Annotated in this window: 48 protein-coding genes and 1 riboswitch (2 of these 49 cut by a window edge); of the genes, 24 read left to right on the plus strand and 24 right to left on the minus strand. The window is 73.7% G+C overall.

Annotated elements, in window-relative coordinates; all coding sequences use genetic code 11:
* Positions 1-99 carry the final stretch of a DUF5691 domain-containing protein gene (locus IH54_RS0113590; RefSeq protein ID WP_031516376.1) on the plus strand. It extends 1494 nt beyond the left edge of the window, so 99 of the gene's 1593 nt are visible here — the last part of the coding sequence; its start codon lies off the left edge, out of view; it ends in the stop codon at positions 97-99.
* Between the two features lie 439 nt (positions 100-538).
* Here IH54_RS0113590 and IH54_RS0113595 read toward each other — a convergent pair whose 3' ends face one another.
* A complete protein-coding gene (locus IH54_RS0113595; RefSeq protein ID WP_031516378.1) occupies positions 539-1993 on the minus strand; it encodes an FAD-dependent monooxygenase in 1455 nt (484 codons plus the stop codon).
* A 309-nt stretch (positions 1994-2302) separates the two neighbouring features.
* Positions 2303-2710 carry a cobalamin B12-binding domain-containing protein gene (locus IH54_RS0113600; protein WP_031516380.1) on the minus strand — a complete coding sequence of 136 codons (408 nt, stop codon included), beginning with the start codon at positions 2708-2710 and terminating at the stop codon, positions 2303-2305.
* Between the two features lie 402 nt (positions 2711-3112).
* Between IH54_RS0113600 and IH54_RS0113605 the strand changes: the two genes are divergently transcribed.
* Both IH54_RS0113605 and IH54_RS0113610 read left to right on the plus strand, forming a co-directional pair.
* Positions 3113-4084, plus strand: coding sequence for an esterase/lipase family protein (locus tag IH54_RS0113605; RefSeq protein WP_078862176.1), 972 nt, complete (start codon positions 3113-3115; stop codon positions 4082-4084).
* Positions 4085-4223: 139 nt separating this feature from the next.
* Positions 4224-5717, plus strand: a complete 1494-nt coding sequence (locus tag IH54_RS0113610) for a peptidoglycan DD-metalloendopeptidase family protein (RefSeq protein WP_031516384.1) — start codon at positions 4224-4226, stop codon at positions 5715-5717.
* 92 nt (positions 5718-5809) lie between these two features.
* On the opposite strand, the gene pcrA is transcribed toward IH54_RS0113610, so the two are convergent.
* Positions 5810-8290, minus strand: coding sequence for a DNA helicase PcrA (gene pcrA / locus IH54_RS0113615; protein WP_031516386.1), 2481 nt, complete (start codon positions 8288-8290; stop codon positions 5810-5812).
* A gap of 199 nt (positions 8291-8489) precedes the next feature.
* Between pcrA and IH54_RS0113620 the strand changes: the two genes are divergently transcribed.
* From IH54_RS0113620 to IH54_RS0113630, 3 genes are all read left to right on the plus strand, one after another.
* Positions 8490-9620 carry a C40 family peptidase gene (locus IH54_RS0113620; RefSeq protein WP_031516388.1) on the plus strand — a complete coding sequence of 377 codons (1131 nt, stop codon included), beginning with the start codon at positions 8490-8492 and terminating at the stop codon, positions 9618-9620.
* Positions 9621-9815: 195 nt separating this feature from the next.
* Positions 9816-9973, plus strand: a riboswitch (cyclic di-AMP (ydaO/yuaA leader).
* A gap of 6 nt (positions 9974-9979) precedes the next feature.
* Positions 9980-11020 carry a C40 family peptidase gene (locus IH54_RS0113625; RefSeq protein WP_031516390.1) on the plus strand — a complete coding sequence of 347 codons (1041 nt, stop codon included), beginning with the start codon at positions 9980-9982 and terminating at the stop codon, positions 11018-11020.
* A gap of 338 nt (positions 11021-11358) precedes the next feature.
* Entirely contained in the window at positions 11359-12462 is a 1104-nt protein-coding gene (locus IH54_RS0113630; protein ID WP_052397399.1) for a C40 family peptidase, read from the plus strand.
* Between the two features lie 27 nt (positions 12463-12489).
* Here IH54_RS0113630 and IH54_RS0113635 read toward each other — a convergent pair whose 3' ends face one another.
* The 3 genes from IH54_RS0113635 to IH54_RS0113645 form a co-directional block, all read right to left on the minus strand.
* The gene (locus tag IH54_RS0113635; protein ID WP_159011820.1) at positions 12490-13128 is read right to left on the minus strand and encodes a hypothetical protein; all 639 of its coding nucleotides are present in this window, start codon (positions 13126-13128) and stop codon (positions 12490-12492) included.
* 103 nt (positions 13129-13231) lie between these two features.
* Entirely contained in the window at positions 13232-14161 is a 930-nt protein-coding gene (locus tag IH54_RS0113640; RefSeq protein ID WP_031516396.1) for a transglutaminase-like domain-containing protein, read from the minus strand.
* A 124-nt stretch (positions 14162-14285) separates the two neighbouring features.
* Positions 14286-14936, minus strand: coding sequence for a TetR/AcrR family transcriptional regulator (locus IH54_RS0113645; RefSeq protein ID WP_234343499.1), 651 nt, complete (start codon positions 14934-14936; stop codon positions 14286-14288).
* A 107-nt stretch (positions 14937-15043) separates the two neighbouring features.
* Here IH54_RS0113645 and IH54_RS0113650 point away from each other — a divergent pair, with 107 nt between their 5' ends.
* On the plus strand, positions 15044-15829 hold the full coding sequence (locus IH54_RS0113650) for an SDR family oxidoreductase (protein ID WP_031516400.1): 786 nt from the start codon (positions 15044-15046) through the stop codon (positions 15827-15829).
* Here the strand turns inward: IH54_RS0113650 and IH54_RS0113655 are convergent.
* From IH54_RS0113655 to IH54_RS0113665, 3 genes are read right to left on the minus strand one after another with little or no spacing between them, the layout of a single operon-like run.
* On the minus strand, positions 15798-16775 hold the full coding sequence (locus IH54_RS0113655; protein ID WP_031516402.1) for a phosphotransferase family protein: 978 nt from the start codon (positions 16773-16775) through the stop codon (positions 15798-15800). The genes IH54_RS0113650 and IH54_RS0113655 overlap by 32 nt on opposite strands.
* A 53-nt stretch (positions 16776-16828) precedes the next feature.
* A complete protein-coding gene (locus IH54_RS0113660) occupies positions 16829-17515 on the minus strand; it encodes a LuxR C-terminal-related transcriptional regulator (RefSeq protein WP_031516404.1) in 687 nt (228 codons plus the stop codon).
* A complete protein-coding gene (locus IH54_RS0113665) occupies positions 17512-18912 on the minus strand; it encodes an ATP-binding protein (protein WP_078862177.1) in 1401 nt (466 codons plus the stop codon). The genes IH54_RS0113660 and IH54_RS0113665 overlap by 4 nt, the downstream gene beginning before the upstream one ends.
* Positions 18913-19079: 167 nt before the next feature.
* Here IH54_RS0113665 and IH54_RS0113670 point away from each other — a divergent pair, with 167 nt between their 5' ends.
* Positions 19080-20441, plus strand: coding sequence for a PspC domain-containing protein (locus tag IH54_RS0113670; protein ID WP_052397400.1), 1362 nt, complete (start codon positions 19080-19082; stop codon positions 20439-20441).
* The gene (locus tag IH54_RS0113675) at positions 20438-20656 is read left to right on the plus strand and encodes a hypothetical protein (protein WP_031516410.1); all 219 of its coding nucleotides are present in this window, start codon (positions 20438-20440) and stop codon (positions 20654-20656) included. The genes IH54_RS0113670 and IH54_RS0113675 overlap by 4 nt, the downstream gene beginning before the upstream one ends.
* Here IH54_RS0113675 and IH54_RS0113680 read toward each other — a convergent pair.
* Together IH54_RS0113680 and guaA are read right to left on the minus strand one after the other, a co-directional pair.
* Positions 20604-21158 (minus strand): DoxX family protein, encoded by a 555-nt coding sequence (locus IH54_RS0113680; protein ID WP_078862179.1) that lies wholly within the window; start codon positions 21156-21158, stop codon positions 20604-20606. The genes IH54_RS0113675 and IH54_RS0113680 overlap by 53 nt on opposite strands.
* A gap of 198 nt (positions 21159-21356) precedes the next feature.
* Complete coding sequence (gene guaA, locus IH54_RS0113685; protein WP_420711745.1) at positions 21357-22973, minus strand: glutamine-hydrolyzing GMP synthase; 1617 nt, start codon at positions 22971-22973, stop codon at positions 21357-21359.
* A 264-nt stretch (positions 22974-23237) separates the two neighbouring features.
* Here guaA and IH54_RS0113690 point away from each other — a divergent pair, with 264 nt between their 5' ends.
* Positions 23238-23579 carry a chorismate mutase gene (locus tag IH54_RS0113690; protein ID WP_078862180.1) on the plus strand — a complete coding sequence of 114 codons (342 nt, stop codon included), beginning with the start codon at positions 23238-23240 and terminating at the stop codon, positions 23577-23579.
* Between the two features lie 455 nt (positions 23580-24034).
* On the opposite strand, the gene IH54_RS0113695 is transcribed toward IH54_RS0113690, so the two are convergent.
* The gene (locus IH54_RS0113695; protein ID WP_052397401.1) at positions 24035-25930 is read right to left on the minus strand and encodes a GMC oxidoreductase; all 1896 of its coding nucleotides are present in this window, start codon (positions 25928-25930) and stop codon (positions 24035-24037) included.
* A gap of 10 nt (positions 25931-25940) precedes the next feature.
* Complete coding sequence (locus IH54_RS0113700) at positions 25941-27623, minus strand: succinic semialdehyde dehydrogenase (protein ID WP_031516421.1); 1683 nt, start codon at positions 27621-27623, stop codon at positions 25941-25943.
* Positions 27624-27833: 210 nt separating this feature from the next.
* On the opposite strand from IH54_RS0113700, the gene IH54_RS0113705 reads away from it, so the two are divergent.
* Together IH54_RS0113705 and IH54_RS0113710 are read left to right on the plus strand one after the other, a co-directional pair.
* A complete protein-coding gene (locus tag IH54_RS0113705; protein WP_031516423.1) occupies positions 27834-28814 on the plus strand; it encodes a quinone oxidoreductase family protein in 981 nt (326 codons plus the stop codon).
* Between the two features lie 9 nt (positions 28815-28823).
* Entirely contained in the window at positions 28824-29426 is a 603-nt protein-coding gene (locus IH54_RS0113710) for a TetR/AcrR family transcriptional regulator (protein ID WP_031516425.1), read from the plus strand.
* Here the strand turns inward: IH54_RS0113710 and IH54_RS0113715 are convergent.
* The 5 genes from IH54_RS0113715 to IH54_RS0113735 all read right to left on the minus strand — a co-directional run bounded on the left by IH54_RS0113715 (position 29416) and on the right by IH54_RS0113735 (position 39386).
* Positions 29416-30978, minus strand: a complete 1563-nt coding sequence (locus IH54_RS0113715) for a serine/threonine-protein kinase (RefSeq protein WP_031516428.1) — start codon at positions 30976-30978, stop codon at positions 29416-29418. The two genes, IH54_RS0113710 and IH54_RS0113715, sit on opposite strands and share 11 nt — an antisense overlap.
* A 636-nt stretch (positions 30979-31614) precedes the next feature.
* Positions 31615-33696 (minus strand): protein kinase, encoded by a 2082-nt coding sequence (locus IH54_RS0113720; RefSeq protein WP_031516430.1) that lies wholly within the window; start codon positions 33694-33696, stop codon positions 31615-31617.
* 117 nt (positions 33697-33813) lie between these two features.
* Complete coding sequence (locus IH54_RS0113725; RefSeq protein WP_031516432.1) at positions 33814-35682, minus strand: serine/threonine-protein kinase; 1869 nt, start codon at positions 35680-35682, stop codon at positions 33814-33816.
* A 111-nt stretch (positions 35683-35793) separates the two neighbouring features.
* Positions 35794-37620: a serine/threonine-protein kinase gene (locus IH54_RS39675; protein WP_043180747.1), complete on the minus strand. Its 1827-nt coding sequence runs from the start codon at positions 37618-37620 to the stop codon at positions 35794-35796.
* Positions 37621-37679: 59 nt separating this feature from the next.
* Entirely contained in the window at positions 37680-39386 is a 1707-nt protein-coding gene (locus tag IH54_RS0113735) for a glycerol-3-phosphate dehydrogenase/oxidase (protein ID WP_031516435.1), read from the minus strand.
* Between the two features lie 265 nt (positions 39387-39651).
* On the opposite strand from IH54_RS0113735, the gene IH54_RS0113740 reads away from it, so the two are divergent.
* Together IH54_RS0113740 and IH54_RS0113745 are read left to right on the plus strand one after the other, a co-directional pair.
* A complete protein-coding gene (locus tag IH54_RS0113740; RefSeq protein ID WP_031516437.1) occupies positions 39652-40923 on the plus strand; it encodes a nucleotide sugar dehydrogenase in 1272 nt (423 codons plus the stop codon).
* A 321-nt stretch (positions 40924-41244) separates the two neighbouring features.
* Positions 41245-41871: a DUF1427 family protein gene (locus IH54_RS0113745; RefSeq protein ID WP_031516439.1), complete on the plus strand. Its 627-nt coding sequence runs from the start codon at positions 41245-41247 to the stop codon at positions 41869-41871.
* A gap of 70 nt (positions 41872-41941) precedes the next feature.
* Here the strand turns inward: IH54_RS0113745 and IH54_RS0113750 are convergent, their stop codons facing one another.
* From IH54_RS0113750 to IH54_RS0113765, 4 genes are all read right to left on the minus strand, one after another.
* Positions 41942-43063, minus strand: a complete 1122-nt coding sequence (locus tag IH54_RS0113750) for a GuaB3 family IMP dehydrogenase-related protein (protein WP_031516446.1) — start codon at positions 43061-43063, stop codon at positions 41942-41944.
* 542 nt (positions 43064-43605) lie between these two features.
* Positions 43606-45105, minus strand: a complete 1500-nt coding sequence (guaB, locus tag IH54_RS0113755) for an IMP dehydrogenase (protein ID WP_031516448.1) — start codon at positions 45103-45105, stop codon at positions 43606-43608.
* A gap of 148 nt (positions 45106-45253) precedes the next feature.
* Positions 45254-45880, minus strand: coding sequence for an RNA polymerase sigma factor ShbA (gene shbA, locus IH54_RS0113760; protein ID WP_031516450.1), 627 nt, complete (start codon positions 45878-45880; stop codon positions 45254-45256).
* Between the two features lie 376 nt (positions 45881-46256).
* The gene (locus IH54_RS0113765; RefSeq protein ID WP_003948568.1) at positions 46257-46868 is read right to left on the minus strand and encodes a response regulator transcription factor; all 612 of its coding nucleotides are present in this window, start codon (positions 46866-46868) and stop codon (positions 46257-46259) included.
* Positions 46869-47288: 420 nt separating this feature from the next.
* Between IH54_RS0113765 and IH54_RS0113770 the strand changes: the two genes are divergently transcribed.
* On the plus strand, positions 47289-47591 hold the full coding sequence (locus IH54_RS0113770) for a WhiB family transcriptional regulator (protein WP_031516452.1): 303 nt from the start codon (positions 47289-47291) through the stop codon (positions 47589-47591).
* A gap of 47 nt (positions 47592-47638) precedes the next feature.
* Here IH54_RS0113770 and IH54_RS0113775 read toward each other — a convergent pair whose 3' ends face one another.
* Entirely contained in the window at positions 47639-48604 is a 966-nt protein-coding gene (locus IH54_RS0113775; protein ID WP_031516454.1) for a LysR family transcriptional regulator, read from the minus strand.
* Between the two features lie 84 nt (positions 48605-48688).
* Between IH54_RS0113775 and IH54_RS0113780 the strand changes: the two genes are divergently transcribed.
* From IH54_RS0113780 to groL, 6 genes are all read left to right on the plus strand, one after another.
* A complete protein-coding gene (locus IH54_RS0113780; protein ID WP_031516456.1) occupies positions 48689-49774 on the plus strand; it encodes an aminotransferase class V-fold PLP-dependent enzyme in 1086 nt (361 codons plus the stop codon).
* 68 nt (positions 49775-49842) lie between these two features.
* Entirely contained in the window at positions 49843-50646 is an 804-nt protein-coding gene (locus tag IH54_RS0113785) for a GNAT family N-acetyltransferase (RefSeq protein ID WP_031516458.1), read from the plus strand.
* Between the two features lie 77 nt (positions 50647-50723).
* A complete protein-coding gene (locus IH54_RS0113790) occupies positions 50724-51392 on the plus strand; it encodes an MOSC domain-containing protein (protein WP_031516461.1) in 669 nt (222 codons plus the stop codon).
* Positions 51393-51470: 78 nt separating this feature from the next.
* Positions 51471-52253, plus strand: a complete 783-nt coding sequence (locus tag IH54_RS0113795) for an SDR family NAD(P)-dependent oxidoreductase (protein WP_031516463.1) — start codon at positions 51471-51473, stop codon at positions 52251-52253.
* Between the two features lie 211 nt (positions 52254-52464).
* On the plus strand, positions 52465-52773 hold the full coding sequence (gene groES / locus IH54_RS0113800; protein ID WP_031516465.1) for a co-chaperone GroES: 309 nt from the start codon (positions 52465-52467) through the stop codon (positions 52771-52773).
* 135 nt (positions 52774-52908) lie between these two features.
* Positions 52909-54528 carry a chaperonin GroEL gene (gene groL / locus IH54_RS0113805; protein WP_031516467.1) on the plus strand — a complete coding sequence of 540 codons (1620 nt, stop codon included), beginning with the start codon at positions 52909-52911 and terminating at the stop codon, positions 54526-54528.
* Positions 54529-54597: 69 nt separating this feature from the next.
* Here groL and IH54_RS0113810 read toward each other — a convergent pair whose 3' ends face one another.
* Positions 54598-55389, minus strand: coding sequence for an MBL fold metallo-hydrolase (locus tag IH54_RS0113810; RefSeq protein ID WP_031516468.1), 792 nt, complete (start codon positions 55387-55389; stop codon positions 54598-54600).
* A gap of 96 nt (positions 55390-55485) precedes the next feature.
* Between IH54_RS0113810 and IH54_RS0113815 the strand changes: the two genes are divergently transcribed.
* The 3 genes from IH54_RS0113815 to IH54_RS0113825 form a co-directional block, all read left to right on the plus strand.
* Complete coding sequence (locus tag IH54_RS0113815) at positions 55486-56094, plus strand: CGNR zinc finger domain-containing protein (RefSeq protein WP_031516470.1); 609 nt, start codon at positions 55486-55488, stop codon at positions 56092-56094.
* Between the two features lie 38 nt (positions 56095-56132).
* Positions 56133-57302: a THUMP-like domain-containing protein gene (locus IH54_RS0113820; RefSeq protein WP_052397404.1), complete on the plus strand. Its 1170-nt coding sequence runs from the start codon at positions 56133-56135 to the stop codon at positions 57300-57302.
* Positions 57303-57502: 200 nt separating this feature from the next.
* Positions 57503-57671: the 5' portion of an NYN domain-containing protein gene (locus IH54_RS0113825; RefSeq protein WP_031516474.1), read on the plus strand. It continues 449 nt past the right edge of the window; only the first 169 of its 618 coding nucleotides appear in the window; the start codon lies at positions 57503-57505; its stop codon lies off the right edge, out of view.

Below are 57671 nucleotides of genomic sequence, written 5' to 3' on the forward strand. Positions count from 1 at the left end.
GGCGCCTCCGCGTACTGGGCCGAGGCCTTCCAACGCCTCGCCGGCACCCTCCGCCTGCGAGCCGCCATGCTCGCCGAGCTCCACCCCCGCGGGGCGTGACCCCGCCTCCCCGGGGCCGCCCCTTGCCGTACGTCGGCGGCTCTCCCACCGCGGGGGTGCCCGCGCCTGCGGCGCGGGGTGTTTCCCACCCGCACCACCCGTGCGGGTAAGACGTCAGCTCTCCGTCCACTGGTGGGGCTGCACCACCATCGGCGGCGAACCCGCCATACAACAGGAGGGGGACGATCCGGGGGTGCCCCCGCAGGAATGCGCTTCCCAGCCCCTCACCGAATACGGAAGAGGGCGAACGCGCATTCCGAGGAGGTACCCCCGGAGTGGCGCCCGGCCCCACCCCCGCACGGACAGCGCGATGCCCCGCCGGGCAACACCCAGCGGCGCGAGGCTGCACCTGAGGTGCGGCCGGCGCCGCGCGCAACCCCCACCCACCGCAAGGCCGCGGGCACCACCGCAAGAGGCACGGCCGGGGCGCCCGAACCCCTCACACCGCAGCCCCGAACCACCTCACCAAATGCACCGCCACCCCCGCCTGCCCGGCCCCGACCCACGCGACATGGCCGTCAGGCCGCAAAAGCACCGCCGGCGCCGGGAGCGCCCCGGACGGCGCGGGGACGAGGTCGACGCGGTCGGACCAACCCGTCACCGACAGGGCGCCCGTGGAGTCGAGCAGGACCCCGCGCCCCGACCGCATCCGCTCGTAGAGCCGGCCCCCGGGCAGCGGGAGGTCCCGCATCCTCCGGCCGAGCAGGCCGGACTCCTCCTGCGCCCCGAGGTCGTACCGCACCCCCACCGCCGTGGCGAGGCCAGTCATATACGCGTTGACCTCCTCGAAATCCATGAGCCGCGACAGCAGCCCCCGCAGCGCGACCGCGCCCGGCTCGGTGCCGAGGAGCATGATCTGGGCGCGGGTGTTGTCGAGGAGGGCCGCGCCCACCGGGTGCCGCTCGGCGTGGTACGTGTCGAGCAGGCCCTCGGGTGCCCGGCCCGAGACCTGCGCGGCCAGCTTCCAGCCGAGGTTGAACGCGTCCTGGACGCCGACGTTGAGGCCCTGACCACCGGTCGGCGGGTGGATGTGCGCGGCGTCGCCGGCAAGGAGGACGCGGCCGACCCGGTAGCGCTCCGCCTGCCGGGTGGCGTCGGTGAAGCGGGAGAGGAAGGTCGGGGAGTGCGCCCCGAAGTCCGTGCCCGCGTAAGCACGCAGCCGGGCGCGGAATTCGTCGAGGGTGGGGGCCGCCCGGTCCTCCGAGACGGCCTCGGCGGGCACGATGATGCGGTACTCCCCGCCCCCGAGGGGATGCGCGCCGAAGCGCAGCTGCGTCTTGCGGACCTCCGCGCCGACGGCGGCGATCGTCTCCGGGTCCGCCGTGAGCGTCATGTGCCCGAGCAGCGTCTCGACGGTCGCGGGCTCGCCCGGGAAGCCGACGCCGATGGCCTTGCGGACGGCGCTGCGCCCGCCGTCGCAGCCGACGGCGTACCGCGACCGCAGCCGCGTGCCGTCCGCGAGCCCGACCGAGACACCGTCCGCGTCCTGGTCCACCTCGGCGACCTCGCTGCCGAAGCGGATCTCCGCGCCGAGGCTCTCCGCGCGCTCGCGCAGCAACCGCTCGGTGGCGGGCTGCGAGACGGCGAGGCCGTAGGGGTGGGCGGTGTCGAGGGTCGCGGGCCAGTCCTTGTGGATGCCGCCGAAGAAGCCGCCGACCTGGAATTTCTCGCTGATGGCGAGGAAGCGGTCCAGCAGGCCGCGCTGGTCCATGATCTCGACGCTGCGGGTGTGCAGCCCCTGCCCGCGGGGCTGGTCGACCGGCCCGGGCGTCCGCTCCAGCACGAGCACGCGTACGCCGTACAGCCGCAGCTCGCCGGCCAGCATGAGTCCGGTGGGCCCGGCGCCGATCACGATCACGTCGGTGGTGCGAGGGGAGTGCGTCACGTCAGTCATTCACCGCTGCCCGTTCGATGAGGGTGCATTCCGTTCCTCGGCGCCGGCCGGGAAATCCGCGTTTCCGCAGCCCACAGCACCTCGGGCCGGTCATTGTGCGGTATCGAACGGGCCTTGCCGCAAGCCCCCCTGTGCGCTATAAGTTAAGAGTGGCAAGGAAAGCATGACGTCCTTGCCGCTATTTTTTTGCCCGCCCCGCGGTATCCCGGGGACGGGCGGCAGAAGCAGCGCACCAGGAATACGGCGCGCCCAGCGGCAACGGCAACGGCAGGGCAGCGACAGCCACAGCCAAGCCGACAGCGACAGCGACTACGCCGCGGTTGCGACGTTCGCGGTGACCCATTCGACCACGTCGCCGGTCGGAGTCCCCGGGGTGAAGATGGCGGCGACGCCGAGCGCCTTGAGCGGAGCGATGTCGGCCTCGGGGATGATGCCGCCGCCGAAGACGGTGATGTCCGCGGCGTCGCGCTCCTTGAGGAGTTCGACGACCTTGGCGAAGAGCGTCATGTGGGCGCCGGAGAGGATGGACAGGCCGATCGCGTCGGCGTCCTCCTGGATGGCGGTGTCGACGACCTGCTCGGGCGTCTGGTGGAGGCCCGTGTAGATGACCTCCATGCCGGCGTCCCGGAGGGCGCGGGCGATGACCTTGGCCCCGCGGTCATGGCCGTCGAGCCCCGGCTTGGCGACCACCACGCGGATCGGACCGGACACACCCATCTCTGCCTCCATGCGTACGCGGCCCCCGTGCCGACCCGTCCGGCCGCCCGTGGACCGCACTGTGCGCGAACCGTGTGAACGAACGTTATCTCCACCCTCCGCCGGGCGTCAGTTTTACGGACGGCACCGAGGGGGAAATCACACAGTGGGACAACATTCCCCGCAAGGTCGGGCCGGCGGGGCCGCGAGCGGGCACGGGACGCGCCCGGGCGGTACGCCGACTCGTCTGGTTCTGAGGAGCCGCTGTCAGGACGCCGCATTGCCGCGCCCCAGCCGCAGAGCGCGGCGGTGCGGCATCCGCGGAACCGCCCGCGGGCACACCGCGGACGCCCCGCCCGAGCGGCGGTTTCTCCGGTGCGCGCCCGGGTCGGTGCGGATTCGGGCCGCGACGGGAGGTGGGCCATGGCCGGCCCCGACCGCACGGACAGCTCCGAGCGCCCGAACAGCCCGGACGGCACGAACAGCCCGAACACCCCCGACCGCCCTGACGGCCCCGACACCCCGAAAGACCCGGACCACCCCGACGCCCCGGTGAGCCGCCTGTGGCACAGCGTGGGCCTGGCCAGGGCCACGGCGGCCGACCTCGCGGTGCTGGCCCGCCACCTGGTGCTCTACCCCACCGGCATGCTCCCCGAGCACGAGCACCTGCACGTCCAGGAGCACGTCCAGCAGCATGTCCAGGAGCACGCCCGGAAGAGCGACCCCGCGGGCACGCACGGCCACCCGCGCCGGACGGCGGCGGCCAGGGGGCGCCCACCCGTCCTCCTCCTGCACGGCTTCGTGGACAACCGCTCCGCCTTCTCCGTCCTGCGCCGCTCGCTGCACGAGCACGGCTGGCCGCAGGTCCAGGCGCTGAACTACTCGCCGCTGATCGGCGACATCCGCACCGCCGCGGAGATGCTGGGCCGCCACGTGGAGGAGGTGTGCGCGCAGAGCCACCGACGCCGGGTGGACGTCGTGGGGCACAGCCTGGGCGGTCTGATCGCCCGCTACTACGTCCAGCGGCTCGGCGGCGACCACCGCGTCCGCACGCTGGTCACGCTGGGGACGCCGCACGCGGGCACGCGCGCGGTGCCCGTGCTCGCCCCGCACCCGATCATCCGGCAGATGCGGCCGGGTTCCGAGGTGCTCCGGGAGCTCGCCGCGCCGTCGCCCGGGTGCCGGACGCGGTTCGTGGCCTTCTGGAGCGATCTGGACCAGCTGATGATCCCGGCGGAGGCGGCCCGGCTGGTGCATCCGGATCTGCCTGCGGAAAACGTCGAGGTCAGCGGCGTGGGCCATCTGGCCCTGCCGGTGCACGGCACGGTGGTGGCGGAAATCCGCAGGGCGCTGCTGGGCGCCGGTCCGCTGCGTCCGGCGATCGAGGCCGCATAACGGACACATAACGGTCGAATATCGACCGAACACCGGGCAAGGCGGACGTCACGCTCCGGGCAGAGATTGTCCCCGTCCCCTACCGGCAGCTACAGTCACCGCTAATTCTCCTGCTGCCGAGGCGAAAGAGAAGCTGGCGGTGAACGAACGTCACCCGTCGGGACACGCTCCCGACTACGACGCCTACGCGTACGACGCCTATTCCACGGGCGCCTACCAGGCTGTTGGCACCGCCTTCGCGGACGACACCGCGACCGGGACGTACGGCTACATCCCGCAGCAGGCCGCCGGCTACGGCTACGACCAGCCGCAGGCCCAGGACGTGGGCTACGGCACGGGTTACGGGTACGGCCACGACCAGAGCGCCCAGCAGCAGAGCTACGACCCGTACGCGTACCCCTCGGGGGCGACGTACTACGACACGGGCACCTTCGACGCCGCCCAGTTCACGTCGTACGAGCAGCCCCAGCCGCAGGCCCAGCCCGGCTACCCGTCGCAGGACTGGGATTCGGGCGGCTACCCCGCGTACGGCTACGGCTACGACGCGAGCGGCGACACCGGGATCTACGAGCAGTTCCCGCCGCAGAGCCAGCAGCTCCAGCAGCCTCAGCAGCAGGCCCAGCCCCACGACCCGTACACGGCGCCGAGCGGCTACGACTCCTACGCCCCGCAGCCCGGCCCGCAGCAGTACGCCTACGACGAGCCGGCACCCGACCCGTACGGATACGCCGGGCCCGCCGCGCACGAGCCGGAGCCGCAGTCCGCGCCCGGGGCCGCGGAGCCCGTGGCCGACTTCGGTGCGGCCTTCGACCTCGTCCCCGACGCCGACGCCGCCACCGTGACGTCCTCCCTCGCCGACGAGCGGCACGACTTCGCAGCCGACGGCCCCGACCCCGACGCGCCCGCCGCCCGCAGCCGCCGCCGCAAACCCGCGCGGCGCTCCGCGCTGCTCACCGTGGCGGTGCCGTCGGTCGCCGTGATGGGCGTCGCGGCGGTCGGCGCCGCGGCCGTGACCGGCGTGGGTGTGGCGCAGGACAGCGGCAAGGCGAAGGCCGACGCGAGCAGCGGCAAGGCCCCCACCACGCAGCTCGACCGGCAGCTCGCCGGGGTGAGCGCGGACGCCAGCGACTTCGCCGACCGCGCGAGCCGCACCCAGGAGCGCATCGACCTCAAGGACCGGCAGGCGGCGGCCAAGAAGGCGGCGGAGGCGGAGGCGGCCCGCAAGGAGGCGCTGCGGCCGAAGTTCATGCTGCCGGTCAAGCAGCACGGGCTCAGCGCGTACTTCGGGCAGGCGGGCGTGAACTGGATGTCGGTGCACACCGGCATCGACTTCCCCGTCATGGTCGGCACCCCGGTGATGGCGGTGACCGACGGCACGGTCCGTACGCAGTGGAACAGCTCGTACGGCAACATGGCCATCGTCACCGCGCCGGACGGCACCGAGACCTGGTACTGCCACCTGAGCAGCACGAAGATCCGCAGCGGCAAGGTGAAGGCGGGCACGGTGATCGCCTACTCCGGCAACACCGGCAACACCACGGGCCCGCACCTGCACCTGGAGGTCCGCCCGCACGGCGGCTCCCCGATCGACCCGCTGGCCTGGCTCCTGAAGCACGGCCTCGACCCGCGCTGAGCCCCGCCCCCGCGCGTCCCCGCCCTCGCACGTCCGGAAACAGAACCGCCCGGCCCCGCGACGCGGACCGGGCGGCTCGGAAGAGACAGCCCCTAGAGCTTCTCCACCGGCGCGTACCGCAGCAGCAGCTGCTTGGGCCGCTCGTCGCCGAAGTCGATCGTCGCCTTCTCGTCGCCCGGCCGGCCGGTCACCGCGATCACCGTGCCGAGCCCGAACTGGTCGTGCGTGACGCGGTCGCCGACCGCGAGCGAGATGACCGGGCGGTCGGCCGCACCGCGCCGGGTCGCGAAGCCGCCCGCGCCGCGCCGCCCCGCGCCCGTACCGGAGCCGAGGGTCGAGGAGAGGGACGCGGCCGCCTTGGACGCCGGGCTGCCGCCCCCGCCGGGGCCCTTCGCGTCGGAGCCGGTGCGCCGCCACTGGATGAGGGCGTCCGGGATCTCCTCCAGGAAACGGGAGGGCGGGTTGTAGGCGGGCTGGCCCCAGGCGCTGCGCATCGTGGACCGGGTCAGGTAGAGCCGCTCGCGGGCCCGGGTGATGCCGACGTACGCGAGCCGCCGCTCCTCCTCCAGCTCCTTGACCTGGCCCAGGGCCCGCATGTGCGGGAAGACGCCGTCCTCCATGCCGGTGAGGAAGACGACCGGGAATTCCAGGCCCTTGGCCGTGTGCAGCGTCATGAGGGTGATGACGCCGCCGGACTCGTCGTCGTCCGGGATCTGGTCGGAGTCGGCGACGAGCGCGACGCGCTCCAGGAATTCCGACAGCGAGCCGGGCTCCTCCTCGCCGCGCTCCTGCTCGAACTCCAGCGCCACCGCGGCGAGCTCCTGGAGGTTCTCCACCCGGGTCTCGTCCTGCGGGTCGGTGGAGGCCTGCAGCTCGGCCAGGTAGCCCGTGCGCTCCATCACCGCCTCCAGGACGACGGCGGGGCCCGCGCCCGACTCGACGACGGTGCGCAGCTCGTCCATCAGCGCCGTGAAGCGCTTGACGGCGTTGGACGAGCGCGCCGCCATGCCGTACGCCTCGTCGACCCGGCGCAGCGCGGCGGCGAAGGAGATCTTCTCGCGCAGCGCGAGCGCCTCGATCATCGCCTCGGCGCGCTCGCCGATGCCGCGCTTGGGCACGTTGAGGATCCGCCGCAGCGGGACGCCGTCCTCGGGGTTGGCGAGGACGCGTAGGTACGCAAGGACGTCACGGACCTCGCGCCGCTCGTAGAAGCGCACGCCGCCGACGACCTTGTAGGGCAGGCCGACGCGGATGAAGACCTCTTCGAAGACACGGGACTGCGCGTTGGTGCGGTAGAAGACGGCGACGTCGCCGGGGCGGGCGTCGCCGGCGTCGGTGAGGCGGTCTATCTCGTCGGCGACGAACTGCGCCTCGTCGTGCTCCTGGTCGGCGGTGTAGCCGGTGATGACGGGGCCGTCGCCGGCCTCCGTCCACAGGTTCTTGGCGCGGCGGCCGGCGTTGCGCTCGATGACGGCGTTGGCGGCGGACAGGATCGTCTGGGTGGAGCGGTAGTTCTGCTCCAGCAGGATCGTGCGGGCCTGCGGGTAGTCCTCCTCGAACTGGAGGATGTTGCGGATGGTGGCGCCGCGGAAGGCGTAGATCGACTGGTCCGCGTCACCGACGACACACAGCTCCCCCGCCTCCTCTCCCGTCCCGACCAGCTCGCGCACCAGCGTGTACTGCGCGTGGTTGGTGTCCTGGTACTCGTCGACGAGGACGTGCCGGAAGCGCCGCCGGTAGTGGTCGGCCACGTCGGGGAAGGCCTGGAGCAGGTTGACGGTCGTCATGATGATGTCGTCGAAGTCGAGGGCGTTGGCCTCGCGCAGCCGCGCCTGGTAGAGCGCGTACGCCTCGGCGAGCTTCTTCTCGAAGCCTCCCCCAGAGCCTCCGGCCTGGGAGGTACCCCCATCGGCCTGCGCCGCGAACGTCTCCTCGTCGACCAGCTCGTTCTTGAGGTTGGAGATCTTCGCGCTGAAGGACTTCGGCGGGAACTGCTTCGGGTCCAGGTCCAGGTCGCGGCAGACGAGGGCCATCAGGCGCTTGGAGTCGGCGGCGTCGTAGATGGAGAAGGACGACGTGAAGCCGAGCACCTTGGACTCGCGGCGCAGGATGCGCACGCACGCGCTGTGGAAGGTGGACACCCACATCGCCTTGGCGCGCGGGCCGACCAGCTCCTCGACGCGCTCCTTCATCTCGCCCGCGGCCTTGTTGGTGAAGGTGATCGCGAGGATCTCGCCGGGGTGGACGTGCCGCGCGGCGAGCAGGTGGGCGATGCGGTGGGTGAGCACCCGGGTCTTGCCGGAGCCGGCGCCGGCGACGATGAGCAGCGGCCCGCCCGCGTGCTCGACGGCGGCGCGCTGCTGCTCGTTGAGCCCTTCGAGGAGCTGCGCGGGGTCGGTGGCGGGGCGCGGGGCGCCGTTGCGGTAGTACGCGTCGCGCTCACCGGCCGGGGCGCCGCCGCCGGATTCCGGGTCCTCCGGGGGCGGCGGGGCGTCCAGGTCCGCGGGCTCGGGGGCCACGTGCAGACCGGACTGGAGGCCGGAGAGGAAGTCATCGTCAAAGAGGCTGCTCATCGCCTCCCGAGTCTAGGTGGTGACACCGACAGCGACGCCCGGTTCCGCCCCCTTTCCCCGTAGCCCGCGAATCACACTCGGTGAGAATCGGAATTGATTACGAATAGGTATCGGGGCCAACCGGACACGGGCCTTCCCCTTGGTCCACCACTTGGTTACGGTGCCGCACCAGGCAGCGTCCGAAAGGAGTCCGTCGGGCATGGCGACACACCGCAAGTCCCGCAGCGCGATACTCAGCACCCCGGGGCCGCGTACGGCCGTGGGGCTGACGACCGCAGCGCTGGCCACGATGACCATCTTCGCGGAGGCGGCGGGCGCCGCGCCCGAGGCCCCGTCCCCGCAGCCCTCGATCGCCGAGGTCAAGGCGAAGGTGGACGCCCTCCAGCACGACGCGGAGGTGGCCACCGAGAACTACAACGGGATCAAGGAAGCCACCAGCCAGCAGAACACGAAGGTCAACACGCTGCTGGCGCAGGCCGCCCAGAAGACGCAGACGCTGAACGACTCCCGCCGGCAGCTGGGCATCTACGCGTCCGCCCAGTACCGCAGCGGCGGCGACGACTCGACCGCCAACTACCTGCTGGCGGCCAGCCCGCAGGACCTGCTGGACCAGCGGCACCTGACGGACCTGTTCGGCAAGCGGCAGAAGGCCGCCGTCGAGGACTTCCGGGTGCAGCAGGCCGACGCGACGCAGAAGCGCATCCAGGCCGCGCAGGCGCTCCAGACGCTCACCGCGAAGCAGGCGCAGCTCAAGACCGCCAAGGCCGACGTGGCGAAGAAACTGGGCGCCGCGCAGAAGCTCCTCAACAGCCTGACCGCGCAGGAGAAGGCGCGACTCGCGGCCCTGGAGAAGCAGCAGGCGGAGGAGGCCGCGCGGAAGGCCGCCGCGATCGCGAAGCAGGAGCAGGCGAAGAAGGAGGCGGCGGCCAAGCAGGCCCAGCAGACCGGCTCCACCACCTCGAAGTCCTCCGCCGCGAACACCTCGATCGCCGACAAGGCCATCGCGTTCGCCCGCAACCAGATCGGCGAGCCGTACGTGTGGGGCGCGACGGGCCCCAGCTCGTGGGACTGCTCGGGCCTGACGCAGGCGGCGTACAAGGCGGCCGGCGTGACGCTGCCACGTACCACCGGCGAGCAGGTCAACGTCGGCACCCGGGTGTCGCAGTCCGACATGGAGCCGGGCGACCTGGTCTTCTTCTACAGCGACCACAGCCACGTCGGCATCTACATCGGCGGCGGGAACATGATCCACGCGCCGCACACGGGCACGGTCGTGAAGATCGCACCGATCACCGAGATGCCCATCTACGGCGTGGTGCGCCCGTACTGACGCGCTTCGACCCGTGCTGACCCATACTGACCCCTACCGGTCCGTGCCGACACGCACCACGGAAACGCGGTCACCAACCGTAAGATCACAAAGCGATTTCGGTCACGTTCCGATCCAAACTTCCCAGACCCGGGAGAGTTTGGCTACGGTAGCCCGCTAGGCAATACGTTCGACGCCGGTGACCGCACCGGCAGCGTGTCGCCTCCGCTCAATCCGGCCCAGGCCGGAACCGGGGACCCACCAAGCACAGTTGGGGTGAATCGGACATGGTGCCGCAAGGCGCCGGACCGTAGGGCCAACCTTCCCGGCCCGAACCCGTCAGCTAACCCGGTCGGCGGTCAACGGAAGGAGTCGCCTTCGTGGCGTCGCACCGCAAGCCGCGTCAGAGCCTGCTGGCCGTCACCGCCCCGCGTGCGGCGGTCGGCGTCACGGCCGCGGCCCTTGCCTCCGTCACCCTGCTCAGCGAGAGCGCCAGTGCCGCGCCCGCCAAGCCGAAGCCCACCATCGCCGAGGTCAAGAAGCAGGTCGACAGCCTCAACGAGCAGGCCGAGGTGGCGACGGAGGCCTACAACCAGGCGGTGGAGAACACCAAGGCGCAGCGCGACAAGACCAACACGCTGCTGTCCGAGGTCGCCCGGAAGACCGAGCAGATGAACGCCACCCGGCAGCTGCTGGGCCAGTTCGCGAGCGCCCAGTACCGCAGCGGCGGCATCGACCCGACCGTCCAGCTGCTCCTGTCCAGCGACCCGGCCGGCTTCCTGAACCAGTCGCACACGCTCAGCCAGCTCTCGGCGAGCCAGACCGCGGCGCTGGAGAACCTGCGGATCCAGCAGGAGCAGGCCTCCATCAAGCGGGCGCAGGCCTCGGCGAGCCTCGCCCAGCTCACCACCGCGCAGCAGCAGCTCGCGACGCAGAAGAAGGCGATGGAGACCAAGCTCGCCGCGGCGCAGAAGCTGCTCAACAGCCTCACCGCCCAGCAGCGCGCCCAGGTCGCGAACATCCACAAGGGCTCGTCCTCCAAGAGCGACTACACCTACTCCGGCCCCGCGAGCGGCCGCGCCGCCGCCGCGATCCAGTTCGCGCTCGCGCAGCGCGGCAAGCCGTACGTGCGCGGCGCCACCGGCCCCGGCTCGTACGACTGCTCCGGGCTCACCCAGGCCGCCTTCCGCGCCGCGGGTGTGACCCTCGGGCGCACCACCCAGGACCAGATCCACGACGGGGTGGCCGTCTCGAAGGCCGATCTGCGGCCGGGCGACCTGGTCTTCTTCTACTCCGGCAACTCGCACGTCGGCATCTACCTCGGCAACGGCCAGATCGTGCACTCCCCGCACACCGGCGCGGTCGTCGAGGTCGCCCCGATGAGCTGGATGCCCTTCTCGACCGCGCGCCGGGTCGCCTGACCCCGGCGCCGCGCGGCCTCTCCTCCGCAGCCTGACCGCGCCCCTCCCCGTACGTCGGTCGTACGGATCCGGGGCATCCGGTCAGGCTGCGGGCACATGCGGGCGGGTCACCCGTCGAACAGCGGTCGAAAGCGCGCACAGCCGACCGGATGAGGTCAATCCCGGTCAGTGCGCCCCTTTCCCGCCCCCGGCGGGACTAGCGTCGCTCCTCAGGTGGCCCACCCCACTGCCGTCCCGGTTCGTGGACGGCATCGGCCACCCCCGCCGAAGGCCCGGCGGCGCACTGCTCCCCCGTGCAGGCGCCGCCGGGCCGTTCCCTGGAAGGAGTGACGGCCGCGATGGCCTCACACAGTCCCGCCGGCAGTCCCACCGGCCCCGCCGCGCACCGCAAGCGCCCTCCTTTAGCCGGCGGCCCCTCAAAAGCGGCCACGAAACGGGTCGGCGTCACCCTGGCCCTCGCCTCGGCCGCCTCCGTGACGCTGCTCGGCGAAACCGCCCGCGCCGAGCCCCAGCTCACCCCCGACCAGGTACGCGCCCAGGTCGCGACGCTCTACCAGCAGGCGGAGCAGGCCACGCAGGAGTACGACGGCGCCACGGAGCAGGCCGACCGGGCGGACGCCGCGGTCACCGCCCTCCAGGACGAGCTGGCACGCAAGACCGCCGCCCTCAACAGCACGCGGGACGCGATCGGCAGCCTCGCCGCCGCCCAGTACCGCACCGGCGGCATCGACCCGCTGCTGCAGCTCGCCCTCAGCTCCACACCGGGCACCTACCTGGAGCGCGCCGCCTTCCTCGACCAGGCCGGCACCCGGCAGTCCGTGACGCTGCGCCGGCTCGCCGCCCAGCAGCGCGACATCGCCGCCACCCGCGCGCAGGCCACCGACAAGCTCGCCGTGCTGCGCACCGCGCAGGCCGCCGTCGCCGCCCACCGCCGCACCGTCACCGGCAAGCTCGCCGCGGCCCAGGCGCTGCTGGCCCAGCTGACCGCCGCCCAGCGCGCGGCCCTCGCGGCGGACGACGGCCCCCCGGCGAAGGACACCGCCGCCGCGCACGGCACCGCCCGCCCGCCGTTCCCGGCTGTCGCGGCCCCCTCGCCGCGCGCCGCCAGGGCCGTGGCGTTCGCCTACCGGCAGCTGGGCCTGCCGTACGTGTGGGGCGCGACGGGCCCGGGCGCGTACGACTGCTCGGGCCTGACGCAGGCGGCGTGGAAGGCGGCGGGCGTGACGCTGCCGCGCACCACCTACACCCAGATCAACGCGGGCACGCGGATCTCGCGCGGCCGGCTCCAGCCCGGCGACCTGGTCTTCTTCTACTCGGGCGTGAGCCACGTCGGCATCTACATCGGCAGCGGGAACATGATCCACGCGCCGCACCCCGGTGCGACGGTACGGGTCGCACCGATCAGCGAGATGCCCTTCGCGGGCGCGGTGCGGCCGACCTGACCCCGCGGTGGCGGCGGTGCGGCAGCATCACGCGCCGTCCGCCGCCACCGTCGCCGTCCCGGCCGGCTCCGGGCCCGGCCCCGCGGGCGTGCTGTAGAGCGGGGACGTGCTGTACGGGCGGAAGCCGAGCGCCGGACGCCACAGCACCACCGCGTGCTCACGCTGCCAGGCACGCGCGGGGCGCTCCGTCAGAAGCATCACCGGCACCAGGATCCCCATCGCTCCCGCGCCGAGCAGCGGCATGTCGTACAGGTCCGCGCCCACGAAGACGAACAGCGCGCTCGCCATGCCCATGAGGGCGGCGTCCAGCCTGAGCAGCCGCCGTACGCCGTCCGAACCGGGCCGGACTCCCGCGGGATCGCGGAGCGGCGGCGCGGCCGCGTACGCGGTGTGCCGGGCCGCCCGCGGTTTCGGGCGCAGCAACTGCACCGCGAACAGGGCGATCACGCCGCCCACGACGATCAGCTGCATCCCGACGTGGCCGTAACTCCAGTCCCGCCCGCCGGCCTTGCCAATCACGACCACGAACAGCGCCGCGGCGGAGCCGAGTACGCAGCCGCGCGCCATGAACCGGAGGTCTGCCGCCAGCGGCACCAGGCCCCGCGGGTCCGGCTCCCCTTCCGCAGCCGGCTCCTCTTCCGGTCCAGCCTTCTCTTCCCCGCTCATCGCTCCCCCTCCGCTGAGGCCAGCAGAGCGGGCCGCGGGGCGCGCCGTCAAGCGGGGCGGGCGCGTCGGCGCGATGACGCCGCGGGCCGCGCCGGGGAAGGGCTCAGCGCAGCGTGACCGTCGCCGGGCCGCGCAGCGGGGCGAGGGAGCGCAGGGTCTGCGGGGTGCGCAGGCGGTCCTCCGTGGTGAAGAGGTCGCGGACGGCCGTGAAGTCCAGGTCAGGACCGGCGGTCACGGCGGCGGCGCGGTCGTAGAGCGGGTCGAGTTCCGCGGGGAGTTCCTCGTCCATGAACGTCTCGGCGCCGGCCTCCGAGCCCGCGCCCCAGACGTCCCACAGCAGCGTCTCGACCTTGTTGAGCGCCGAGAGGTCGAGCCGGATGTTGCCCGCGACGAACCGCTTGCCGAGCATCGGGGTGTCCTCCAGGTCGAGGCCGAAGCTCAGCGGGTCGGCGTCGCCCGCGCGGATCGCCTGCCAGGCCTGGCCGGCGACGATGAAGCGGTTGCGCGGGACGTCCATCGGGTCGAAGCCGTACGCGTAGTGCTCGGGGTCGGCGATCTGCGCGTCGGCGAGCAGCCAGCCGCGCTCGGCGTCCCAGTACTCGGTGGCGACGTGGTCCCAGTGGAAGCCCTTGTCGGAGAAGTACGTGGCGAAGCCCGAGCGCAGCCGGGCGGGTATGCCGAAGTGGCGCAGCAGGGCGACGTGCAGCAGCGTGAAGTCGCGGCAGATCCCGACGAAGCGGTCGGACCACGCGCGCGGGGAGGCCAGCGGGCCGGGGTCGCGGGCGGCGACGAGGCCGAGGATGTCGTCGACGTAGCGCGTCTCGGCGTCGTCCCGCATCCGGTCGTCGGCGATCGGTACGCCCCACTGGTGGCCCTCGACACGGTGGATCATCAGACCCCGCACGACCCGGGCGAGCCCGCCGACGTCCTTCGGCAGCTCCGCGAGGAGCCCGGCGTACGCGCCCGGGTCGGACGTCGGGCTCTGGGTCGCGTAATACGCGGCGACCTCGGGGTCGAGAGCGGGTGCGGGCACGGCGGACCTCCGGGAGGCGGAAGGGGCGAGGGCTGAAGAGGCCGTACGTTCGAGGCGCAGCCGTCCGCGGTCCACCGTGCCAAATTTCACCGCGCAATGTCCAGGGCATTGACCGTCCAGGGCGTCAACTCCCGCCCGCCGCACCCGCTTTCCCGGGCCCGGCGGTCTCCGGCCACGCCGCGAGGGCCAGTTCGGCGGTCGCGGCCAGCTCCTGCGGCGTGGCACCGTCGCGGGCGCGCTGCGACATGCCCTGGAGGACGGCGGCGAAGTAGGCGGCGAGCGACCGGGCGTCGGTGCCCGCAGGCAGCTCCCCGGCCTGCTCGGCGGTGAACAGCCGGGACTCGAAAGCCTCGATGTTGGCGGTGCGCAGGTCGCACAGGAAGTCCTGCACCTCGGCGTCCTGCCGGCTGACGTTGGTGGCGGCGCTGATCGTCAGGCAGCCCGCGGGGTGGCTGGGGCAGGCGTAGTTGGCCGCCGCCTCGCGCAGCATGCGGGCGACGGCGGCGCGGGCGGAGGGCTCCTCGGTGAGGGCGCGGCCGATGAACGCGCCGGTGGGGGTGCCGCCGTACACGCGGACGACCTCGCGGAAGAGCGACTTCTTGTCACCGAAGGCGGCGTAGAGACTGCCCGGCCTGATGCCCATGGCCTCCGTCAGGTCGCCGATGGAGGTGGCCTCGTAACCGCGCTCCCAGAACAGCCGGGTCGCCGCGGCGAGGGCCTCTTCGCGGTCGAAGGCGCGGGGGCGGCCACGTCTGGGGGGTGTCGTCTCGCTCACGGCACCCATTCTAGAGCGTTCGCTCAAAAAGCGTGCTAGCGTCTGCCTCGTTCATTTGTTGAGTCATCGCTCAACAAATACCACTCCTTGGAAGGGGTCTGACAGCCATGGGCACCACGGCAGTCGAAGGCAAGCTCGCAGGGAAGACCGCGCTGGTCACCGGCGGCAGCAGGGGTATCGGCCGGGCCATCGCGGAGCGGCTCGGCCGGGACGGCGCCACCGTCGCGGTCGGCTACGCACGCGACGAGACGGCGGCGCGCGAGGTGGTCGCGCGCATCACGAAGGACGGCGGCCGGGCGTTCGCGCTGCACGCGGAGCTGGGCACGCACGGCGACGCGGCCCGGTTGTGGGCGGCCTTCGACGAGGGCACACGCGCCTACGGGAACGGCGGCGCGGTCGACATCATCGTCAACAACGCCGGGGTCGGATACGACAGCGAGCTCTCCGGCATCGACGAGGAGACCTTCGACAAGGTCTACGCGGTGAACGTCCGCGCGCCCTTCTTCATCGTCAAGGAGGGCCTGGCGCGGCTGCGCGACGGCGGCCGGATAGTCAACGTCTCCAGCGGCGCCTCCCGGATCGCCCTGCCCCGCATCATCGCCTACGCGTCCACCAAGGGCGCGCTGGACACCTTCACCCTCAACCTCGCCAAGGAGCTGGGCCCGCGCGGCATCACCGCCAACTCCGTCGCACCCGGCATCATCCACACCGACATCAACGCCTCCTGGCTGCGCGGCAATCCGGAGGCGGAGGCGGAGGCCGCCGCCCTCTCGGCGCTCGGCCGCGTCGGACAGCCGGAGGACGTCGCGGACGTCGTCGCCTTCCTCGCCTCCGACGACGCCCGCTGGGTCACCGGCCGCGTCATCGACGCGACGGGCGGCTCCGGTCTGTAGCCGCGGCCAGCAGGGCGAGCGCGGCCTGCAGGTTGTGCTCGGCGATGGAGCGCATGGCGGCGCGGTCCGGGAAGTCGCCGTCGAGCAGCCGCAGCGGGCCCGCGACCAGCTGGAGCCGCATCGCCAGCTCGTACAGGGCCATCCGCCGCGGGTCCAGGCCGGGCGCGGCCAGCGCGGCGTAGTGCGGGCCGAAGCGCAGCCGCAGGAAGACGTGCTCCGCCTCGACGTCGGAGAACTTCGCGCCCTCGATGTCGATCAGGACCGGGTGCCCGGCGGCGTCCAGCAGGACGTGGTCGGGCCCCAGCTCCCCGTGGATCAGCCCGTACCCGGTGCGCGGTGGCACGGCCGCGGCCAGCTCCTCCAGCAGGTCGCGCAGCGCGGTGCGGGCCGCGGCGATCCGCGGGTCGCGCCGCGCGGCCTCGTCGGTGTCGCGCAGGGCGCTGTCCAGGACCCGCCGCTCGCGGGGCGGGGCGCCCTCCTCCGGGGCGAGCACCGTGCCGTACGCGGGCGAGCGCACCGCGTGCATCGCGGCGAGCATGCCGCCCAGCTCGGCGAGCGCGCCCGCCGCCCCCGCCGGGTCCGCGGCGAGCGCGTCCTCCAGGCTGCCGCCGGTCAGGTCCTCGACCACGGCGACGTCCGCCGCGTACCGCTCCCGCGAGGTGTCCGCGTGCAGCACCCGCGGCACCCGCGCGCCCGCCTCCCCCAGCCGCCGCCCGGCGGCGAGGAAGGCCTCAGCCCCGGCAGGCTCCTCCCCCGGCCAGTAGTTCTCGCCGGCCGCCCACCGGTAGACGACCACGCTGTCCGCCGGGCCCCCCGCCGTCCGGACCCGGTAGACCCCCTTGTGGCTCCCCCCGCGCAGCCGCTCCACCCCCAGGACCTGTACCCGGGCGCCGAGCGCGTCCCGTACGATCCCTGCCGTCTCCCCGTCCTCCGCGAATGCGCGCATCCGGGCAGGCTATCGGGGCCGGGTCCTCCTGCCACGCGGATTACGCGGGGCCTTCACACCAGCCGGCGGGCCGTCGCCCAGCGGGTGAGTTCGTGGCGGTTGGAGAGCTGGAGCTTGCGGAGGACCGCGGAGACATGGGATTCGACGGTCTTCACCGAGATGAAGAGCTGCTTCGCGATCTCCTTGTACGCGTAGCCGCGGGCGATGAGGCGCAGGACCTCGCGTTCGCGCTGGGTGAGGCGGTCGAGGTCCTCGTCGACGGGCGGGGCGTCGGTGGAGGCGAAGGCGTCGAGCACGAAGCCGGCGAGGCGGGGGGAGAAGACCGCGTCCCCGTCGCGCACGCGGAAGATGGAGTCGACCAGGTCGGGGCCGGTGATGGTCTTGGTGACGTAGCCGCGGGCGCCACCGCGGATGACGCCGATGACGTCCTCGGCCGCGTCGGAGACGGACAGCGCGAGGAAGCGCACCGGCTGGTCGGGGTCCGCGGCGAGGGTCGCGCAGCGGCGCAGGACCTCGACGCCGCCGCCGCCGGGGAGGTGGACGTCGAGCAGGACGACCTCCGGGCGGGTCGCGGTGACGACGGTGACCGCCTGGTCGACGTCGGCCGCCTCGCCGACGACCTCCACGCCCGTCTCGTCGGTCGCGCCGATCTCCGCCTGCACGCCGGTGCGGAACATCCGGTGGTCGTCCACCAGTACCACCCGTACGCGGCGGCTCCCGCCGCCCTCGGTGTCCGTCATGTCGTGGCCCTCTCCATCTCCAGTTCGACTTCCGTGCCGCCGCCCGGCGCGGGGCGCAGCCGCGCCTCGCCGCCGTTGCGCCGCATCCGGCCGATGATCGATTCCCTGACGCCCATGCGGTCCTCCGGCACCGCGTCGATGTCGAAGCCGGGCCCGTGGTCGCGCACCGACACGAAGACCTTGCCGTCCTCGACCTCGGCGTAGACCTGCACCGCCCCGCCGCCACCGTACTTGGCGGCGTTGACCATGGCCTCACGCGCGGCCTGCATCGTCGCCACGAGGCGCTCGTCGAGCGGGCAGTCGCCGACGCACACCACCTCGACCGGCACCCCGTGCGCGTCCTCGACCTCGGCCGCGGCGGCGCGTACGGCGTCGGCGAGCGTCGTCGGCTCGTCGTCGCGGCCGGTGCCCTCGGGACGGTAGAGCCACGCCCGCAGCTCGCGCTCCTGCGCGCGGGCCAGCCGGGAGACCTCGCGCGGGTCGTCCGCGTTGCGCTGGATCAGCGTCAGCGTGTGCAGCACCGAGTCGTGGACGTGCGCGGCGACCTCGGCGCGCTCCTGCGCGCGGATACGGGCCAGCCGCTCCGCCGACAGGTCCTGCGTCATCCGCACCAGGTACGGGCCCGCGATCAGCGCGACGCCGACCAGCACGGCGATCGCGGCCTGAAGGATCGCGCCGAGGTGGCTGCCGGAGCCGCGCACCACGATGAAGCCGGTCACGCCCGCGACGACCAGGGCGATGCCGCCCGCGGCCCGCACCAACGGCCAGAAGCGCTTGCCCTGGCTCATCTCGACCCAGCGGGCCTTGCGCGCGTTGTCCGCCTGCCGCCACACCAGCGCGGCGCCCAGGCCGATGACCAGCAGCGGCCACACCGCGCGGTTGGCGACGCCGAGGTTGAGGTTGTCGATCAGGACCACCGTGCCGACCGCGAGCGCGATGAGCGCGATGACCTGGCCCTTGTCGGGGCGGCGCCCGGCGAGCCAGGAACGGGCGTCGCGCGGCTCCTTGGCCTCCGCGACGCCGCCGACACCGAGCGGGACGAAGAACCAGAACACGGCGTAGAGCAGCACGCCGATGCCGTTGAAGGAGGCGAGCGTCAGGAAGAGCACGCGGACCCACAGGACCGGCAGCCCGAGGTGCCCGGCCAGGCCGCGCGCGACGCCGCCGACCCAGCGGCCCTCGGAGCTGCGGTAGAGGCGGCGCGTGGCGGCCGCGGGGTCGGGCGGGTTGAGGAAGGACGCGCCCGAGGGGCCGCCGCCCGCTCCGGCGCGGGCGCCGGGCCCCTTACCCGCGGCGCCCCCGCTCGTCCCCGCCCCCGCGGCCCCGGCGCCCGTGCTGCGCGCCGCGCCGCCCGGCGGTCCGGTGTGCGCCCCGGCCGGGGCGCTGCTCGCTGACATACCCCCGATCGTCACACGTCCGGCCCCCGCGGGGCATCAGGGGTGACCCCCCAAGGGTCGCCGGGGCCCACCGGGGGCGCCCCGGGGAAGGCCCCAGGGTCGGATCAGGGTCCTACCAGGGTCGGGGCGGGTGCCGGGGCGCGCCGCGAGCGGCCACCATGGTGGCTATGACGGACGAGCCGACCGACGAGCCCCCGCGCTCCCCCTCGCGGGGCGACGAGCCGCGCGCCGGAGCAACCCGCGCCCCGGCACCGGAGGAAGCGCGCCCCGCGGGCGCCGGCCCCGCCCCGGACGGCCCGGCGGACGCCGACCGTGCCGCTCGCCCGCGGATCACCCGGAGCCGGGAGCGGCGGGTCGTCGCGGGGGTGTGCGACGGGGCCGGGCGGTACTTCGGGCTCGATCCGGTGATCTTCCGGATCGTCCTCGCCGTGCTCGCCCTCACCGGCGGCATAGGCCTGATCGTGTACGGGATGGGCTGGCTCGTCATCCCGCAGGAGGACGAGGAGCAGAGCGAGGCGCACCGGCTGATGTCGGGGCGGATCGAGGGGGCGCCGCTCACCGCCGTGCTCATGACGCTCGTCGGCTGCGGCCTCTACGCCTCGATGCTCGGCAATGCCACCAACCAGGCCTTCTCACTCGTGCTGCTCTTCGCGACCGCGGGCGCGGTGTACTGGTCGCAGCGCCGCCAGTCCCCCGCCCCGCCGGTGTCCCCGGCGGCCGCGGCCGCGGTGGTGGACGCGCCGCCGGCGGTGGCGCCGCCGCCCGAGCCGGGCCGGCCCTCGTGGTGGCGGGACCCGCTGACGAAGGAGCAGCCGCGGTATCTGTGGGGCCCGGACGACGGGCCGTACGGCGCCGAGGACCGCGCGGCGTGGCGGGACCGCAAGAGGGCGGTGCGGTCGGCCCACCGGTCGTGGCCCTTCTCGCTCGCGGTCTTCCTGCTGGCGGTGACCGCGCTCGGCGTCGGCACGGGCGTGTCGTGGCCCTACCAGCCCGCGGCGGTCAGCGCGGAGATCGGCCTCGCGTCGGCGCTCGCGGTGCTGGGCACGGCGTTCGTCGTGGCCTCCTTCGCCGGGAGGGCCCGGGGCGGCACGGTCTTCTGGTCGGTGCTGACGCTGGGCGCGCTCGTCGGCGTGACGGCGCTGCCCACCGCAGGCGGCCCCGGCGTCGGCACGACGACCTGGCGCCCGGCGGACGCCGCCCACGTACGGCCGCTGTACGAGCGCGGCACCGGCCGCGGCCTGCTCGACCTGTCGGGCCTGGAGCTGCCCGCGGGCACCACGGTCGGCGCGCACGTCAAGGTGGGTGCGGGCCAGGCGGAGGTGCGCCTGCCGAAGGACGCGACGGTGGTGCTCGACTACGACCTGGGCCTGGCCGAGCTGGTCGTGCCGGACAAGGTCAACGACGGGGTGCGCATCCAGTCCGGCAAGCACGGCACGGTGACGCTGCCCCCCGCGGCGGGCCGCCCGTCGCACGGAACGGTCGATCTCCACGTCGAGGTGGGCGTGGGACAGCTGAAGGTGGTCAGGTGAGACGGCACCGGTTCGAACCCGCGGCCCTGGTGACGGGCCTGGTGCTCTGCACCCTCGCGGTCTTCTTCCTGCTGGACGCGGGCGGCGTGTGGCACCTGGAGTGGCGCACCGCCTCCTGGCTGGCGGGCGGCGGCCTGGCGCTGGCCGCCGCCACCGGCGTCCTCACGCAGGCGGTGCGGACCGTACGGGCCCGTCGGCGCCGGTCACGCGCGTGACCCCGGAGGCGCCCGGCGCGTCCGCCGCCCGCCCCCGGCGTACGGCGAGCAGCCGGTCGGCCGACAGCACGGGCGCCCCGGCGAGCACCAGCGGCAGCCAGGCCATGAGGTACGCGAGGTCGTTGCCGTAGTAGTACGGCGTGGTGGGCCAGCTCACGGTGAGCCACAGGCTCAGCGAGATCAGCGCCCCGCCCGCGGCGGCGACCCGCCCGAACAGCCCGGCGAGCGTCCCGAGCCCGACCGCGATCTCCCCCAGCGCGATGGCGTACCCGAAACCGTGCGGCGCCTTGAGCGCGAGGTCGACCATGGCGGGGATCGCGGCGGTGTCGTGCGAGGAGTGCAGGATCTGCAGCAGCGACCCGTTGGCGCTGTCGGTGAAGAAGCTGTCGCTGGTCAGCTTGTCCAGCCCGGCGTACACGAACGTCACCCCGAGGAACACCCGCAGCGGCAGCAGCGCGTACCGCCCGGCGACCGCCCGCCACTTGTCAACCGTCTCCCGCATGGTCTTCCGCCTCTCCCGCCGCACACCACGTACCCCGCACCGCGGAAGCGTTTCTTCCGCCCTGTCTGCGTCAGACAGTCATACGTACACCGGCCCGCTGTGTCTCACCGCACCAGCACCGCGTCTCGTCACACCCGTAAAAAGATCCCGGCAGCCGCGCGGGTCGGCGCGGCTGCCGGGATCTTCACGGGCGGGGGATCACTCCCACTCGATGGTGCCCGGGGGCTTGCTCGTGATGTCGAGGACGACGCGGTTGACGTCCCGGACCTCGTTGGTGATGCGGGTGGAGATACGGGACAGGACGTCGTACGGCAGGCGCGACCAGTCCGCGGTCATCGCGTCCTCGGAGGAGACCGGGCGCAGCACGATCGGGTGGCCGTAGGTGCGGCCGTCGCCCTGGACGCCGACGGAGCGGACGTCGGCGAGGAGGACGACGGGGCACTGCCAGATCTCGCGGTCCAGGCCCGCCGCGGTCAGCTCCTCGCGGGCGATCGCGTCGGCCTCCCGGAGCAGCTCCAGGCGGTCCCGGGTGACCTCGCCGACGATGCGGATACCCAGGCCGGGGCCGGGGAAGGGCTGGCGCTGGACGATCTCCTCGGGCAGGCCCAGCTCCTGGCCGACCATCCGGACCTCGTCCTTGAAGAGCTGCCGCAGCGGCTCGACGAGCCGGAACTCCAGATCCTCGGGGAGGCCGCCGACGTTGTGGTGCGACTTGATGTTGGCGGTGCCCGTGCCGCCGCCGGACTCGACGATGTCGGGGTAGAGGGTGCCCTGGACCAGGAACTCCACCGGGTGGTCGTCGGGCGCCTCGGCGACGATCTCGGCCTGCGCCTGCTCGAAGACCCGGATGAACTCGCGGCCGATGATCTTGCGCTTCTGCTCGGGGTCGGACACCCCGGCGAGCGCGTTCAGGAAGCGCTCGGAGGCGTCGACGACCTTCAGCTGCACGCCGGTCGCCGCGACGAAGTCCTTCTCGACCTGCTCCGTCTCGCCCTTGCGCATGAGGCCGTGGTCGACGTAGACGCAGGTCAGCTGGCTGCCGATGGCGCGCTGGACGAGGGCCGCGGCGACCGCGGAGTCCACGCCGCCGGACAGGCCGCAGATGGCGCGGCTGCTGCCGACCTGCGCGCGGATCGCGGCGACCTGCTCCTCGACGACGTTCTCGGCCGTCCACGTCGGGGCCAGGCCCGCGCCGCGGTAGAGGAAGTGCTCCAGGATCTGCTGGCCGTGCGTGGTGTGCAGCACCTCGGGGTGGTACTGGACGCCGTAGAGCCGCTTCTCGTCGTTCTCGAACGCCGCGACGGGCACGAGGTCGGTGGACGCGGTGACGGTGAAGCCCTCGGGCGCGGCCGAGCACGCGTCGCCGTGCGACATCCACACCGACTGCTCGGCCGGGGTGCCCTCGAAGAGCGTCGAGCCGGGCCGCGACACGCTCAGCGCGGTGCGTCCGTACTCGCGCGCCCCGGTGTTGTCGACCGTGCCGCCCAGCGTGGTGGCCATGATCTGGAAGCCGTAGCACATGCCGAAGACGGGGACGCCGGCCTCGAAGAGCGCGCGGTCCAGCGTCGGGGCGCCGGGCTCGTAGACGGACGAGGGGCCGCCGGAGAGTATGACGGCCTTGGGGTTCTTGGCGAGCATCTCCTCGACCGGCATGGTCGACGGGACGATCTCGCTGTAGACCCTGGCCTCGCGCACCCGGCGGGCGATGAGCTGGGCGTACTGCGCCCCGAAGTCGACGACGAGGACCGTGTCGTTCTCGGGCGTCAGTTCGTCGGTCCTGGGCGTCTCGGGGTTCGCGGGGGTCGCTGGTGCCACGTGCTGCCTTCCGGCGGTCTGCGAAGGGGGGTCGATCTCCGATTCTACCGCCGCTACACTCACCCCCATGACCGCGCACACCTTCGCGTTTACCTATGGCAACCGGCCCGGCCGGCTGCCATGGCCGCGTCGCGTGTGCCGCTGACACCGCGACTCTCCAGGCGCCCCGGGCTCACCGCCCGGGGCGTCTGTCGTTCCCGGGCCGCACGGCCACCGCGGCACCCGGAGGTCCACCCAGACCGCACCGGACCCGAGGAGCAGACCATGACCGCATCCGCACCGCAGCACCCCGCACCGCAGCACTCCGTACCCCAGCGCCCGGCACCGCAGCACTCCGCACCGCAGCACGAGGACGCGGCCACCCCGGACGAGGTGATCGCGGCGAACCGGGCGCGTATCGACGACCTGGACGCGCGCATCATCGCCCTGGTCGAGGAGCGTATGGCGGCGTCGCGCGCCGTCCAGCAGGCGCGCATCGGTTCCGGGGGGCGGCGCGTGCACCTGGCGCGCGAGATGGAGATCCTGCGCACGTACGGCGACGCGCTCGGCCGCCCCGGCACCTCGGTCGCGATGACGCTGCTGGAGCTGTGCCGCGGCACGGTGTGAGCCGGCCGGGCGCGCCGGGACAACGCGGCGGGCGCCGCGACCCTTTCGGGGGGCATCACCCGAACGGCACGTGACCGCCCCGCGGCCCCTTCGTTGGAGGTGGTGTCCGTGCCAGCCAGGGGCGGTCACCAACACCACGCGTGGAAGTGGACACCGCCCAGACGCAGCTGGGCGGGGTGTGGCCGGTGCGATGAGGCGGCGCAGGGATGCGCCGCCGTGGGACCTCGCACCGGCGGCAAGTGACCGGACGGCAGGGGACAGCAGCCCGGTCACGACTCCAAAGAGGCGGTCGGCTCCGGGGACGCCCGGGACCGGCCGCTCTGCGACACATCACGGCATCGGCTGCGGCATCGGTTTGCGGTGTCCACTGCCGTTCACCGCCGTTCACCGCCGCAAATGCACCGAGAGCACCGTAACGCACACATTACCGTGCGTACAGGCGTGTTCGGTGCTCTTCACCGGGAAGAGGAGCCCTCCGCGTCCTCCGCGGCGGCTCCGGGAGCCCCCTCGTCCCCCGGGGCCGTGTCTCCCGTGTCCTTACCGCGCGCCGGCGGCACCACCGGGACGGGCAGCAGCGGCAGCCGCAGCGCGCCGAAGGCGTCGTCCGGCACCGCGGGGGCGGCCGGCGGCACGGCCGGGATCTCGCGGTAGGGCTCGCCCTGCGCCGGACGCGGGTCCTGCTCGCCCTTGTTGGGCCACAGCGACATCGCGCGCTCGGCCTGCGCGGTGATGGTCAGCGACGGGTTGACGCCGAGGTTCGCCGACACCGCGGCGCCGTCCACGACATGGATGCCCGGGTGCCCGTAGAGCCGGTGGTAGGGGTCGATGACGCCGTGCTCGGCGTCCTCGCCGATCGGGCAGCCGCCGAGGAAGTGCGCGGTCATCGGGCGGTTGACGGCCTCGCCGATGTTGCTGCCCGCGAAGCCGTTGATCTGCTCGGCGATGAGCTGCGCGGCCCGCGCGCCCTCGGGGATGTGCACGGGGTTGGGCTCGCCGTGGCCCTGCCGGGCGGTCAGCAGGCCCTTGCCGGGGCCGCGCCGCTTGCGGTAGGTGGCAAGGGAGTTGTCGCTGGTCTGCATGACCAGGCCGATGATGGTGCGCTCCGACCAGCGCCGGTTGGACAGCGACAGCACCGCGAGCAGCGGGTGCCGCAGGTAGGCGCCGGCGAACTCCGCCCACCGCGGCAGCTTCCCGCGGTGGGGCGCGGCGAGGATCGAGAAGGAGCCCATCGAGTTGGAGCCGCGGCCGTAGCGGACCGGCTCGATGTGGGTGTGGTCATTGGGGTGGACGGACGAGGTGATCGCCACCCCGCGGGTGAAGTCCGGTGCCTGGCCGGGCTTCTTCTTCCGGTAGCGGCGCGGCGAGGTCTGCGCCCCCACCAGGGCCTCGGAGTTGGTGCGGGTCAGCTCACCGAGCCGCGGTGACAGGGCGGGCAGCCTGCCCGTGTCGCGCATGGTGTGCAGCAGCGTCTGCGTCCCGTACGTGCCCGCGGCGACGACGACCTGGCGCGCGCGCAGGGTCGTACGGGCACCCTTGCGGCGGCGGTCGGTCGGCACGGTCGTGACCCGGTAGCCCCCGCTCGCCTCCTCGGTGAGGCCCACGACGGTGGTCATGGGGTGGACGGTGGCGCCGGCGCGCTCGGCCAGGTGCAGGTAGTTCTCGTTGAGGGTGTTCTTCGCACCGTGACGGCAGCCGGTCATGCACTCCCCGCACTCGGTGCAGGCACGCCGGGCGGGCCCCGCGCCGCCGAAGTACGGGTCGGGCACCTCCTCGCCGGGGGCGGCCTTGGCGGTGCCGTCGGCGTCGTCGCCGTCGCCGAAGAAGACGCCGACCGGGGCGAGGTGGAAGGTGTCGCCGACGCCCATCTCCTGGGCCGCGGCCTTCAGATGCTCGTCGGAGGGCGTCATGGTGGGGTTGAGCCGCACCCCGAGCATGCGGGTGGCCTGGTCGTAGTACGGCTTCAACTCCCGCTGCCAGTCGGTGATGTGGCCCCACTGGCGGTCCTGGAAGAAGGCGGCGGGCGGCACGTAGAGGGTGTTGGCGTAGTTGAGCGAGCCGCCGCCGACGCCCGCGCCCGCGAGGACCAGGACGTTGCCGAGGACGTGGATGCGCTGGATGCCGTAGAGGCCGAGCGCGGGCGCCCACAGGTAGTTGCGAAGGTCCCAGGAGTTCCTGGGCAGTTCGCCGCGTGCGAAGCGGCGGCCGGCCTCCAGCACGCCGACCGTGTAGCCCTTCTCCGTCAGCCGCAGCGCGGCGACGGAACCGCCGAAGCCGGAGCCGATCACGACGACGTCGTAGTCGAAGCCGTCGTCCGCCACGCGGTAGCCGCGGGGCTCGCCTTCCGCTGTCACAAGCGCCTCCTCAGCGCATCCGGAGCGTCTTCATCAGCCGCAGCGAACGGCTCAGGAAAGCCGCGTACTTCTCGTCGTCCATGCCGAGGGAGGGACCGAGCGGCAGCAGCCGCTGGGTGGCGACGGTCTGCGCCTCGGTGTATTTGAGGATCCCCTCCGAGCCGTGCCGGCGGCCCAGCCCGGAGTCCTTCATTCCGCCCATCGGGGCGCGCACGCTGCCGTACGCGGCGGCGTAGGCCTCGTTGACGTTGACCGTGCCGGAGCGCAGCCGCGCGGCGATCCGGGCGCCGCGCCGCACGTCCTTCGTCCAGACGCTCGAATTGAGGCCGTAGGACGTGGCGTTGGCGCGCTCGACCGCCTCGTCCTCGTCGCGGAAGCGGTAGACGGAGACGACCGGCCCGAAGGTCTCCTCGGTGCAGACCGCCATCGGCGGCTCGACGCCGTCCAGGATCGTCGGCTCGTAGACGTACGGGCCGACGTCCGGCCGGGCGCGGCCGCCGGCGAGGACGCGGGCGCCCTTCTCCCGGGCCTCCTCCACGTGCCGGGTGACGACGTCGAGTTGGGCCGGGCCGACGAGCGAGCCCATGCCCGCGCCGTACGCGAGCGCGGTGCCCAGCTTGAGGGCCTTCGTGCGGGCGGCGAAGCGCTCCAGGAAGGCGTCGGCGACCGACGCGTCCACGTACAGCCGCTCGATGGAGATGCACAGCTGGCCCGCGGAGGCGAAGCACGCGCGCACCGCGCCCTCGGCGGCCTTGTCGAGGTCGGCGTCGCGCAGTACCAGCAGGGCGTTCTTGCCGCCGAGTTCGAGGCTCGCGCCGACGAGCCGGGCGGCGGCGCGCTGGGCGACCTCGCGGCCGGTGCGGGTGGAGCCGGTGAAGGACACGTAGTCGGCGTGGTCGACGACGGCCGGCCCGACGACCGGGCCCTCCCCGATCACGATCTGCCACACGCCCTCGGGCAGGCCCGCCTCGATCAGCTGCTCGCGCGCCCACAGGGCGGTCAGCGCGGTCTCGGTGTCCGGCTTGGTCACGAGCGCGTTGCCCGCGACGAGGGCGGGCAGCGCGTCGCCGACCGACAGCTCCAGCGGGTAGTTCCAGGGCGAGATCTGCCCGACGACCCCGCGCGGCTGGCGCAGCTCGACCGTGCGGGTCAGCGCCGGGATCGCGCCCTGGTGCCGCCTGGCGGCGAGGTAGGAGGGGGCCTTGAGCCCGTAGTGCCGCGCCGCCATCGCGACGACCTGCACCTCCTCGTGGGCGTGCAGCCGGGCCTTGCCGGTCTCGACCTGGATGAGGTCCAGCACCTCGGCCTGCCGGGCGAGGACGAGGTCGTGGAAGCGCAGCAGGACGGCGGCCCGCCGCTTCGCCGGAAGGGCCGCCCACTGCGGCTGGGCCGCGCGCGCCCGGCGGAATGCCTCGGCGACGTCGTCGGGCGTGGCCTCGGGGAGGGAGGCCAGTTCCTCGCCGGTGAGCGGGGTGTGGCTCGCGGTGCGCCCGGTGCCGGGCAGGCCGCGGGTGAGCCGGGCGACGAGGTCGGGCGTGACGACGTCCGCGGGGCCGCGGGTGCCGCCGGGCAGCACCGGGTTGCCGCCGCCGGGGGCTTCGGCGGTCGCGGTCGCGGCTCCGGCGGGCTGGTCGGCGGTGGGGGCCGCGGGGGCGTCCGCGGTGCTCGGGGTCGGCTGCGGCTTTTCCGTCATGCCGGTGAGGTTACGACGCGGGGCCCGGTGTGGCTACCCATGAGTAGCCACTTTCTACCGGCGGTAACACCTTTGGCGGCAGCTCGGCCGCCCATCGCGTGGCCCGGACAGAACTGGACTTGCCGGTCCATTTTTCGCTTCCTACCGTCGGGGACGTCCCCTCAGCGGACCCCGGCACTCCCCCCGGGGCCCTCCGGAAAGGAACAGCCCATGCGCGCGATCCGCGTCGAACGGCACGGCGGCCCCGAGGTCATGGACGTCGTCGACGTCCCCGAGCCCGTCCCCGGCCCCGGCGAGGCCCTGGTCAGGATCGCCGTGGCGGGCGTCAACTACATGGACGTCGGCGCCCGGCAGGTCGGCGGGCCCGGCTGGGCGCCGCCCTTCCTGCTCGGCGTCGAGGGCGCGGGCGAGGTCGTCGCGCTCGGCGAGGACGCCGCCGGCGCCGACGGGCCCGAGGGCCTCGCGGTCGGCGACCGCGTCGCCTGGTACTACCACCCCGGCAGCTACGCCGAACTCGCCGCGATCCCCGTCACGTCCCTCGTCCGGGTGCCGGACGGCATCGACGACGAGACCGCCGCCGCCGTCATGATGCAGGGCCTGACCGCCAGCCACTTCACGACCGAGACCTACGCCGTGCGCCCCGGCGACACCGCCGTCGTGCACGCGGCGGCCGGCGGCGTCGGGCGGCTGCTCACCCAGATGGTCAAGGCCCGCGGCGGCACCGTCATCGGCGTGGTCTCCCGCGAGGACAAGGCCCCCGTCGCGCAGGAGGCCGGCGCCGACCACGTCCTGGTCCGGTCCGGCGGCGGCTTCGAGGACCAGGTCAGGGAGCTGACCGGCGGCGAGGGCGCCCACGTCGTCTACGACGGGGCCGGCACCGCGACCTTCCGCTCCTCCCAGCTCGCCCTGCGCCCGCACGGCGTGCACGCCTACTACGGGCCCTTCATGGGCGTACCGTCCTTCACCGTGACGGACCTGCCCAGCAGCATCCTGCTCAGCTACCCCGTGGTGCGGGACCATGTCCGCGCCCCCGGGACGCTGCGGCGGCGCAGCGCGGAGGTCTTCGCGATGCTCGCGGCGGGGAAGATCGGGGTGCGTGTCGGCGGGCGGTACGCGCTCGCCGAGGCCGCGGCCGCGCACGCCGCCCTGGAGTCGCGCCGCACCACCGGCAAGCTGCTGCTGATCCCTTAGGAGGCCCACGTGAAACTGACCACCAGAGGTGCGGCGACCCGCGACCGCATCCTGGAGGGCGCCTCCGCCGAGATCCGCCGGCAGGGCGTCTTCTCGGTGACGCTGGACGACGTGCTCGCCGCCACCTCCACCAGCAAGAGCCAGCTCTTTCACTACTTCCCCGGCGGCAAGGAGGAGCTGTTCCTCGCCGTCGCGCGGTACGAGGCCGACCGCGTGCTCGCCGACCAGCAGCCGGAGCTGGGCACGCTCACCTCCTGGGAGGGGTGGCAGGCCTGGCGGGAGAAGGTCGTCGGCCACTACCGGGCGCAGGGTCAGGACTGCCCGCTGAGCATCGCCGTCTCCCAGGCGGGCCGCTCCACGCCCGCGACCCGGGCGGTCGTCGCCGAGCTGATGGAGCACTGGCAGTCCGCGCTCGCCGTCGGCGTCGCCCACATGCGGGCAGCCGGCCGCACCGCGCCCGACCTCGACCCGCAACGCGCCGCCGCCGCGCTGCTCGCCGCGATCCAGGGCGGGGTGCTGCTGCTCATGTCGACCGGCAGCCTCGCGCACCTGGAGGCCGCGCTCGACGAGGGCATCGCCGCACTGCGCCGCGGCGCCCCCGTCACGGCGTGAACGTCAGGCGGGCGGTGTCGAAGTCGGACCTGGTCTTCTCGGTCCGGTCCAGCGGGCCGGAGAGCCAGATGTCGTACATCACCCCGCCCTGCACCCAGCACAGGTCGAAGGTGCGCCGCGGGCCGCCGCCGTCGGCGAAGCCGTCGTAGGTGAACTCCCACAGCGCGGCCTCCTCCCCGTTCTGCGTGGTGCGCGTCACCACACCGTCCCGGTAGCCCCGGTACGGGCCCTTCGCCCCGCGCGCCGCGACGTCCTGACCGTGCATCACGTCGTACGCCGTGCCCTTGCCCGGCGGCTGCACGCGCTCACCGAAGCGGAAGGCGTGGTCCGCGGACCAGTAGTAAACCCGCGGCGGGACCTCCTGGCGGACCCACCCGTCCGGGAGCGCGACGGACCAGCCGTGCTCGTCGGTGACCGTGCGGAAGCCCGCCGGAAGAGCGGAGGGGGCCGGCACGGTGGGGGACGGCGATGCCGTGGTGGTCGGGGGTGCGGTAGTAGTCGGGAGTGCCGTGGTGGTCGGGGGTGCGGTGCTGGTCGGGGGTGCGGTGGTGGCGTGACCGCGGTCCTCGCTGCCGCTCCCCCGCAGGACGACGAGCGCCGCGGTGCCGCCCGCCACCGCGGCGATCAGCACCGTCGCCCCGAGCCCCGCCAGCAGCCGGCGACGGCGCCCGGCCCTGCGCGGCGGGCGCTCGCCGCCGTCCGCCCGTGCCTTCGGAACCGCCGGCACGGTAGGCGGCGTCGGAGGCTCGGCTCCCGTCTCCGCGTACGCGACCAGCACCGTCTGCACGTCCGCGGCCGCCATCCGGCGCGCCGGGTCGCGCTCCAGCAGCCCTTGTACGACCGGCAGCAGCGGGCCCACCGCCTCCGGCGGGCGGATGTCCGCGAACGCCACGGCGTGCACGATCTCGCCTATCGACTCGCCCCGGAACGGCGAATGGCCGTCGACCGCCGCGCACAGCAGCGCCCCCAGCGACCACAGGTCCGACTCCGGCCCCGCCGCCTTGCCCTCCATCCGCTCGGGCGCGGTGTACTCGGGCGAGCCCACGAAGGCGCCCGTCTCGCTCACCGTGGTGCTGCCCGGCACCCGCGCGATGCCGAAGTCCGTGAGCACCACCCGGCCCGTCGTACGGTCGAGCAGCACGTTCGCCGGCTTCACGTCGCGGTGCTGGATGCCGTGCTGGTGGGCGGCGAGCAGGGCGCCCGCGACCGCCGCGCCCACCCGCGCCGCCTCGCGCGGCGGGAGCGGGCCGTCCTCGCGCAGGACCTCCGCGAGGGAGCGGCCGTCGACCAGCTCCATCACGATCCAGGGGCGGCCGTCCTCCTCCACGACGTCATGGACGACGACGACGTTCGGATGCCGTATACGGGCGAGGCCTCGGGCCTCACGCAGGGCGCGCTCCAGCGATTGCTCGCCGTCCGCGAGGTGCAGTTCCTTGACGGCGACCTCGCGGTGGAGCAGTTCGTCTGTGGCGGCCCAGACCGTGCCCATGCCGCCGCGGCCCAGCCGCGACCCCAACCGATACCGCCCCGCGACAACCCGGTCCGTTCCCATGCCCCCTCCGGGCGCTGCCCCGTCCCCAACCCCCCGGACCCTATCGGGTCCCGAGCCCCGAGCCGCCGCCTTTCCCCCGGCGGGGATACCCGCGCCTGGCGGCGCGGGTGTTTCCCACCCCCACCACCCGTGCAGGTGGAAGCGACAGCTTCTGTCCACCCGAGGTGGGTGACCCGCCATCGGGGGCTGACCCGCCATACCCGACAGTCACCCAGCGGCGAGGGCTGGCGCAGGTGGAAGCGACAGCTTCTGTCCACCCGAGGGGGTGACCCGCCATCGGGGGCGAACCGCAGTCCTCTGGACATCACCCCCACCGGACGGAACGACGCCGACGAAACGCAGGAGGGGGACGATCCGGGGGTGCCCCCGCAGGAATGCGCTTCCCCGCCCCTCACCGAATACGGAAGAGGGCGAACGCGCATTCCGAGGAGGTACCCCCGGAGTGGCCCCCGACCCACCCCCGCACGGAGCGCGCGATGCCCCGCCGGGCAACACCAGGGGCGCGTGGGGGCACCCCCAGACGAAGCTCTGGGGGAGAACGGCGCGACCGGCCCCCACCGGCGGCAAGGCCACGCAGCGAACCGCACCAGGCACCCCGGGGCGGCCCGCCCCAGAACATGGGCACCCGGCGGGGCGCTAGCCCGCAGTGTAGGTTTCGACGACCTTGTCGAAGGCACGCTGAACGGCGGCACGCTGCGCGTCGGGTCCGTAGACCAGGATCACGTGGTAGCGCCCGGCGATCTGGATCGCCAGATTCCGGGCGTAGACGGATTGCTGGTTCGCGTCCCGCCAGGTGTACTCGCCCTCAGCGGCGGTGTGACCGTGAACGGTCACCGTCTGAAGGCCCGACGCGGAGGACCACGAAGACGCGCGGAAGTCCGCGAGTTCGGGCTCGACGAGCTGGTAGGCCAGCGGATCCTGCGCGTCGCCGGTCGCCTTGTCCCGGCCGGGGACGACGGTCATCGTGAGGTCGCTGCCGGTGTACCGGACCTGGTCCTTGCCGTTCTTGCCGGCGCGCTGCCAGCCCGTGTGGACGGCGACGGTGAAGCCCGCGGGGTCGGCGCGCAGGGCGAAGTCGGGGCCGAGGTCGGGGGGCGCGGCGGGCGGCGGGGCCGCGGGGGTCGTCGGGGCCGCGGGAGCGGAGGTGACGGAGGGAGCCGAAGGGGCGGAGTGCGACGAGGACGCGGAGGGCTTCTGCTTCTTGCCGTCCGAGCCCCCCGAGCCGGAGCCCGGCATCTGCGCCGGCACCGTACGGTCGCCGTTCGAGCCGTCGGAGGACGTGTCGCGGTGCGGCATCAGCAGCACGACCGCGACGGCGGCCACGACGAGCAGCGCCAGCAGGACGACCAGCAGCCGCAGGCCGAGGCGGCGCGGCGAGGAGGCGCCGTCCTGGGCGGGGCGGCGGGAGGAGACGACCTGCTCGTGCAGGAAGTGCTCCTGCTCCTGGCGCGGCGCGCGCTCGCGGCGGGGCGGGCGCGCCGGCCGCACGGCCTTCGCCTGCTTGCCGCGCGCGTGGCGGCGGTGCTGGAGCCCGCCGGGGTCGGCGGATTCGCGGCGGCGGCGCCGCACCAGCTCGCCCTTGCGGCGTTTGACGGGCAGTTTCGCGGGGTCGGCCGGGACGAAGACGGTGTGCTCGCCGAGGTCGGGCTCGGGGGCGGAGCGGATGAGGGAGCGCAGCCAGCCGCCCAGTTCCTCGGCCTCGGGGCGCTCCTCGGGGTCGGGCCGGAGCAGCGACTCGACGAGCGGGCGCAGCGCCCCGCACTCCTCGGCGAAGGCGGGCGGCTCGGAGCAGACCATCTGGACGAGCTCGGCCGCGTTTTCCTCCGGGTAGGGCGGGTGGCCCTGGACGGAGCGGAAGAGGAGCGCGCCGAGCGCCCACAGGTCAGCGGGCGGGCCGACGGGCGGCGAGAGCTGCCACTTCTCGTGCACGGGGTGGGCCTGTTCGGGCGCCCAGCGCTCGGTGACGGCGCCGACGACGGTGATGCGGTTCTGCCGTGCCCGTTCGGCCTCCAGCGCGGAGCGCGGCCCGTGCCAGGCGGCGGCGTCAGGTGCGGCGTCGGCTGCGGCGGCCGTGGCGGCGGGCTCGCCGGACCCGGAGCCCTCCGCGGGCCCGGTCATGGCGGGGACGGGTTCGGAGTCGCCCTCGGGCAGCGTGTCGTAGCCGCACAGCGCCTCCTGGGCGGCACCGGCGGCGAGGCCGCCGAGCATGGCGCGGCCGTCGTCGCACACCAGCACCGTGCTGGCGGTGACGTTGCGGTGCGTCCAGCCGTCGGCGTGCAGCGCGCGCAGCGCGGTGAGGACGTCGGAGGCGATCTCGGCGGCGCGGTAGGCATCGACGGGGCGTTCGGCGAGTAACGCGGCGAGCGGCCGACCGGACACCAGTTCGCTCGCGATCCAGAGGCTGCCGCCCTCGACGAAGATGTCGAAGACCTGCACCAGGCGCGGGTGGTCGGGGATCGCGGCGGCGGTGCGGGCGGCCTCCAGGGCGCGCCGGGCGCTCTCGCCGAGCGCGCCGCCCCCTTCGCCGAAGCCGTAGCCGCCGAATGAGCCGTCGTCGGAGTCGTCGCCGACGACTTCGGGCAGCAGCACCTGGCGGACCAGGACCTCCTGGCCGCTGTAGGTGTCGAAGGCGCGCGTCTCGACGAGTTCGAACTCGTCCGCCGGTGGCCGGGGAAGCCGGTAGCGGTCGGCGAGCACCCGCCCTGCGTATTCGTCCACGGCGCCCCCTCCCTGGCCCGGTCGACTGCGGTCCTTCCGCGCCCCGAACCGGTCGCGTCCGGGCCTCATCCGGCTGCGTACGGTTCGTGCACCCTTACCATACGTGCTGTCCCGCGCTCATCCGGCCGGTTTGAACGTGGCGAAGGCGACGTCGCGCATCTGCCGGTTCTCCGGGCTGTTCCAGCCGTCCACGGGGGTCGTGAAGAGCAGCGCGTAGCCGTGCTGCTTGTCCACCACGAACCCGCGGTTCAGGACGTGCACTTGCTTACCCTCGGAGGTGCGCTTGTACTCCCAGTCCGCCGCGTCGTACGTGCGATACGGGACGCTCTTGACCGCGATCTGCTGGTAGCCGGTGATGGAGTTGTGGGCGGCACTCTTCTGCCATTCGGCGAGGGCGCTGGGCTTGGGCGAGTTCGTGTAGTCGACCATCAGGCGCGCGCCGTTCGGGCCGCTGTAGTACGTGCCGGTGCGGTAACTGGCCCGGTCCGGCAGGCGCTTCCAGCCCTTCGGGAGGGCGACGGCCGCGCCGCCGTTGGCGGTGACGAGCTGGAAGCCCTCCGGGGCGGCGCCGGGGGCGGGCGCCGCTTCGTCGTCACCGGCCTTGCCCTTGCCCTTCCCCTTGCCGCCGCCGTGGTCGTCGCCCCGGTCGTCGCCGGGCGGCGTGGCGGGGGCGGACGTCTGCGCCGTGTCCTTGCCGCCGGTGCCCTGCTGGGTGCCCGAACCGGCGGTGCTGCCCGCGGTGGTGCCGTTCTTCGTCGTACCGCCGTTCTTGTCGCCGCTGCCGCCGCCGGTGTTGGCGACCAGGACGCCGATGATCGCGGCGATCACCGCGAGGACGGCGACGACCACGATGAAGAGCGTGCGGCGCGGCACGACGTCGGTGAGCGGGGCGCGCGCGGGGCGCGGGGCGGCGCCTGCGGGGGCGCCGGGCGGGGACGCGGGGTGCGCGGCGGCGGGCTTGGACTTGGGCTTGGTGGCGGCCCGGCGGACGGCGGCGAGCGCCTCACGGGCCCGGTCGAGGTCGGGCGCGGCGGCGGAGGCCGAGGCCGGGACGGCAGGCTCGTCCGCGGGGGCCGCGGGCTCCTCGGGAAGGGTCGGCAGGACGCTCGTGCGGGTCTCTCCGCCCGATATACGCGGGGCGCCCGCGGGCGGCTCCGGCGCGTTCACGACCTCCTGGAGCAGCGCGCGGGCCGCGTGCTCGTCGAGCCGCTTGTCGGGGTCCTTGGTGAGCAGCCCGGAGATGACGCGGGCGAGCGGGCCGGCGTTGGGCATCGGGCCGATCGGCTCGGTCATCACCGCGGTGAGGGTCGCGATGGCCGACCCCTTGTCGTACGGCGGGTGTCCCTCGACGGCGGCGAAGAGCAGCGCGCCGAGCGACCACAGGTCGGCGGGCGGGCCGGGCTTCTGGCCGCGGGCGCGTTCGGGCGAGATGTACGAGGGGGCGCCGACGAGCATGCCGGTGGAGGTGACGGACGGGTCGCCGTCGATCTGGGCGATGCCGAAGTCGCTGAGGACGACGCGCGCGTCGTCGGAGATGAGGACGTTGGAGGGTTTGACGTCGCGGTGCAGGATGCCCTCGCGGTGCGCGGCGGACAGCACGTCCAGGACGACGAGGCCGACCTCGGCGGCGCGGCGCGGGGTGAGCGGGCCGTCGTCGCGGATCCGGTCCGACAGCGAGCGGCCCTCGATGAGCTCCATCACGATCCACGGCCGGTCGTCCTCCTTGACGACGTCGTAGACGGTGATCGCGCCGGTGCCGCGGATCCGCGCGGTCGCCTTGGCCTCGCGCAGGGTGCGGGTGACGAGGCGGCGCTTCTCCTCCTCGTCGACGTTTCCGGGGAAGCGCAGTTCCTTGACGGCGACGGTACGGCCCAGGGTCTCGTCGGTCGCGCGCCAGACCGTGCCCATGCCGCCCTTGCCGAGCACGCCGTCGAGCCGGTACCGGTCGGCGAGCAGACGTCCGTCGGTACCTTCGACCTCGCTCATGGCTTCCCTCTGTGGTCGTACGGGTGAATCCCCATCATCCCCGAAGCGGGCACTCGCAGGCCAATACGCAGGAACGGCCCCGGTGGTTCGGCGAACGGCGGTCCGATCCGGTCAGCCGGTCTCCCGGAAGCCCGCGACGGCGGTTTCGAACACCGGCCTGTAGTGGGCCCACTGGTCCTTCGGCGCCGACAGGTACACCGCGTACTCCCGGCCGCCCGGCTTGCCGAAGCCGAGGTCCAGGGCGCGGAAGGGCTTGGTGGTGCCCTGGAAGGTGAACTGCCACAGCGCGGCCTCCTGGCCGTCCGCCGTCTTCGTCCGCTCCATCCGCTCGCGGTGGTAGTCCTTGACCTGGCCCTTGGTCTGCGGCTCCAGGTCGATCCAGTGCTGGTACGGGTCGAGGCCCGCGAAGTCCAGGGCGCTGATCTTGAGGGCGACGGTGTCGGTCGGGTCTATGTAGCTGACCTGGTCGCCGCCGTCGTAGACCTTCTTGTGCCAGCCGTTCGGCACCGGGACCTTGTAGCCGCGGTCGGCCTGCTCCGCCAGGTGGTAGCCGTCGGGGACGGGCGGCGGCTCGTACGTGGGGGCCTCGGTGGTGGGCGCCGGCTGCGTCGTCGGGTCCTGCGTGGGGGCGTCGCTCGTGGGGGCCGCGGTGCCGGTGGCGGTCGGGCTCGCGGTCGGGTCGGGGCTCGCGGCGTCGGAGCGGTGGGCCCGGTCGACGGCCACCGCCACACCCGCGGCCACGACGGCGACCGCGACGGCGGCGCCGATCCAACGCCCGCGGCGGCGCCGCGGGCCGGGGGGCGACCCGTGCTGCGGCCCGTGGTGCGCCCCGCGCGGCGGGGTGTGCGGCGGGGGCGCGCTGCCGGTGTACGCGGGCGGCTCGGCCCCGGCGTCCGGGCGCGGCCCGGGCTGCGGGCCGCCCGTCGTGACCTGCTGTACGGACCCGGTGGGAGGCGGCGGCAGGGTCCGCGTCAGACCGGTGCGCGCGACGTACGCGGTGTCCGGCTCGGCGGCGGGTATCCGGAGCATCCGCTCGGCGTCCGCGGCGGACAGCCGCTCGGCGGGCTCCTTGGCCAGCAGCCCGGCGATCACCTCGGTGAGCGCGCCCGCGGCGGGCGGCGGCTCTATCGTCTCCTCGGCGATGGCGTAGGCGGTCTCGATCGGGGTGGGGCGGCGGAAGGGCGAGCGGCCGTCGACGGCCTGGTAGAGCGTGGCGCCGAGCGCCCACAGGTCGGCCTCGGGGCCGGGCGGGGCGCCGCGCAGCCGCTCGGGCGACAGGAAGTCGATGGAGCCGATGATCTCGCCGGTGCGGGTGAGGGTGGAGGTGCCGGAGGACTGGGCGATGCCGAAGTCGGTGAGCACGATGCGGCTGCCGAGCGGCACACGCCCGGTGCCGGTGCCGGAGGTGGTGCCGATACCGGTGGTGCCGGTGCTGGAGCCGGTGTCCTCGCCGTGGGCGCGGCCCGGGCCGCCGGCCGGGTGGCCGAGCAGCACGTTGCCGGGTTTGACGTCACGGTGCAGCACTCCGGCCTGGTGGGCGGCGATGAGCGCGGCGACCATCCCGCGGCCGATCCGGGCGGCCTCGCCGGGGGCCAGCGGGCCGTGCTGCTTGACCAGGTCGCCGAGGGTCACGGAGGGGACGTACTCCATGACGATCGACGGCAGCCCCGCGTCGTCGACCACGTCGTGCACGACGATGACGTTGGGGTGGCTGATGCGGGCGGCGGCGCGGGCCTCCCGCCGGGTGCGCTCGAAGAGCGTCGCCAGCTCGTCGTCGTCCATGTCCGGCTGCGGCGGATGCAGCTTCTTGACGGCGACCTGACGGTCCAGCAGCTCGTCCTGCGCCCGCCAGACCGTGCCCATGCCGCCGCGGCCGATGCGTTCGAGCAGCCGGTAGCGGCCCGCGACCAACCGCCCCTGGTCCGCCGGTCCCACCATCTCGCGCCCCTCCACCGTCCCCCGTTTACGCGGATTTGCCGCGCCCAGACGCCTCGCATCTAGAGTGGCACGATATCCGGCGCCCCCAGCCGCGCGGCATCCGCGGTCAAGTCGTCGGGCTGGCGCTGCGATTCGCGCTCCGCCTCGACGCGCTTCTCGTAGTACGCCACCTCCTTGTCGATCTGCGCGGCGTCCCAGCCCAGGACGGGTGCCATCAGCTCGGCCGCCTCGCGCGCGCAGCGGGTGCCGCGGTCGAAGGTCTCGATCGAGATACGTGTCCTGCGGGCCAGCACGTCGTCCAGGTGCCGGGCGCCTTCGGCCGAGGCCGCGTAGACGACCTCGGCGCGCAGGTAGTCGTCGGCGCCGCCGAGCGGGGCCGCGAGCGAGGGGTCGGCGGCGATCAGCTCCAGCAGTTCCTCGGTCAGGCCGCCGTAGCGGCCCAGCAGATGCTCGATGCGCGCGACGTGCACCCCGGTGCGGGCCGCCGTCCTGGCCCGGGCGTTCCACTGCGCCTGGTAGCCCTCGGCCCCGGCGAGCGGGATCTCCTCGGTGCAACACGGCGCGACCCGGTGGTCCAGGCCGTGCACCGCCTCGTCCACGGCGTCCTTGGCCATGACCCGGTAGGTCGTGTACTTGCCGCCCGCGACCACCACCAGGCCGGGCACCGGGTGGGCGACGGTGTGCTCGCGCGACAGCTTGCTGGTCGCGTCCGACTCGCCCGCCAGCAGCGGCCGCAGGCCCGCGTAGACGCCCTGCACGTCGTCCCGCGTCAGCGGGGTGGCCAGCACGGAGTTGACGTGGTCCAGCACGTAGTCGATGTCGGCGCTGGAGGCCGCCGGGTGGGCCTTGTCGAGGTCCCAGTCGGTGTCGGTGGTGCCGACGATCCAGTGCCGCCCCCACGGGATGACGAACAGCACGGACTTCTCGGTCCGCAGGATCAGCCCGGTATTCGAGTGGATCCGGTCCTTGGGCACCACCAGGTGGATGCCCTTCGACGCCCGTACATGGAACTGCCCCCGCTCCCCGATCAGCGCCTGGGTGTCGTCCGTCCACACCCCGGTCGCGTTGACGACCTGCCGCGCGCGGATCTCGTACTCGCCGCCCGCCTCACCATCGTGCACCCGGGCACCGACAACGCGTTCCCCCTCCCGGAGGAAGCCGGTCACCCGCACCCCGTTGGCGACGTGCGCGCCGTAGGAGGCGGCGGTACGCGCCAGGGTCGCGACGAAGCGGGCGTCGTCGACCTGCGCGTCGTAGTACTGGAGCGCGCCGACCAGCGCGTCCTTGCGCAGCGCGGGGGCGACCCGCAGCGCATGGCGGCGGCTCAGATGGCGGTGCACGGGCAGCCCGCGGCCGTGGCCGGAGGAGACCGACATGGCGTCGTAGAGGGCCACGCCGGTGCCCGCGTAGAGCCGCTCCCAGCCCTTGTGCTGGAGCGGGTAGAGGAAGGGCACCGGGCGGACCAGGTGCGGGGCGAGGCGCTCCAGCAGCAGCCCGCGCTCCTTGAGGGCCTCGCGGACCAGCGCGAAGTCCAGCATCTCCAGGTAGCGCAGCCCGCCGTGGATGAGCTTGCTGGAGCGGCTGGAGGTGCCCGCGGCCCAGTCGCGGGCCTCGACCAGGCCGGTCGACAATCCGCGGGTCACGGCGTCCAGCGCGGTCCCGGCGCCGACGACGCCGCCGCCCACCACCAGGATGTCCAGCTCCTGCTCCGCCATCCGGGCGATGGCGGCGGCCCGCTGGTCGGGTCCGAGTGTTGTCGTACGCATCCGTGCCTCCGTGCCTTCCGGCGGTCGTCGGGCCTGCGGGTCGTGCGGATCGTGGTGCGGGCTCCGGCGGGCGGGCCCGTCCCCTTCGATAGTGACCGGCCGCGCAGGGCGCTGCCAGGGCAGCCCGTACGGCTGAGGCTGGGCGTGTCCTCGCGCCGACCGGCGCGGCGAGTGTTCATATCAGTCATTTGTCTGGTTAGCCTGATTTGGCGCCACACGTGAGCCCATTCGAGGTGGTTCGCGGTGGTCGCCAGGGAGGACACCCATGCCCGCAGACCTCGCCGTGCTCGGACTCGGCCGCACCGGGCTGCCGCTCGCCCAGGCGGCGACCGCCGCCGGCATCGGCGTCATCGGCTACGACCCGGACCCCGCGACGGTCGCGGACATCGCCGCCGGCCGGGTGCCGCCCGGCTCGCTGGCCGCCGCCGACCTGCGCCGCATGCTCTCCTCCGGCTTCCGCGCGACCTCCGACCCCGCGGTGCTCGGCCGGGTGCGCACCGCGGTGATCTGCGCGCCCGCCCCGCCCGGCGAGGACCACGCGCTGGACCTGTCCGCGGTCGCCGCCGCCGCCCGCGCGCTCGCCCCGCACCTGCGGCCGCACACCACCGTCGTCCTCGAATCGCCCGTCTACCCCGGCACCACCGACGGCTTCCTGCGCCCGCTGCTCGAAGCGCACGGCCTGCGCGCCGGACGCGACTTCCACCTCGCCTACTCCCCCGGCCGCCTCGACCCGGGCAACCGCGCCGTCCACTTCGCCACCACCCCCAAGGTCGTCGGCGGCGCCACCCCGGCCTGCACCGAGGCCGCCGCCGCCTTCTACGGCCGGCTCACCGAGCGCGTGGTGCGCGCCCGCGGCATCCGCGAGGCCGAGACGGTCAAGCTGCTGGAGACCAACTACCGGCACGTCAACATCGCCTTCGCCAACGAGATGGCGGTCTTCTGCCACGACCTCGGCGTCGACCTGTGGGACGTCATCCGCTGCGCCGAGACCAAGCCCTTCGGCTTCCAGGCCTTCCGCCCCGGCCCCGGCGTCGGCGGCCCCGCCCACCCGCTGGACCCCAACGCCGCTCCTCACTTCACCCCGCCTGCCCACCCACGGCTGCCCGGACACCCCTTGCGGATGGTCGAACTCGCCGCCGAGGTCAACGCCCGCATGCCGCGCTACGTCGTGCAGCGCGCCGCCGCCCTGCTCAACGAGCACGGCAAGTCGCTGCGCGGCGCCCGCGTCCTGCTGCTCGGCGTCACGTACAAGGCGGACCTCGCCGACCAGCAGGGCGCGCCCGCCCGCGAGATCGCCACCCGGCTGCTCGAACTCGGCGCCCAGCTCTGCTACCACGATCCGTACGTACCCCAGTGGCGCGTCATGGACCGCCCCGTCCCGCGAACGGATTCGCTGTGGGAGGCCGCCGCCGAGGCCGACCTCACCCTGCTGCTCCAGCACCACCGCACGTACGACCTGCAAGGGCTCGCCGTCAAGGCCCAGCTGCTGCTCGACACCCGGGGAGCCACCCCGGCCGGCGCCGCCGCCCGGCTCTGAGGCCGCGTCAACTCCCTTGTGTGTACTGGCACCAACCCCACACACGGCCCACACCTGCGCCGACGTCCCGAATCCGTCGCCGCCGCGTCCCGGGGGCGTCCCGACGCTCCCGGATCCCGGTTCGGGACACTCCTGGACAACTGTCCAGGTCGGGCCATACGTACGGGTCATGTAACGACCGGACGAATCGCCTTGTCCGATTGTCACTCCTCCCTGCTAGATTTCCTCGTCACCACTCGTGCGCGGGCATGTGCGCATCAAGCCCACACCGCGTCCGCACCACGACACCCGCAGCACATCCGTCCCCCGGGGGAAGAGCTCATGAGCGCCAACTACCCGCCGCCGCAGCAGCCCGGCGGCCAGAATCCGTACGGCCCGCCGCAGCCCGGCCAGCCGCAGTCGCCCTACGGCGCGTCTCCGTACGCCGGCGGTCAGCCCGGCGCGCCGGCGCCCGGCGGTTTCAACGCCGGGGCCTACGCCCCGCCCGCCCCGGTCGGCATGGCGCCGGAGCAGAAGAACCCGGGCGTCGCGATCCTCGCCGGCGTCGCCGTCATGCTCGTCGCCGCCTTGGCGTACGCGGGCCTCATGCGGGCGATGTCCAAGGACGACGGCAGCTACACCGAGATCAGCTACATCGCCCTGGCGGTCGGCCTGCTGGTCGGCCTGGTGGTCGGCAAGCTCGGCGGCCGCAACCCCGCGCTCCCGGTCGTCGCCGGCCTGCTGTCGGTGCTCGGCGTCTTCCTCGGCGAGTTCGTCGGCTACTCGATGATCATCTCGCACGTGCTCTCGGCCCACGACCTGGGCGACATGTCCTGGTTCAAGATCCTGACCGACCACACCAGCGACGTCTGGAAGTTCTACAAGCACGACTTCGACTTCAAGTCGTTCCTCTTCCTGGCCCTCTCCGGGGTCGTCGGCTTCGTTACCACCAAGCGCGTCAGCAGCTGACGCCGCCTGCGGGCACGACGAGGAGGGGCGGCCCCGCGGGGCCGCCCCTCTTGCGTGTCGCCGCTACGCGTCAGCGGTGGTGGGTCGGGGAGACCGTCACCTCGACGCGCTGGAACTCCTTCAGGTCCGAGTAGCCGGTCGTGGCCATCGAGCGGCGCAGCGCGCCGAAGAAGTTCATCGAGCCGTCGGGCGCGTGCGAGGGGCCGAGCAGGATCTCCTCGGTGGTGCCCGCCGTGCCCAGGTTCATCCGCTTGCCGCGCGGCAGCTCGGTGTTGACCGCCTCCATGCCCCAGTGGAAGCCGCGGCCCGGCGCGTCGGTCGCGCGCGCCAGCGGCGAGCCCATCATCACCGCGTCCGCACCGCACGCCACCGCCTTGGGCAGGTCGCCGCTGGAACCGAAGCCGCCGTCCGCGATGACGTGGACGTACCGGCCACCGGACTCGTCCATGTAGTCCCGGCGGGCCGCCGCGACGTCCGCGACCGCCGTCGCCATGGGCACCTGGATGCCCAGCACGTTGCGGGTGGTGTGCGCGGCGCCGCCGCCGAAGCCCACGAGCACGCCCGCCGCGCCCGTACGCATCAGGTGCAGCGCCGCGGTGTACGTCGCGCAGCCGCCGACGATGACCGGGACGTCCAGCTCGTAGATGAACTGCTTCAGGTTCAGCGGCTCGTGCGATCCGCTCACGTGCTCCGCGGACACCGTGGTGCCGCGGATCACGAACAGGTCCACGCCCGCGTCCACGACGGTCTTCGAGAACTGCGCGGTGCGCTGCGGCGACAGCGCCGCCGCCGTCACGACCCCGGCGTCCCGGACCTCCTTGATGCGCTGCCCGATCAGCTCCTCGCGGATCGGCGCGGCGTAGATCTCCTGGAGCCGCGCGGTCGCCCGGCCGTCGTCCAGCTCCGCGATCTCCGCGAGCAGCGGCTCCGGGTCGTCGTAGCGCGTCCACAGCCCTTCGAGGTTCAGCACCCCGAGGCCGCCGAGGTTGCCGATCCGGATCGCCGTCTCCGGCGACACGACGGAGTCCATCGGCGCGGCCAGGAACGGCAGCTCGAAGCGGTAGGCGTCGATCTGCCAGGCGATCGAGACTTCCTTGGGGTCACGCGTGCGGCGGCTCGGCACCACGGCGATGTCGTCGAAGCTGTATGCCCTGCGGCCGCGCTTGCCCCGCCCGATCTCGATCTCTGTCACGTCCTGTGCCTCTCTCATTGGCCTGCGGCCCCAGTATCCCGCATGCCCGCGGGACGAGCGTTCCGCGCTGCCGCGCCGTGCCCCCCGAAGCTGCGGCCGCCCCGCGGCCAGACCGCTCCCGGGGCCGCAGCCGCCCCGCCGGGCCAGCTTCTCCTGCTGCGCAGGGCGGTGCACGTTTCCAGGCCGCGCCTGCCCTGCCGGGCCAGCGTATTCAGGGGCGCGCCTGCCCTGCCGGGCCAGCGTATTCAGGGGCGCGCCTGCCCCGCGGGGTGAGCGTTTTCAGGGGCGCTTGGGGCTACCTCCCAGGCGAAGCTCTGGGGGAGAACTGCGCGCGCAACCACCGACCGCGTGCAGGTCGTCACCGGCCCGAAGGGGCAGTTCGGTACGTACCGGATCACCGGCCGGTGGTGGGTTGCTCGCGCAGTACCCCGCGCCCCTGAAAAATGCTCACCGCCCTGCGCAGCAGAAAAGCTCACCCCGCGGCGCAGCCGCAAGTACCCCCGCGGCGCACCGCAGGCCGCTGCGGGAGCGGGGCTCGGCGGCTAGCCGTGGTAGTTGGGGGCCTCGACGGTCATCTGGATGTCGTGGGGGTGCGACTCCTTCAGGCCCGCGGCAGTGATCCGCACGAACCGCCCCTTCGTCGCCATCTCGGCGACATTCGCCGCGCCGACGTAGCCCATGGTCTGGCGCAGACCGCCCACGAGCTGGTGGAGCACCGCGGAGAGGGGGCCGCGGTAGGCGACCTGGCCCTCGACGCCCTCGGGCACGAGCTTGTCGTCGGAGGAGACCTCCGCCTGGAAGTAGCGGTCCTTGGAGTACGAGCGGCCCTGCCCGCGAGACTGCATCGCGCCGAGCGAGCCCATGCCGCGGTAGGACTTGAACTGCTTGCCGTTGATGAAGAGCAGCTCGCCGGGCGACTCCTCGCAGCCCGCGAGCAGGCTGCCGAGCATGACGCTCTGCGCGCCCGCGGCCAGCGCCTTGCCGATGTCGCCGGAGTACTGGAGGCCGCCGTCGCCGATGACGGGGATGCCCGCGTCCTGGCACGCGACCGCGGCCTCGTAGATCGCGGTGACCTGCGGGACGCCGATGCCGGCGACGACGCGGGTGGTGCAGATGGAGCCGGGGCCGACGCCGACCTTGACGCCGTCCACGCCCGCGTCGATGAGCGCGCGGGCGCCGTCGCGGGTCGCGACGTTGCCGCCGACGACGTCGATGCCGACCGCGGACTTGATCTTGGCCGTCCAGTTCAGCGCGTTGCTGTTGTGGCCGTGCGAGGTGTCGACGACGAGGAAGTCCACACCCGCGCCCACCAGCGCCTGCGCGCGGTCCAGCGCCTCGGGGCCGGCGCCGACGGCGGCGCCGACGACGAGCCGGCCCTCGGCGTCCTTGGCGGCGTTCGGGTACTGCTCGGCCTTGACGAAGTCCTTGACGGTGATGAGGCCGCGCAGCCGGCCGTCCTCGTCGACCAGCGGCAGCTTCTCGATCTTGTGGCGGCGCAGCAGCTGCATCGCGTCCTCGCCGGAGATGCCGACCTTGCCGGTGACCAGCGGCATCGGGGTCATGACCTCGCGCACCTGGCGGCTGCGGTCGGTCTCGAAGGCCATGTCGCGGTTGGTGACGATGCCGAGCAGCTTGCCGGCCTCGTCGGTGACCGGGACGCCGCTGATGCGGAACTTCGCACACAGGCCGTCGGCCTCGGCGAGCGTCGCGTCCGGGCGGACGGTGATCGGGTCGGTGACCATGCCGGACTCGGACCGCTTGACCAGGTCGACCTGGTTGACCTGGTCCTCGATGGACAGGTTGCGGTGCAGCACGCCGACGCCGCCCTGGCGGGCCATGGCGATGGCCATCCGCGACTCGGTGACCTTGTCCATGGCCGCGGACAGCAGCGGGATGTTCACCCTGACATTGCGGGAGATCAGCGACGAGGTGTCGACCTGGTTGGGCAGTACGTCGGACGCGCCCGGCAGCAGGAGCACATCGTCGTAGGTCAGGCCCAGGGCGGCGAACTTCTCGGCTACTCCGTCGGCGTTCAGCGTCATGACACCTTCTCGAATGGTCTTGCCCGGCGAGTTGTTCAATGGTAGTGGCTTCGCCGGTATTCCCCGGACCACCCGCCCCGGCGTCACCCGCGCGGGGCGCTCACCGGCCGGGCCGCACGCGGCGTGACGGATCCGTCACGCGTACGGGTCAGGCGCTGAGGCCGCGCGCGCTCGTCGGGTGGGCGGCGGCCGACTCCTCGGCGATGGCCCGCAGCCGGCTCAGCGCGCGGTGCTGCGCGACGCGTACGGCGCCCGGCGACATGCCCAGCACCTGGCCGGTCTCCTCGGCGCTCAGCCCGACCGCGACCCGCAGCAGCACCAGCTCGCGCAGGTGGCCGGGCAGCCGGTCGAGCAGGCCGCGGGCCCAGGCGGCGTCGCTGTTGAGCAGCGCGCGCTCCTCGGGCCCGAGCGAGTCGTCGGGCTTCTCCGGCATCTCGTCGGACGGTACGGCGGTGCTGCCGGGGTGGCGCATCGCGGCGCGCTGCAGGTCGGCGACCTTGTGGGCGGCGATCGACACCACGAAGGCCTCGAAGGGCCGCCCGAGGTCGCGGTAGCGCGGCAGCGCGCACAGCACCGCGAGGCAGACCTCCTGGGCGAGGTCGTCCACGAAGTGCCTCGCGTCGCCGGGCAGCCGGCTGAGCCGGGTGCGGCAGTAGCGCTCGGCGAGCGGGTGGACGTGCGCGAGCAGCTCGTGCGTCGCCCGCTGGTCGCCCGCGGCGGCGCGGCGGACGAGGGCACCGATGGCCGTGCCGGCCGGAGTGTCGTCGTCGCGCATCCGTCCATGGTGCCTCGCCGCCGGAGCTTCCGCCGCATCGCGGGGGTACTTCTGCACCGAAGCGTTATGAGCCGCCGGGCCCGAACCGGCGCCCGGGTCGGCGGCCGGGGCCGTCACCTGCACGGTCCGGTCCGCCGCGGGCGCCGCCGTGTCCTCCGGCGCGTCCTGCGCTGTGTGGTCTGCCATCTGGTGCCCCCGCCGATCCCCGAGGAAGTCCATACGTCAAGCATGCGTCCTCCTCCGGGAAAGCGCGGACTCGTGCGGGGCTTCACCGTACGGCGTAACGCGTACGGCGTACGGCGCAGCGCATCGGGCGACCCGCGCGGCGGACCCGGCGGGCGCGCCGGACCCGGTGGTCCCGCGGCCGCGGCCGGCCTCAGCGGACCAGGCCCCAGCGGAAGCCGAGGGCGACGGCGTGCGCGCGGTCGGACGCGCCCAGCTTCTTGAACAGCCGCCGGGCGTGCGTCTTGACGGTGTCCTCCGACAGGAAGAGCTCGCGGCCGATCTCGGCGTTGGACCGCCCGTGACTCATGCCCTCCAGGACCTGGATCTCGCGGGCCGTGAGGGTGGGCGCGGCGCCCATCTCGGCGGACCGCAGCCGGCGCGGTGCGAGCCGCCAGGTGGGGTCGGCGAGCGCCTGGGTGACGGTGGCCCGCAGCTCGGCGCGCGAGGCGTCCTTGTGCAGGTAGCCGCGGGCGCCGGCGGCGACCGCGAGCGCGACCCCGTCCAGATCCTCGGCGACGGTGAGCATGATGATGCGGGCGCCGGGGTCGGCGGACAGCAGCCGCCGGACCGTCTCCACCCCGCCGAGGCCGGGCATCCGGACGTCCATGAGGATCAGGTCGGACCGGTCGGCCCCCCAGCGGCGGAGCACTTCCTCGCCGTTGGCCGCGGTCGTTACGCGCTCGACACCGGGTACGGTCGCGACCGCGCGGCGCAGGGCCTCTCGGGCGAGCGGGGAGTCGTCGCAGACGAGGACGGAAGTCATGACCGCCCCCCGCAGCTGAACCGCGTCACGTTGTGCCTCCAGGCTGTACGAAGTAACCACTTCCGCCACACTCAACGACCCTCACCCGAAAGAGTTACGAGGTTTGGTCGTCCCGATCGGCACTCTACGTGATCATGCGCATACGGATCCGCCACGCCGCAGGTCAGAACGGGTGAGCCGGGGAAATTCCGCGAGCCGTTCGGTACGGGAGGGGGCGCGGGCGGCGCGTCGAATACTGCTGAACGGGCGGTGATGCGGCTTTTGCTGGCTCTTGCACCCTTTGGCCGCTCTTTTCTGATGCGTGCGGGAATCACCGTTAGATTGGCGAAGAGTCATATTTACATCTACTACGACAGTAGATGTACGGTCGGAGACACCGAGGTCGTCTTGGCCGTCACGCACCCGTCGAGGGGATGAGCAATGGCAGACTTCTCCCGCCTACCCGGCCCTAACGCCGATCTCTGGGACTGGCAGCTCGTGGCAGCCTGCCGCGGCGTCGACAGCTCGCTGTTCTTCCACCCCGAAGGCGAGCGCGGTGCCGCCCGCAGCGCGCGCGAGGCCGCTGCCAAGGAGGTGTGCAGCCGCTGCCCGGTGCGTGCGGAGTGCGCCACGCACGCCCTCACCGTCCGCGAGCCGTACGGCGTATGGGGCGGGCTCACCGAGGACGAGCGCGAGGAGATGATGGGCCGCTCCCGCAACCGGACGCCCCTCCCGCAGAACTGACCGGTTCCGATCCGGTCCCGCGCCCCGCTCCCCGGGGCCGTCGCCCGCTACGCGACGCGCCGTCGCAGCCCCGCGCGCGCCAGCCGCCCCAGCATCACGTCCACCGCCGGTACCTGCGCGAGGTCGGGCAGCGTCAGCGCCACGACCTCGCGCCGCACCCCCGGCCCCAGCCCCACCACCGCGACGCCCCGCGCGCGTACCGACTCCAGCGCCAGCCGGGGCAGAACCGTCACGCCGAGCCCCGCCGCGACCAGGCCGACCACCGCCGGGTAGTCGTCGGTCGCGAAGTCGATCCGGGGCGTGAACCCCGCCCGCTGGCACAGCTCGACCAGATGCCCGCGGCAGCGCGGGCAGCCCGCGATCCAGCGCTCACCCGCGAGCTGGGACAGCTCGGCGACCGCCGGAACGCCCGTTCCGCCGCCCGCTCCACCTCCCGTCCCACCATCCGCTCCACCGTTCGCGAGCCGGTGCCCGGGCGGTACGACGCACACCAGCGGGTCGCTCAGCAGCGGGCGCACCACCAGGTCGTCCCACGACTCCTCCGCCGGCGTCGGCAGGTCGGCGTAGCGGAAGGCCAGCGCGATGTCGCAGTCCCCGGCGCGCAGCATCTCCACCGAGCGCGGCGGCTCGGCCTCCACCAGCGAGATCTCCGTGCCCGGGTGCGCCGCCCGCATCTCCGCGACCGCGCCCGGCACCAGCGTCGCCGTCCCCGACGGGAAGGACGCCAGCCGCACCCGCCCGGCGCGCAGCCCGGCGATCGCGGCGATCTCCTCCTCCGCGGCGGTGAGACCGGCGAGGATGCCGTCGGCGTGCCGGACGAGCGCCTCGCCCGCCTGCGTCAGCCGCATCTCGCGCGGGCCGCGCACCAGCAGCGGGGTGCCCGCGGCCTGCTCCAGGGCCTTCATCTGCTGACTGACCGCGGGCTGCGTGCAGCCCAGTGCGCGGGCGGCAGCCGAGAAGGAGCCGCCCCTCGCCACGGCCCGCAGCACGCGCAGGTGCCGTGCCTCCATCATCCGCCCACCATAAGCATTGCTTAGGGATAAACCCAACAGATCCGCAATGGACTTTGCCTTCTTCCCGGTCCAGGCTGAGGTGTCATGAGCCTCGACACCACTGCTCCCGTTGACCTCACCAGCCCCCTCTCCCCCGCCGAATACCCCGCCCTGGCCCCCGGCTACCTCGACACCGCGACCCTCGGCATCGTCCCCGCCCGCGCGACCGCCGCGGTCCACCACGCCCTCGACACCTGGGCCGCCGGCCGCCCCGGCAACGACGGCCCCTACGAGGAGGCCGTCGCCGCTGCCCGCGCCGCCTTCGCCCGGCTCGCGCACGTGCCCGTCGCGCAGGTCGCACTGGCCGGCACGGTCGCCGGCAGCGTCGGCCTGATCGCCACCGCCCTGCCGGCGGGCGCCGAGGTCGTCGCGTACGAGGGCGACTTCAGCGCTCTCGTGCACCCCTTCGCCGCCCGGCCCGACATCACGCTGCGGCTCGTCGCACTGGAGGAGCTGGCCGGCGCCGTACGCCCGGGCACCGCGCTGGTCGCCGTCAGCTCCGCGCAGTCCGCGGACGGCCGGATCGCCGACCTGCCCGCGATCCGCGCCGCGGCCGCCGCGTACGGCGCCCGTACGCTCGTCGACGCCACGCAGTCCGCGGGCTGGCTGCCGCTGGACGCGTCGCTGGACGACTACGTGGTCTGCCACGGCTACAAGTGGCTCGCGAGCCCGCACGGCGCCGCCTTCCTCACCGTCCGCCCCGGCGCCGAGGACACCCTCGCGCCGACCTTCGCCGGCTGGTACGCCGCCGCCGACCACGACACCGGCATCTACGGACCCATCGCCGAACTCGCCCCCGGTGCCCGCCGCTTCGACACCCGCCCGCCCTGCCTGTCGTACGTCGGCGCCGCGGAATCCCTGGCGCTCGTCGAGGAGCTGGGCGTCGACCGCATCCACGCCCACGACACCGCGCTCGCGCAGCGCCTGCGCGACGGCTTCACCGCCCTGGGCTACTCCCCGGTGCCGGGCCCGTCCGCGATCGTGGCCGTCCCCGGTGTGCCGGCCGCGGTGACCGGGCGGCTGCGCGCCGCGGGCGCCGCCTTCGCCGACCGCGCGGGCAATCTGCGGCTGGCGCCGCACTTCTACAACACCGCCGCCGACGTCGACCTCGTCCTGGCGGCGGCTTCGTAGCGCGGGCCCCGCCCGGGTCAGCGGAAATACGGTTGGCCGGGGCAGCGGCCGGTGGTGGAATGCCGCCAATGGACAACAACCACGTACTCGCGCTCTTCGACCGCCAGATGCGCCGCGACGCCCCGCCGGAGAGCCCCACCACCCGTGTCGACCGACTCGAAGGGGTCGTACGGCAGGTCGGCGCCGGGCCCCACGAATGGTGCGGCGTCCTGTGGTCGGACCTGGACGGGACGACCGCGGACGCCGCCATCGGCGCGCAGCTCGCCTGGCTCCGCACCGCCGAGGCGGCGGAGCGGGAGTTCGAGTGGAAGACCTACGCCCACGACCGCCCCGCCGACCTCGGCGAGCGGCTGCGCGCGGCCGGTTTCACGCCCGAGCCGCCCGAGACGCTCATGGTCGGCGACATCGCCGAGGTCATCGCCCGCACCGAGGGCGCTGCGCTCCCCGCGGGCGTACGGCTGGAGCCGGTCACCGACGCCGCGGGCGTCGACCTGGCCGCGTCCGTCCACGAGCAGGCGTTCGGCACGAGCGCGGAGCAGCTGCGGGCGCGCATGCTCGACCAGATCGCCGAGCGCGGCGACACCGTCAGCATCGTGGTCGCGATGGCCGGCGACGAGCCGGTGTGCGCGGCCCGCATGGAGCTCTGCCCCGGCACGGACTTCGCCGGCCTGTGGGGCGGCGGCACCGTGGAGCGCTGGCGCGGCAAGGGCATCTACCGCGCGCTGGTCGCCCACCGCGCGCGGATCGCCCAGGCCGCGGGCTACGGCTACCTCCAGGTCGACGCGTCCGACCAGAGCCGCCCGATCCTCCAGCGCCTCGGCTTCGCGGCCCTCAGCGTGACGACGCCCTACCTGATCACGGCCCCGGCGTAGGCCGCACGAGTCCCGTACGCCCCGGTCCCGCACCTCCCCCACGACCGCGCCCGCGCAGGGCGGAGGAGGCACCGCCCGTGCACGTACTGAGCGTCAACGTCGGACGGGCGCAGCCGAACCCCTGGAAGGGGCTGGAGGCGACCGGCATCGACAAGCAGCCCGTCGCCGGGCCGGTCGCGGTCACCGCCCCCGGGCCCAAGGGCACGGGAGCGGTGGGCCTCGCCGGGGACCGGGTGTACGACGTCAGGAACCACGGCGGCACCTACCAGGCCGTCTACGCCTTCGCCCGCGAGGACCTCGACCGCTGGGCGGAGGTCTTCGCCCGCGACCTGCCCAACGGTTCCTTCGGGGAGAACCTGACGACGGCCGGCTACGACGTCAACGCCGCCCTGATCGGCGAGCGCTGGCGCATCGGCGGACCCGCCGGGCCGGTCCTGGAGGTGTCCTGCCCGCGCATCCCGTGCGTGACGTTCGCGGGGTGGCTGGGCCAGGAGGGCTGGATGAAGCGCTTCACGCAGGATGCCCGGCCCGGCCCGTACCTGCGGGTCGTCGAGCCGGGCGAGCTGGCCGCGGGCGACGTGCTGGAGGTCGTCAACCGCCCGGCCCACCACGCCGTGACCGTGAGCCTCGCCTTCCGCGCCCTCACCACCGAGCCCGAGCTGCTGCCCCGTCTGCTGGACGCGGACGCGCTCCCGCCGGAGGACCTGGCGGCGGTCCGCAAGCGCCTGGGCCGGGACGACGGCTGAGGGCGCGGCGCCCGTACGCCCCGGGCGGGCCGTTGCCGTCCGGGCCGGGCGGTGGGGCCGCCCCGTACGCTGCCCCGTATGACGACTTCCCTCATCACGGGCGCGACGGCCGGCCTCGGCGCGGCCTTCGCCCGGCGGCTCGCCGCCGACGGGCACGGCCTGGTGCTGGTCGCGCGCGACGCCGTACGGCTCGCCGAGCGCGCCGAGGAGCTGCGCGGGCGGTACGGCGTCGACGTCGAGGTCCTCCAGGCCGACCTCGCCGCGGACGGCGGCATCGCGGCGGTCGAGGAGCGGCTGCGCAGCCCCGTCCTGCCGCCGGTGGACGTCCTCGTCAACAACGCGGGCTTCGGCCAGAGCGGCCGCTTCCCCGACGCCCCGATGGCCGACGAGCTGCGCATGCTCACCCTGCACTGCGAGGCGGTGCTGCGGCTCACCGCGGCCGCGGCCGAGGGCATGCGGGAGCGCGGGCGCGGCTTCGTCGTCAACGTGGCGTCGGTCGCGGCGTTCATGCCGCGCGGCACCTACGCGGCGAGCAAGGCGTGGGTCGTCCGCTTCACCGAGGGCGCCGCTCTCGACCTGCGCGGCTCCGGCATCCGCTTCCTCGCGCTGTGCCCGGGCTTCGTCCGCACGGAATTCCACGAGCGGGCCGGCATGGACGCGAGCCGCCTCCCGCGCTTCGCGTGGCTGGACGCGGACGCGGTGGTCTCCGCGGCGCTGCGCGACCTGGCCCGCGGCCGCGTCGTGAGCGTCCCGGACGCCCGCTACAAGGCCGCGGTCGCCCTGGCCCGCCACGTCCCCTCCCGGCTGTTCGGCGCCGCGTCGACGAAGGCGGGGCGGCGCTACGACCCGAAGCGGGGCTGAACAGACGGCCGGACGTTCGCCCGTCACGGCGCGCGGCTGGCACTCCGCTTGACCGAGTGCTAATAGCGGCCTACGCTCACTTCTGGCACTCAGCAAGCTTGAGTGCCAGAACTCAGCGACGAGGCAGGTCCGGCACCCGCGACGACGGGCCTACCAGGTCGCCGACCCTGACAGACACTCCCGTGAGCCCTTTGAAGGGGGAGGTCGGATCGTGACGACCGCCAGCACCAAGGTTGCCATCAAGCCGCTTGAGGACCGCATCGTGGTCCAGCCGCTCGACGCCGAGCAGACCACGGCCTCGGGCCTGGTCATCCCGGACACCGCCAAGGAGAAGCCCCAGGAGGGCGTCGTCCTGGCCGTGGGTCCGGGCCGCTTCGAGGACGGCCAGCGGCTGCCCCTCGACGTCGCCGTCGGCGACGTCGTGCTGTACAGCAAGTACGGCGGCACCGAGGTGAAGTACAACGGCGAGGAGTACCTCGTCCTCTCGGCCCGCGACGTTCTCGCGATCGTCGAGAAGTAAGTACCGGCTGCACAAGCCCTTTGATCCCGCCCCGGGTGTCCCAGCCTTGCGGCAGGGTCCCCGGGGCGGGGTTGTTTCGCCGTCCTTTTCGTCCGTGACGACGTGTTAGACGAGTAGACGAGGTAGTTCGCAGGCATGGCCAAGATTCTGAAGTTCGACGAGGACGCCCGTCGCGCCCTGGAGCGCGGCGTCAACAAGCTCGCCGACACCGTGAAGGTGACCATCGGCCCCAAGGGCCGCAATGTCGTCATCGACAAGAAGTTCGGTGCGCCGACCATCACCAACGACGGCGTGACGATCGCCCGCGAGGTCGAGCTGGAGGACCCGTACGAGAACCTGGGCGCCCAGCTCGTCAAGGAGGTGGCGACCAAGACCAACGACATCGCGGGTGACGGCACCACCACCGCGACCGTGCTGGCCCAGGCGCTGGTCCGCGAGGGCCTGCGCAACGTCGCCGCCGGCGCGTCCCCCGCCGCCCTGAAGAAGGGCATCGACGCCGCGGTCAAGGCCGTCTCCGACGAGCTGCTGGCCACCGCGCGCGCGATCGAGGGCAAGGACGACATCGCCGCCGTCGCCGCGCTGTCGGCGCAGGACAAGCAGGTCGGCGAGCTGATCGCCGAGGCGATGGACAAGGTCGGCAAGGACGGCGTCATCACCGTCGAGGAGTCCAACACCTTCGGGCTGGACCTGGAGTTCACCGAGGGCATGGCCTTCGACAAGGGCTACCTCTCGCCGTACTTCGTCACCGACCAGGAGCGGATGGAGGCCGTCCTCGACGACCCGTACATCCTCATCCACCAGGGCAAGATCTCCTCGATCCAGGACCTGCTGCCGCTGCTGGAGAAGGTCATCCAGGCGGGTGGCTCCAAGCCGCTGCTGATCATCGCCGAGGACGTCGAGGGCGAGGCGCTCTCCACCCTGGTCGTCAACAAGATCCGCGGCACGTTCAACGCCGTCGCGGTCAAGGCGCCCGGCTTCGGTGACCGCCGCAAGGCCATGCTCGGCGACATCGCCACCCTCACCGGTGCGACCGTCATCGCCGAGGAGGTCGGCCTCAAGCTCGACCAGGCCGGTCTGGACCTGCTCGGCTCCGCCCGCCGCGCGACCATCACCAAGGACGAGACCACCATCGTCGACGGTGCCGGCGACAAGTCCGAGATCGAGGGCCGCGTCGCCCAGATCAAGGCGGAGATCGCCACCACCGACTCCGACTGGGACCGCGAGAAGCTCCAGGAGCGCCTCGCGAAGCTCGCGGGCGGCGTGTGCGTCATCCGCGTCGGCGCGGCCACCGAGGTCGAGCTGAAGGAGAAGAAGCACCGCCTGGAGGACGCGATCTCCGCGACCCGCGCGGCCGTCGAGGAGGGCATCGTCTCCGGCGGTGGCTCCGCGCTCGTCCACGCCGTCAAGGTGCTCGGCGAGAACCTGGGCAAGGAGGGCGACGAGGCCACCGGCGTCTCCGTCGTCCGCCGCGCCGCCGTCGAGCCGCTGCGCTGGATCGCCGAGAACGCGGGCCTGGAGGGTTACGTCATCACCTCCAAGGTCGCCGAGCTCGACAAGGGCCACGGCTTCAACGCCGCGACCGGCGAGTACGTCGACCTGGTCAAGGCCGGCGTCATCGACCCGGTCAAGGTCACCCGCTCCGCGCTGGAGAACGCCGCGTCGATCGCCTCCCTCCTCCTGACGACCGAGACCCTGGTCGTCGAGAAGAAGGAAGAGGAGCCCGAGGCCGCGGCCGGCCACGGCCACTCGCACTGACCCCTTTCCGGGCCTGACGCCCGCCACCCCCTCACCGGGGGTGGCGGGCGTTTGCCGTGTCGGCCGGGCTCAGGCGCGGCGCTTCCAGTCCTCGTCCAGGCGGTCGGACAGGCCCGCGGCGGCGAAGGCGGCCTCCAGGTCCTCGCGGCCCTCGGTGAAGTGCGCCCAGCTGTCGTGGTGGGCCGGGACGACGCGGCGGGCGTCGAGGATGCGGGCGGCCTCGGCGGCCTGGGCGCTGTCCAGGACGAGGGGGGCGCCGTCGAAGAGGGCGGGGAAGCGGGGGGCGCCCGCGAAGAGGACGGCGGTGTCCACCGGGGCGAAGCGCGCGGCGATCTCCTTGACGGCGTCGAGGGAGGCGTTGTCACCGCTGACGTAGACCGTGGGCAGGGCCTGTCCGGTGAGGACGAAGCCGACGACCTGGCCGGTGGAGGGCTCGACCTGCTCGCGCGGGCCGGGGCCGTGGACCGCCGGGACGGCGGTGACGGTGACGGCGCCGCCGCCCGGGCGCTCCAGCTCGACCGTTTCCCAGTCGGCCAGGCCCCTGGCGCTCCCGCCGAGGCGCTCGCCGCCGCCGGGGGTGGTCAGGGTGAGGGGGACGTCGGCGAGCAGGGCGCGGCCGGAGTCGTCGAGGTTGTCGGCGTGCTCGTCGTGGGAGAGCAGGACGACGTCGACGGGACCGAGGTCGGCGGGCGAGCCGGCGGCGGGGGCGGTCTTGGTCAGGACCGGGCGGCCGGGCCGGCTGTAGTCGCCGGGGCCGTCGAACGTCGGGTCGGTCAGGAACCGCAGGCCGCCGTACTCGAACGCAGCGGTCGGGCCGCCGAACGTGCGGACCGGGAACTGATCGGCGGTGGGCTGGGACATCACGTCTCCCTTGGTTCTCACGTGAAAACTCCGCGTTTTCCGTGACGTCAGACTAGATGCGCCTCACGGAAAAACGCAAGCGCTACCATGAGGGCCATGGACGACACCCCGGCCACCGGCACCACACGGCCCGCACTGCCCCCCGCTCCGGGTGCCGACCGGTACCGCTCGCTGGACTTCGCCGACACCGCCGCGACCCTGCCCGCCGGGCAGAGCTACGACCTGCTCGCGACCCCCGCTTCCGCCACGCACTGGCTCACCGCGCACGACCTGATCGGCCCGGACGTGCGGGTGTACGAGATCTGCGCGCAGCGGATGCGCACGCTACGCGCGCACGTACGCGCCCTGTTCGCCGCCCGTGTCGACGGCGCCGCCCCGCCTGCGGCTTCCCTGCACGCGCTGAACACGGCGCTCACGGCCGTCCCCACCGCGCCCCTGCTCGCCTGGGACGAGGCCGATGGCCCGCACCGCGTCCAGGAACACCCCACCGACGAGGCCGTCAACCACGTACTGGCCGCCCTCGCCGCCGACGCCGCCGACCTGCTCACCGGCCCCGACGCCGGCATCCTCGCCGCCTGCGGCTCCTCCCCCTGCGACCGCTTCCTCCTGCGCACCCACGGCCGACGCCACTGGTGCTCCACCCGCTGCGGCGACCGCGCCCGCGCCGCCCGCGCCTACGCCCAGCGCGGTGGCACCCCCGGCTGACGGCGGGAAGCCCTCCGGGGCCAGGGCAGAATGGCGGGGTGACGCCCGAGGACCTGGAAATACTGCTGGCGCCCGGCGGGCAGGAGCTGCTCGCGGGGCTGCGGGGGCACGACCCCGCCGACGACCTCGCCGTCGCGACCCGGCTGCGGCGGACGTACGAGGCCCCGCTCGTCGCCGCGGCCCTCACGCAGACGCGGCTGCGGCAGCGCGGCGCCGCGAAGTTCGGGGCCGACGCCGAGCGCATGTACTTCACGCCGCACGGCCTGGAGCAGTCCACCCGCGCGTCCGTCGCCGACCACCGCGCCCGGCGGTTCGCGGCGTACGGGCCCGGCGGTGTCGCCGACCTCTGCTGCGGGGTGGGCGGCGACGCGATCGCCCTGCTGCGGGCGGGCCTGGCGGTCACCGCGGTCGACCGCGACCCGCTGACCTGCGCCGTCGTACGGGCGAACGCCGACGCGCTGGGCCTGGGCGAGCAACTGGAGGTCGTGTGCGCGGACGTCACGGACATCGGCGCCGGTGACCGCGACGGCGTCTTCGTCGACCCCGCCCGCCGCACCGCCCGCGGCCGCGTCTTCGACCCCGAGGCGTACTCCCCGCCCCTGTCCTGGGCGCTGGCCGCGGCGGCGAAGGGCGCGCCGGGCGCGGTGAAGGTCGCGCCGGGCATCCCGCACGAGGCCGTACCGGAGGGCGCGGAGGCCGAGTGGATCTCGGACGGCGGCGACGTCAAGGAGGCGGTGCTGTGGTTCGACGCGCGGGCCGGCGGGGTACGCCGCGCCACCCTGCTCCCGTCCGGCGCCACCCTCCTGGGCCGCGGCCTGCCCGACCCGCCGGTCCGCCCCGTCGGCCGCTACCTCTACGAGCCGGACGGCGCCGTCATCCGCGCCCACCTCGTCGCCGAGGCCGCGGAGGAGCTGGACGGCGGCCTCGTCGACCCGACCATCGCCTACGTCACCGCGGACGAGCTGCACCCGACGCCGTACGCCACCCCCTACGAGATCACCGACGTCCTCCCCTTCAACCTCAAGCGCCTCAAGGCCCTCCTCCGCACCCGCGAGGTCGGCACCCTGACGGTCAAGAAGCGCGGCTCCGCGGTCGACCCCGAAGACCTCCGCCGCCGCATCCGCCCCCAGGGCCCGCACTCCGCGACGGTCTTCCTGACGCGGGTGGCGGGGGCGCCCACGATGCTCCTGGGGCAGCCGGCCCGTTAGCCGGCCGACCTGAGAAGTCACTCCCTGAAATCGAACAGATCCGCTACGTGTCCGCCCTCTGCTACCGTAGACGGGCACAACAAAAACGGCCCCTTGCGGGGCCGTCAACCCGAGATGCTCGCGCCCTCGGGGGGGGTATGGCAGCCACACTATCACGTTCCTCCTCGGCGAGACATGTCACGTGACGCGAGGGAGCGCGCATGGGGAGGACCGCCGTCCTCGTCGGCGGTTTCAACCTGTACCACGGCATGAAGAAGCAGCGCGGACGGCGCTATCTGTGGCTGGACCACGTAGCCCTGGCCGGAAAACTGCGGCCTCGGGACGAGATCGTCGATGTCCGCTACTTCACCGCCGCCGTCCTCGACGACG

Origin of the sequence: Streptomyces sp. NRRL F-5123 (assembly GCF_000721495.1) — a bacterium.
Lineage (GTDB): Bacteria > Actinomycetota > Actinomycetes > Streptomycetales > Streptomycetaceae > Actinacidiphila.

Excerpts from the sequence above, each read along its gene's own strand:
- IH54_RS0113595 (WP_031516378.1), bottom strand. The coding sequence starts at position 1,993 with ATGACTGACGTGACGCACTCCCCTCGCACCACCGACGTGATCGTGATC.
- IH54_RS0113600 (WP_031516380.1), bottom strand. The coding sequence starts at position 2,710 with ATGGGTGTGTCCGGTCCGATCCGCGTGGTGGTCGCCAAGCCGGGGCTC.
- IH54_RS0113605 (WP_078862176.1), top strand. The coding sequence starts at position 3,113 with ATGGCCGGCCCCGACCGCACGGACAGCTCCGAGCGCCCGAACAGCCCG.
- pcrA (WP_031516386.1), bottom strand. The coding sequence starts at position 8,290 with ATGAGCAGCCTCTTTGACGATGACTTCCTCTCCGGCCTCCAGTCCGGT.
- IH54_RS0113620 (WP_031516388.1), top strand. The coding sequence starts at position 8,490 with ATGGCGACACACCGCAAGTCCCGCAGCGCGATACTCAGCACCCCGGGG.
- IH54_RS0113630 (WP_052397399.1), top strand. The coding sequence starts at position 11,359 with ATGGCCTCACACAGTCCCGCCGGCAGTCCCACCGGCCCCGCCGCGCAC.
- IH54_RS0113635 (WP_159011820.1), bottom strand. The coding sequence starts at position 13,128 with ATGAGCGGGGAAGAGAAGGCTGGACCGGAAGAGGAGCCGGCTGCGGAA.
- IH54_RS0113650 (WP_031516400.1), top strand. The coding sequence starts at position 15,044 with ATGGGCACCACGGCAGTCGAAGGCAAGCTCGCAGGGAAGACCGCGCTG.
- IH54_RS0113655 (WP_031516402.1), bottom strand. The coding sequence starts at position 16,775 with ATGCGCGCATTCGCGGAGGACGGGGAGACGGCAGGGATCGTACGGGAC.
- IH54_RS0113660 (WP_031516404.1), bottom strand. The coding sequence starts at position 17,515 with ATGACGGACACCGAGGGCGGCGGGAGCCGCCGCGTACGGGTGGTACTG.
- IH54_RS0113665 (WP_078862177.1), bottom strand. The coding sequence starts at position 18,912 with ATGTCAGCGAGCAGCGCCCCGGCCGGGGCGCACACCGGACCGCCGGGC.
- IH54_RS0113670 (WP_052397400.1), top strand. The coding sequence starts at position 19,080 with ATGACGGACGAGCCGACCGACGAGCCCCCGCGCTCCCCCTCGCGGGGC.
- IH54_RS0113680 (WP_078862179.1), bottom strand. The coding sequence starts at position 21,158 with ATGCGGGAGACGGTTGACAAGTGGCGGGCGGTCGCCGGGCGGTACGCG.
- IH54_RS0113690 (WP_078862180.1), top strand. The coding sequence starts at position 23,238 with ATGACCGCATCCGCACCGCAGCACCCCGCACCGCAGCACTCCGTACCC.
- IH54_RS0113700 (WP_031516421.1), bottom strand. The coding sequence starts at position 27,623 with ATGACGGAAAAGCCGCAGCCGACCCCGAGCACCGCGGACGCCCCCGCG.
- IH54_RS0113705 (WP_031516423.1), top strand. The coding sequence starts at position 27,834 with ATGCGCGCGATCCGCGTCGAACGGCACGGCGGCCCCGAGGTCATGGAC.
- IH54_RS0113715 (WP_031516428.1), bottom strand. The coding sequence starts at position 30,978 with ATGGGAACGGACCGGGTTGTCGCGGGGCGGTATCGGTTGGGGTCGCGG.
- IH54_RS0113725 (WP_031516432.1), bottom strand. The coding sequence starts at position 35,682 with ATGAGCGAGGTCGAAGGTACCGACGGACGTCTGCTCGCCGACCGGTAC.
- IH54_RS39675 (WP_043180747.1), bottom strand. The coding sequence starts at position 37,620 with ATGGTGGGACCGGCGGACCAGGGGCGGTTGGTCGCGGGCCGCTACCGG.
- IH54_RS0113735 (WP_031516435.1), bottom strand. The coding sequence starts at position 39,386 with ATGCGTACGACAACACTCGGACCCGACCAGCGGGCCGCCGCCATCGCC.
- IH54_RS0113740 (WP_031516437.1), top strand. The coding sequence starts at position 39,652 with ATGCCCGCAGACCTCGCCGTGCTCGGACTCGGCCGCACCGGGCTGCCG.
- IH54_RS0113745 (WP_031516439.1), top strand. The coding sequence starts at position 41,245 with ATGAGCGCCAACTACCCGCCGCCGCAGCAGCCCGGCGGCCAGAATCCG.
- guaB (WP_031516448.1), bottom strand. The coding sequence starts at position 45,105 with ATGACGCTGAACGCCGACGGAGTAGCCGAGAAGTTCGCCGCCCTGGGC.
- shbA (WP_031516450.1), bottom strand. The coding sequence starts at position 45,880 with ATGCGCGACGACGACACTCCGGCCGGCACGGCCATCGGTGCCCTCGTC.
- IH54_RS0113765 (WP_003948568.1), bottom strand. The coding sequence starts at position 46,868 with ATGACTTCCGTCCTCGTCTGCGACGACTCCCCGCTCGCCCGAGAGGCC.
- IH54_RS0113770 (WP_031516452.1), top strand. The coding sequence starts at position 47,289 with ATGGCAGACTTCTCCCGCCTACCCGGCCCTAACGCCGATCTCTGGGAC.
- IH54_RS0113775 (WP_031516454.1), bottom strand. The coding sequence starts at position 48,604 with ATGATGGAGGCACGGCACCTGCGCGTGCTGCGGGCCGTGGCGAGGGGC.
- IH54_RS0113780 (WP_031516456.1), top strand. The coding sequence starts at position 48,689 with ATGAGCCTCGACACCACTGCTCCCGTTGACCTCACCAGCCCCCTCTCC.
- IH54_RS0113785 (WP_031516458.1), top strand. The coding sequence starts at position 49,843 with ATGGACAACAACCACGTACTCGCGCTCTTCGACCGCCAGATGCGCCGC.
- IH54_RS0113795 (WP_031516463.1), top strand. The coding sequence starts at position 51,471 with ATGACGACTTCCCTCATCACGGGCGCGACGGCCGGCCTCGGCGCGGCC.
- groL (WP_031516467.1), top strand. The coding sequence starts at position 52,909 with ATGGCCAAGATTCTGAAGTTCGACGAGGACGCCCGTCGCGCCCTGGAG.
- IH54_RS0113810 (WP_031516468.1), bottom strand. The coding sequence starts at position 55,389 with ATGTCCCAGCCCACCGCCGATCAGTTCCCGGTCCGCACGTTCGGCGGC.
- IH54_RS0113815 (WP_031516470.1), top strand. The coding sequence starts at position 55,486 with ATGGACGACACCCCGGCCACCGGCACCACACGGCCCGCACTGCCCCCC.